The following is a 57671-nucleotide window of genomic DNA, read 5'->3' as shown; positions in this document are numbered from 1 at the left end:
CGGGGGTCGTCCATCGCGCAGCTTCGCGGTGAGGGCGGTGCGTTCGGCGGGCGTCATGACGCCGAGCTCGACCGTCACCTCGGCGACGCCCGGCACGGATGCCGCGGCACGGCGCACATCGCTCTCGATGCGGTCGGCGGCGGGGCATCCGACGATCGTCAGGGTGATTCCGACGTGCGCATGCGCGCCGTCGAGCGTGATCTCGCGCACCATGTCGAGGTCGCCGATCGGACGGCGCAGCTCGGGATCGGTGACCGCGCTGACGGCCTGACGGATGCGATCGGGCAGAGTCATGACCGGGGCCGATCCGCGCGCTCGCCCGGGCCCTGCGCCGCCGGGAGATCATGTCGGGATTCATTCTCGAGCTCGGCGAGCAGCGCCTTCAGCTCGGCACGCAGAACATCACGGGTCAGAGCCTGCGCATTGCGCTCCTCGAGCGCCATGCGCAGCGCCACCATCTCTCGTGCGAGGTACTCGGTATCGGCGAGGTTGCGCTCGGCCCGCTGGCGGTCCTGTTCCATCTGCACGCGGTCGCGGTCGTCCTGGCGGTTCTGCGCGAGCAGGATGAGCGGCGCGGCGTAGGAGGCCTGCAGCGACAGCATCAGAGTCAGTGCGGTGAAGCCGAGGGCGGCGTCGTCGAAGCGGGTGTTCTCGGGCATCAGCGTGTTCCAGCCGATCCAGGCGACGCAGAAGAGTGTGAGGATCACGAGGAAAGCGGGAGTTCCCATCGCGCGGGCCACCCACTCCGTGAAGCGTCCGAAGCGGTCGCGGGAGGTCGGACGCTGACGCGCGATGCTGCGTCCGGGCGCATCGAGGGCGTGGTTCGCGCGGGCCATCATCGGGCGCCTTCCGTCGAGGCATCCGCATGGTCGTGCGTGCGCCAGTCATCCGGGAGCAGGTAATCCAGCACGTCATCGATCGTCACGACGCCGACGAGGCGGTGGGCGGCGTCGACGACCGGCAGCGAGACGAGGTCGTAGCTGGCGAGCAGACGAGCGGTCTCCGTGGCGGATGCCGTGACCGAGACCGGCTCCATCGCCTCGTCGACGATCGCGCCGAGCCGTTCGTGCGGGGGATAGCGCAGCATCCGCTGGAAGTGCACGGCGCCCAGCAGGCGCCCGGTGGGCGTCTCGAACGGGGGGAGCGTGACGAACACCGCGGCGGCCAGGGCCGGGTGCAGCTCGTGGCGCCGGATCAGGGCGAGCCCCTCGGCGACCGTCGCATCGGCCGAGAGGATGATCGGATCGGTCGTCATGAGACCGCCCGCGGTATCGGGCTCGTAGCGCAGCAGCGTGCGCACGTCCTCAGCCTCCTCGGGCTCCATCAGCTCGAGCAGCTGCTCCAGACGCGGGGCGGGCAGCTGCGCTAGAAGATCGGCGGCGTCGTCGGGCTCCATCTGGTCGAGGATGTCGGCGGCGCGCTCATCGCCGAGACCGTCGAGGATGTGCATCTGCTCGTCTTCGGGCATCTCCTCGAGAGCATCCGCGAGACGGCCATCGGGAAGCTCCTCGGCGACCTCGATCATGCGCTGCTGCGGCAGATCGAGCAGCGTGGTGGCCAGATCGGCGGCGCGCAGCTCGGAATAGGATGCCACGAGCTGCTCGGCGGACTGGGACTCGCCGGGAGCCCGCTTCTCCTGCACCTCGTTCCAGGCGGCGAACGTCGTCGGCCCCTTCGCGAACGGCGACGCGCTCGTCTTGGGCCGGCGCAGGAAGAGCTGACCGACGTTCCACTCCCCACGGCGGTCGGGCTCGATCGCGACGTCCTCCACGACGGCCGTCCCGGTGCCGTCGGAGAACTCGACGCGACGCCCCAGCAACTCGGCGAGGACACGCACCTCGCCGGGACGCGGTTGGAACCGGCGCACGTTGATGAGACCCGTCGTCAGCACCTGACCCGAACGGATCGACGTCACACGGCCGATCGACATGAACACCTGGCGGCGTCCGGGGATCTCGATGACCAGGCCGATGACCCGCGGCGAGGCGGTGCTTCGATAAACGATGACGACATCCCGAACCTTGCCGAGCCGGTCGCCCACGGGGTCGAACACGGCGCAGCCGGCCAGTCGTGCGACGAAGACCCGTTGTGTGCTCACTCTTCCAGCGTAGCCCCGCCGACGCGGGTGCCGACGGCGTCAAAGACTCGCATGGGACAATGTGCGCATGAGCATGGTGAACCGTCCGGCCAATAACACCGTCGTCGGCGAGATCGTCGCATCCGTTCGCGACTACGAAGCGGCGCAGAAGACGGTGTCGAAGCTGATCGCCGGCGAGGTTCCGGCCCGGGACATCGCCATCGTCGGGCAGGGCGCGCGGACGATCGAACGCGTCACGGGCAAGCTCGGCTACGCCGCCGCAGCGCGCTCCGGCGCGATCAACGGCATCCTCATCGGTCTCCTGCTCTCGGCGATCCTCGTCCTCGGCAACCCCGAGGCGCCCATCCAGCTGTTCGTCGGCTTCCTGCTGGTCGGTGTCGCGTTCGGCATGATCCTCAGCCTGGTCTCGTACATGATCGTTCGTCGTCGTCGCGACTTCGCGAGCGTGACGCAGCTGGCGGCCGAGCATTACGAGGTCACGGTGATGCCGGCCTCCCTGGCCAAGGCGCGCGAGATCGTCGGCGTCCAGCGCACGAAGGTGGTCCGTCCACCCGTCGACCTGAGCGAGCCGCCGCGGTACGGCGAACGCGTCGCCCCGGGATCCGGGCAGCCCGAGGCCGGTGAGCCCGTCGGCGAACAGGTGATCCCGCCCCGCCCGCCGCTGCCGCGCCCGCAGTACGGCGAGCGCGTGGACAGCGCCGCCGGAGACGGCACGGCGCCCTCCGAGACGACCGCCGCCGAGCAGCCCGCGGAGAAGAGCCCGGACGACGAGCAGAAGTGACGCTCTCGGTCGACCTGCCGGCCGGAACCGTGCAACTGCCGAGCGCGTGGTCACCGGTGACCGGCCGCGGAACCGTCGTGATCGCGCATGGCGCCGGCGCGGGAATGGGCCACCCGTTCCTCGTCGGGTTCGCCGATGCGCTGAACGATCTCGGGTTCTCCACCCTGCGGTTCGAATTCGCCTATCGGGCGATGGGACGGCGGATGCAGGGCCCCGCGCCGCACGCGATCGCCGCCTGGCGCGCCGCGGTCGCGCACGCACGCGCGCTGGCGCCCGGCGACCGCATCTGGGCCTGCGGCAAATCCTACGGCGGTCGCATGGCATCGATGGCCGTGGCCGAGGGCCTCGAGACGGACGGCCTCATCTATCTCGGATATCCGCTGCACGCACCCGGAAAGCCGGAGAAGCCGCGCGCCGAGCACTTGCCGGCGGTCGCCGTGCCCCAGCTCTTCATCGAGGGGACGACCGATCCCTTCGTCCAGCCGCGCGAACAGCTGGAGGATGTCATCACCGGATGCCAGGACGCGCGCATCGTCTGGATCGAGAACGCCAACCACTCGTTCGAGATCCGCGGCAACAAGCGCGAAGCATCCGTGATCGGAGCCTCACTGGCACCGCTCGTCGCAGAGTTCCTCGTCTGAGGTCTCAGCGTCGCCGCTGCGCCCGCCGATAGGCGACGGCCCGCAGCGCCGCACCGATCTTGATCGGGGTGATCTCACCCAGGATGTGCTCGTCCGCTCTGACGAGCCGGTCGGCGATGTCGGGCCGCATCGTCCAGAGAAGCTCGCGCGCGACCTCGGCATGCGGGGAGTTCGACACGATCTTGATCGCGTCGGCGTGCTCGATGAACCCGATCGCGTTCGCGATGTTCTCCCGCGTCGATCGGCTCTCGGTCTCGAGCACGCTGCGGCCGGTGAAACCGAGCTCCTCCCGGGCGAAGCGCTCCATGATGACCGCCTCGGGCTCCGCGCCCATGACCGTGCCGCCGCAGAAGACGATCGTGCTGCCCGTGGCACGAGGGTCGCGCGAGCGGATGCCGGCGCGAACCCGGTAGCGGTTGATCATGTTGGCGCGGGGCCCGCGGTTGCCGTACCCGAGCACGACGATCGCCTCGTGCCCGGTGGGATCGCCCCCGGTGCCGAGCATCCGCCGGTTGGATCTGCCGTGCGCGATCTCGGCCCAGATGCCGAGACCGGTGTAGATCGTCAGTCCCGCGCTGAAGATCCCGCGCAGCGCTTCACGCAGGATCATGCGATGCCCGACGCCCCGTGCCGCACGGACGGATCAGCCCTGCAGCCGTGCGATCCACGCCTCGATCTCGTCGACCGTGCGCGGAATATCGGCCGATAGGTTGACGGCGCCGTCCTCGGTCACGACGATGTCATCCTCGATGCGCACGCCGATGCCGCGCAGCTCTTCCGGAACCGTCAGGTCGTCGATCTGGAAGTACAGGCCCGGTTCGATGGTGAAGACCATGCCCGGCTCGAGGACGCCGTCGTAGTACATCTCGCGACGTGCCTGAGCGCAGTCGTGCACATCGATGCCGAGGTGGTGGCTCGTGCCGTGCACCATGTAGCGGCGGTGCTGGCCGCCCTTCTCGTTGTCGAGCGCCTCCTGCGCGGTGACCGGCAGCAGCCCCCACTCGGCGGTGCGCTTCGCGATGACCCCCATCGCCGTCTCGTGCAGCTCGCGGAACTTGATGCCCGGCTTCGCGATCGCGAACGCGGCATCCGCGGCCTCGAGCACCGTCTCGTAGACGCGGCGCTGCACCTCGCTGAACGTGCCGTTGACCGGCAGCGTACGGGTGATGTCGGCGGTGTAGAGACTGTCGGTCTCGACACCCGCATCGACCAGGATCAGATCGCCGGGGACCACTGCGCCATCGTTGCGGGTCCAGTGCAGGTAGCAGGCGTGCGGGCCGGACGCCGAGATCGTGTCGTAGCCCTCGCCGTTGCCGTCCTCCCGGGCGCGGCGGTGGAAAACACCCTCGACGACGCGCTCGCCGCGGGCATGGCGGGCGGCATCCGGCAGGGCCGTGACGATGTCGTCGAAACCGCGCGCGGTGATCTCGACGGCGAGACGCATCTCCTCGAGCTCATAGGCGTCCTTGACCAGGCGCAGCTCCGAGACGAAGCGCTCCAGCTCGGCATCCGCCAGCGTCAGATCGTCGGAGCCCGCAGCGAAGACGGCGAGGTGCTCGGTCGCGATCGCCAGGTCGGCGGCGACGCCGGCGAGTGAGGGGCGCGGGCCGATCCAGAACTCGCCCACCGTGGCATCGGCGTAGAACTCGGTCGTCGTGCGGTCGGCGCGCTCGCGGAAATAGAGGGTGACGTCGTGGCCGGCATCGGTGGGCTCGAACACGAGGACCGAATCGGGCTCGGTGTCGGCCGCCCAGCCCGTCAGATGAGCGAACGCCGAGTGCGCGCGGAAGGGGTAGTCGGTGTCGTTGGAGCGCTGCTTGAGGGAGCCGGCCTCGATCACCAGGCGCTTGCCCGGGAAAGCCGCCGAGACGGCGGCGCGACGCACCGCGGCGAAGGCCGCCTGCGCACGGGCGCCGGGGATCGTCTCGGGACGCTCGGCCCATCCCGTGGAGATCGTGTCGAGGAAGCCGCGGGGGAAGGGCTGCTTGCGGTTCGTCGTGACGGGAGCCTCGGTGGTCGTGGCGTTCTCTGCGGTGCTCATGCCTCCAGTCTCTCACTCCCGTCCGACAACCGGGGCGCTCCGGCAGCGGCCTACGCTGGAGGGGTGGAAACCCGTCGGATGCCCCGCGCCCTCGTTCTCGTCATCGATCTGGTGAGCGTGCTCGCCTTCTGCATGATCGGCCGGCGTTCCCATGCCGAGGGCGTGCTCACCGACCTGCCGGGGCTCGCGAACACGATCTGGCCCTTCCTCGTGGCACTGCTCGTGGCACACGCCGTGGTGCTTCTCACACGGGGCGGGGCATCCCGCGTCCTGCCGGGAATCGTGATCTGGGCGATCACCGTCGTCGGCGGCCTGCTGCTGCGCGCCGTGAGCGGACAGGGCACCGCCGTGCCGTTCATGATCGTGACCGTGCTGGTGCTCGCGCTGTTCCTCATCGGATGGCGCCTCATCCTCGCGCTCATCCTTCGTGTGCGGCGACGCCGCGCCGACGCCGAATCCTGACGGGGCCCGTCAACCGGCGGGGTCGAGCTGCACGACGAGCGCGCGGTGGTCGGAACCCTGCGCATCGAGCACGAGAGAGCCCGTCGGATCCCAGTTCTGGCTCGCCATGACGTGGTCGATCGGGGCGCCCAGGAACTCCGGGTAGTCGGCGGGCCAGGTGGCCATGGCGCCCGTGCCGGTGCGCACCGCGGCATCCCGGCAGTATCCGATGTCACCGCCGTCGACGCCGAGCCTCGCGAGGTGATCGACGGTCGCGTTGAAATCGCCCGCGATGATGAAGTCCCCGGGCGGGCACTGGTCGGCGATCCAGGCGAGATCCGACTGCCAGCGCGACATCGCATCGACGCGCGGGGCGACCGCGTGGACGGCGACGATCGTCGGCCCCGCGCCGTTGACCGGCATGATCACGGCGCTGGGCACGGAACTGGTGTTGCTCGAGCCGTCCTCCGACGAGGCGATGACCGAGTAGTCGCCCAGCTCGGGGGAGATGAGGATCGTCGTCTCCCAGGCCTGCGGGCCATAGTCGACATCGCCGAACTGCACGTGGTGCACCCACATCGGATGCCCCTGCTCGCGGAGCATGACCGCGATGCGCTCGCCGACCGATTCGGCGGTCTCGGGAAGGGTCACGACATCGACCTGCTGATCGAGGATGGTCTCCGCGATGCTCTCGGCCGAGACCGCTTCGCCGGCGGTGTTCCACGTCAGCACGCGCACGCTCGCGTCGGTCTTGTCGGGCATTTCGCCGGATCCGTAGCCGCGCATGGTGCCGATCGCCCCGGTGGCCGCGGCGGCCAGGAGAGAGACGATCAGCAGGGACGCCGCGAAACCGCGGATGGGGCGCGCGAGCAGAAGCAGCAGCGACAGCACGGCGATCACGAGGAACCCGCCGAGGACAGCGCCGCGCACGGCGACGAGCTGAGCGAAGGGGAAGGTCTGCTCGAGCCGGAAGAACTGCGGCCACACCATGACCGCGGCCGCGATCGCGTAGAGCACGGTTATGAGGATCCCCAGCAGACGAAACACCCATCGAGCCTAGAGCCGCACGCTGTGAATGGCCTGCCTCGGCACTCCCGGGAACCGGCGGCAGTAGGGTCGAATCATGACCGATTGCCCGCGTTTCACCGGCCCGAATGACCTGCATCTGCATTCGAACCACTCCGATGGCACGCAGTCGCCCGCCGAAGTCGTGCGCCAGGCTCACGCCCACGGCGTACGCACTCTGGCGCTCACCGATCACGACCGCACGACGGGGTGGGGCGAGGCATCGCGGGAAGCGGCACAGCAGGGTGTGTCGTTCATCCCCGGCATCGAACTGTCGGCGAAGCACGAGTGGCGCAGCGTGCACGTGCTCGGTTACCTCTTCGACCCCGAGAACGCCGCGCTGCAGGACGAGACGCGTCGCATCCGTGAGGATCGGATGGGCCGCGCGGAGCGGATCGTGCGCAACATCGCCCGCGATTACGACCTGACCTGGGAAGACGTGCTCACGCAGACGACGAAGGATGCCACGGTCGGGCGTCCGCACATCGCCGATGCTCTTGTGGCCCGCGGCATCGTCCGCGATCGCGGGGAGGCGTTCGACGGCATCCTCCATCCGCGCGAGGGGTACTACGAGCCCCACTACGCGCCGGACCCGCTCACCGCGGTGCGCCTGATCACCCGGGCCGGGGGAGTGGCGGTCATCGCGCACCCCGTCACCGCCGGACGCGACCGGATGATGCCGCTCGCCCTCATCGAGCAGCTGATCGACGAGGGGCTCGGCGGCTTCGAGATCGATCACCGCGAGAACACCGACGAGGGCAAGCGCATGCTGCACGGCATCGCTGTCGAGCACGATCTGATCGTGACCGGTTCGAGCGATTACCACGGGGCCGGAAAGCCCAACCTGCCGGGAGAGAACACGACCGCGGACGCCATGCTCGCCCGCATCATCGATCGCGCCACCGGCACGCCGCCTCAGCTCGCGGACGCCTGAGACGACAGTGGGGCGGATGCAGCTCGCATCCGCCCCACCGGTCAGAGGGTGTCAGGCGCCGGCGGGTGCCGCACCGCCCGAACGGCGACGCCGGCGGCGGCGCTGGGGGGCGGGCTTGCCGTCCTGGTGCTCATGGCTCTTGTCGCCATCGTGCGTTCCTGCGCCATCGGCGTCGCGGTCGACGGCCGGAGCCGCCTCGGGGGCGGCGGGGGACGCGGCATCCTCGACGAAGGTGGATCCGACCGCTGCATCCGAACCGCCGCGGCGGCGACGGCGACGGCGACGCGTGGTGCCGTCGCCCGCGCCCTGCTCGGCGGCGACGTCGGCTGCCTTCTCGGGGCGCTGGCGCGCCGGCTTCTTCGGCGCCTGGGCCTTGGGCGCCGTCGTCAGACGGCCCTTGGTGCCCTCGGGGATGTTCAGATCCGTGTACAGGTGCGGGCTCGACGAGTAGGTCTCGACGGGCTCGGGCTGACCGAACTCGAGGGCGCGGTTGATGAGGGCCCACTTGTGCAGGTCTTCCCAATCGACGAAGGTCACGGCGGTGCCGTTGCGGCCCGCGCGGCCCGTGCGGCCGGCGCGGTGCAGGTAGGTCTTGTCCTCATCGGGGATCGTGTGGTTGATGACGTGGGTGACGTCGTCGACGTCGATGCCGCGGGCGGCGACGTCCGTGGCGACCAGCACGTCCTTCTTGCCGGCCTTGAACGCCGCCATCGAGCGCTCGCGCTGCTCCTGGCCCATGTCTCCGTGCACGCCGCCGACGTTGAAGCCGCGGTCGCTCAGCTCGTCGACGAGCTTCTGCGCCGCGCGCTTGGTGCGGGTGAAGATCACCGTCTTCTCGCGGCCCTCCGCCTGCAGGATGCGGGCGATGACCTCGTCCTTGTCGAGGGAGTGCGCGCGGTAGATGACGTGCTTGATGTTGGCCTGCGTCAGGCCCTCATCGGGGTCGTTGGCGCGGATGTGGATGGGGTTCGACATGAACCGGCGCGCCAGGGCCACGATCGGGCCGGGCATGGTCGCCGAGAACAGCTGCGTGTGCCGAACCGCGGGGACCTTGGAGAAGATCTTCTCGATGTCGGCGAGGAAGCCGAGATCGAGCATCTTGTCGGCCTCATCGAGCACGACCTCGGTCGCGTTCGACAGATCGAGCAGGCGCTGGCCCGCGAGGTCGATGAGGCGGCCCGGCGTGCCGACGACGATCTGCGCACCGGCCTTGAGCTGGTCGATCTGGCCCTCATAGGCCTTGCCGCCGTAGATGGCGACGACGCTGGTGGAGCGGTTGCTGGTCAGCAGGTCCATGTCTTCGTAGACCTGGACCGCGAGCTCGCGGGTGGGCACGACGATGAGGGCCTTGACGCCCGGCTCCGGGTTCTCGCCCAGGCGCTGGACGACCGGGATGCCGAAGCCGAAGGTCTTTCCGGTACCGGTCTTCGCCTGGCCGATGATGTCCTGGCCGGGGAGGCCGAGGGGGATCGTCTGCTCCTGGATGGGGAAGGCGTCGACGATGCCCTTGGCGGCGAGTGCGTCGACGATGTCCTGATCGATGCCGAGATCGGCGAAAGTTGTCACGTGTTCTATTGCCTGTCCGGCGACCTTCGTAAGCGAAGAGATCGCCTCGTTACGGATCCACGCCGTCTTTGTGCCACAGGCGCGGGGTCCTGCTCCGACGGCAGGACACCTCCCCACACTACCCGAGGGGCTCCGGATCGCCGCAGATTATCTTCGCGCGCGGGTAGTCTGAACGCGTGGTGAAGTGGTTCTGGCGCAAAGAGAAGCCCCGTCGCATGCTGTCCTTGCGCAGCAGGGGAGACATGGGCGATGCGACGCGCGTCGATTTCGCGGAGCTCGCCCCCGAGTTGAACCGCTTCCTCGGCCAGGCCGCCTATCTGCAGCTGGGCTACTTCGAGACGCTGACGCGGCTGATCCGGGCCACCCCCGATCTCGACGAGAAGGGTGCGCTGACTGAGGCCGCCGGAGCGGCTCTGAGCAAGCACACCGGTATCGTCGAGGTGATCCGCGCGCAGGGCGATGACCCCACCGAGGTCATGCTGCCGTTCCGCGAGCATCTGGATGCGTTCCGCCGCAAGACGATCGGAGCGCGCCCGCGCGAGACGCTGCTGTCGGTGTACATCACGGCGGGAATGCTCGATGACTTCTATCTCGCGCTGGCCTCGAGCTATGGGAGCACGGGGGAGCGCGTGGCAGAGATCCTCAGCGAGGACGACGCCACGGGCGAGATCGTGCGCATCCTCACCGAGACGATCGAGGGCGACGCCGAATGGCGATCGCTGCTGTCGATGTGGGCTCGGCGGCTGGTCGGGGACACGCTGCTCGTCGCCCGCCAGGCGCTGCGCACCGAGCGCCTCGCCGAGGACGAGGAGCGGGTCGAGCCCGTCTACACGGAGCTCATGGGAGCGCACGCCCGGCGGATGGATGCGATGGGTCTCGCGGCCTGAGAGCCGGAGGTCTGCTCAGAGTCCGAGCGCGGCCTTCTTCTCGGCGTCCTCCGTCTGACGGCGACGGGTCAGGACCACGCCGACGACCGCGGCGATCGCGAGCGATCCGACGATGGATGCGAGCCAGAGCCAGCCGTTCGTCTGGCTCATTCCGCTCCACTGCATGATCGTGTAGATCGCCGCGGATGCGGCGGTCGCGGTCGCGGGCACGAGGGCGACGCCGCGCAGCTCACGGTTCGGGATCAGGTAGTGCACGCCGATTCCCAGCGCGCACGCGGCGATGAGTGCGAGGAGGATGTACATCGGATCGTCAGGCGACGAAGCCGACGCGACGCGACTCTTCGGTGCCGAGCTCGATGTACGCGAGGTTCGCGGTCGGCACGATGTAGGAGTTGCCCTTGACGTCGCTGAAGCTGACGCTGGCCGCGCTCTGCTCGAGGGCTGCGGCGACCTGGCTGCGCACGTCGTCTGCGCTGGTGGCGGTCTCGAAGTTCAGTTCGCGGCCGGTGTTGATGATGCCGATGCGGATTTCCACGCGTGCTCCTTGACATGTCGGGGACTGCGCCAACTCTACCCCGGCCGGCGGCGCGAGGACCGGCGGCGGGGAAGGTTTCGCCAGGGGCGCACAACGGGGGAGGCCGCGGGCCGCGACGGCGATGTCGGCGGGGCCGGATAGCGTGGATGCCATGACAGAGGATGCTGGCCAGCGAGCGGTCGTCAACGCCCCCGTCGAGGCATCCGGAGTGATCATCGGAGGTCCGGGCACGGGCAAGACGCACACGCTCATCGACCGGGTGGCGCACCTGCTGTCCGGTCCCGATGCGCTCGCGCCCGAAGAGGTGCTCGTGCTCACCGCGAATCGTCAGGCGGCGACCGTGCTGCGCGACCGGATCGGCGTGCGCATCGCGCAGGCGACACCGGGGCCGCTGGCACGGTCGCTCGGTTCATTGGCGTTCCAGATCGTCCGCGGTGCGATGGTGCACGCGGGCCAGGAGCCCCCGGCGCTGCTGACCGGAGCCGATCAGGACCGCATCATCGCCGATCTCCTCGCCGGAGACGCCGAGGACGAGGAGTCGGGACAGCCCAGTCGCTGGCCCGAGACGCTGAGCCGCTCGGTGCGCGCCTCCACGGGGTTCCGGTCGGAGCTGCGAGCCTTCCTCGCGGAGTGCACCGAACTGGGCGTCCGGCCCGACGAGCTGCAGGCCTCCGACCGCCCGGTGTGGCGCGCGGTGGGCGACTTCACCGAGGAGTACCGCGCGGTGCTCGCGGGAATGCGCACCTCCTACCGCGACGCCGCGGACCTCGTGAGCGAGGCGGCGGCGATCCTGCAGCGCGCCGATGCGGCGACGCTCGGCCCGTTGGCGCCGTTGCGGGTCGTGCTCATGGACGACGCGCAGGAGACGACGCGCGGGGGAATCACGCTCGTGCGGGCACTGCGGGAGCGCGGCATCGCGGTCATGGCCTTCGGCGACCCCGACATCTCCTCGGGGGCATTCCGCGGGGCGAGTCCGCAGTTGTTCCACGAACTCACGACGGTGCTCGAGCATCTGTTCGTCCTCGACGCCGCGCACCGGCAGACCCGTGCGCTCACCGATCTGACGCGCACCGTCACCCAGGCGATCGGCGTCGCCGGTCGCGTCGATCACCGTCGTGCCCCCGGGCCCCGTCCGGACGAGCCCGATGATGCCGTGCAGACCTATCTGGCGGGATCTCCCCATGAAGAGATCGACCGGATCGCCGGCACGCTCCGGGATTGGCGCCTCAGCCACGGCATCGCGTGGAGCGACATGGCGGTGATCGCCCACGACACCCGGCAGGTGACGATGCTCGAGGCCGAGCTGGCGGCGCGCGAGGTCCCGACCCGGGCCGCGGGCGTGCAGCGCCCGCTCGGCAGCGAGGGCATCGTGCGCGACATCGTCGGCATCGTCCGTCTCGCGCTCACGCCTCTCGAGCAGCGCACCACCGAGATGCTCGTCGACGCGCTGCGCTCGCCGTTCGGCGGGATGGATGCCGTGGGCCTGCGCCGTCTGCGCGCGCGGATGCGGCATGCCGAGCTCGCCGAGGGCGGGGCGACGCCGGCATCCGAGCTGCTGCGGGCGGCCATGGCCGAGCCTCTCGCCTTCACCTTCATCGACGCTCCGGAGGCTCGCGTCGCGGCCCGCTTCGCGCGGACGCTCGCCGAATCCACGGCGGCGGCCGCCGCGAACGAGACCATCCACGAGTTGCTGTGGCGCATCTGGGACGATGCGCGCGCCCTCGACGGCTCGAAGCTTCAACGGCACTGGCGCGAGGCCGCGGAGCAGCCCGGCGGCGCCGAGGTCGCACGTTCGCTCGACGCTCTGGTCGCACTGTTCGATGCGGCCAAGCGCTTCGTCGAGCGCACGCCGAATGAACGCGCCGAGACGTTCGTGCGCGAGATCCTCGACAGCGAGGTGCCCGAAGACACGCTCTCGACCCCCGATCGTCCGGGCCTGGTCACCCTCCTCACGCCCGCCACGGCTCTGGGAACGCAATTCGAGGCGGTCATCGTCTCCGGTGTGCAGGACGGTGTCTGGCCCAATACCCGCCTGCGCGGCGGCATGCTCGAGACGTGGCGTCTGGCCGATGCCGTCGCCGCTGCGCGCACGGGCGCGCCGCTGGACCCGCCCGGAGCCATCGACCGGCGCCGAGAAGCGCTGCACGACGAGCTCCGTCTGTTCGTGCGCGCCGTCTCCCGGGCTCGTTCGCGCATCGTCGTGACGGCGGTCGACGACGACGCGACGGGGCCGAGCCCGTTCTTCTCGTTCCTGCCGGAGCCAGCGCCGCTGTCGGAGCATCCGTCCTCCGAGTATCCGCTCACGCTGCGCGGTCTGGTCGCTCGCCACCGGCGCACACTGACGAGCTCGAGCGATCCCGCCGTGCGCACGATGGCCGCGCGCGAGCTCCGCCTGCTCGCCGAGGCCGACGTCCCGGGAGCAGCCCCGGCCGAGTGGTACGGCATTCCGGAACCGTCGACGACGGCTCCGCTGCACGACCTCGAGGTCGAGGCGGCGCGGGTCTCGCCGTCGCGGATGGAGGCCTTCGAGACCTGCGAGTTGGGTTGGGCGATCTCCTCGCTCGGCGGAGACACGGTGCTGCCGCCATCGGCCGGGATCGGCACCATCATCCACTCCGCCATGGAGATCGCGCCCGATGGCGAGCTCGAGAAGATGCGTGAGGTCGTGGCCCGGCTCTGGCCGGAGCTCGAGTTCGAGACGGAGTGGATCGGTCGTAAGGAACGTCGTCGGGCCGAGCTGTACATCGATCGGCTGCACTCCTACCTCGATCGGGTCACGGCCGAGGGCGGACGCGTGATCGCGAACGAGGGCGAGTTCCGCTTCGCCGTGCAGGTGCCCGAGCGCCCCGGTGACGACGAGGCGGCACCCGCGGTATACACCGGAGACGAGGTGCACGGCCCGCACCGCGCGCTCGTGCACGGGTTCATCGACCGCGTCGAGGCGTATCCGCCCGGCGGCGGCGAGCATGCGGCGGCGCGCGGACGAGGAATGACCGCGATGCGGTCGGAGGCCGAGGGAGAACGGGTGGTCGTGGTCGATCTGAAGACCGGCAAGAACGAGCCGGAGTCCGATGGGAAGGTGCTCGAGCACGCTCAGCTCGCGGCGTATCAGATCGCGGTCGAGCAGGGGCAGGTCGCGGGCGCGGATGCCGCCGCGCTCGCCGGAGCGCGCCTCGTGCTCGTGGCCCAGACACTGGCCAAGAGCGATTACCGGGTCGCGCATCAGCACACGCTGCGCGGTGAGGACCGCGCGCGGTTCCTGAACCGTCTCGCCGATGCGGCTCGCGGCATGTCGTCCAACAGTTTCACGGCCCACGTCGAGACGCACTGCCACGACGTCCAGTGGCGTGTGCATCCGTGCCGCATCCACACGGTTCCGGCGGTGAGCGCGTGAGCGGCGTCGTCGCGCCCGAGTCACTGCGCGGCCTCGGGCTCTCAGCGCTCGACGTCGCCGCGGCGCTCGGCCAGCCGCCGCCCACCCCGGCTCAGCAGAAGGTCATCGAAGCGCCGTTGACCCCGGCGCTCGTGGTCGCCGGCGCCGGAAGCGGGAAGACAGAGACGATGTCGGGGCGCGTCGTGTGGCTCGTCGCGAACGGCATCGTGCGCCGTGACGAGATCCTCGGGCTCACCTTCACCCGCAAGGCCGCGGGCGAGCTCGCCGAACGCATCGGCGCGCGTCTGGCCGTCATCGACGAGTACGGTCGGCGGGGCCTGCTCCCGTTCGTGCCGCGGATCGTGGCATCCGGAGCCCTGTCCCGCATCGACGCCGCGACGAACGCGGCGCAGCGCGCCGCCGTGCGGACCCAGGTGCTCGATGAGCTCGCCGCCGAATACGCGACCGGGTTCGATCCATCGGCGCCGCGCAGCAGCGACGACCTGCTCATCCGTCCGAAGGTCTCGACCTACAACGCGTTCGCGGACTCGATCGTGCGCGAGCACGCCGCTCGGATCGGCCGCGACCCGGATGTCGCGATGCTCAGCCAGGCGGCGTCGTGGATGCTGGCGCGCGAGGTCGTGCTGCGGGCCGATCTTCCGCAGCTGGAGGACATCGACCTGTCGGTGGCGACGATCGTCGATGCGGTGCAGCGCCTGGCCGGGGATGCTCTCGACCACCGGGCCGACCTCGACCGGGCCGACCGCATCGCGCTCGAGCAGGCCGCGGCCTTCGAGCCCTATCGCAGCAACGGCGCGATCGCGAAGATCGCCGACAATCTCCTGGCCCTGCCGACGCTCTCGGCACTGGTGCGCGAGTACATCTCCGAGAAGCACCGCCGGGGAGTACTCGATTTCGCCGACCAGGTCAGCGGGGCCTTCGGCATCGTCGAATCGTCGCCGGATGTGCGCGAGGGGCTTCGCGAACAGCACCGCGTGGTGCTCCTCGACGAGTATCAGGACACCTCGGTGATCCAGACGCAGTTCCTCGCAGCACTGTTCCGCGATAGCGCGGTGATGGCGGTCGGCGACCCGCACCAGTCGATCTACGGATGGCGCGGCGCGAGCGCCGACAATCTCTACGCCTTCGCGCGAACGTTCGCCGCGCACCAGGCTGCGCAGAGCTACAGCCTCATGACGAGCTGGCGCAACGACAGCACGATCCTTGACATCGCGAACACCGTGCTCGTGCCGCTGCAGCGCCCGGGGCTCGACGTCCCGCCGCTCGAACCGCGTCCCGGGGCGGGGCGGGGGACGGTCGAGACCCGTTACTCGTTCACGGTTCACGATGAGGCCGCCGACGTCGCGGAGTGGTTCGCCGCGCGCCGAGCGGCCCACACCGATGGGGCCAAGCCGCACACGGGGGCGATCCTGTTCCGCTCCAAGCGGCACATGCAGACCTTCGCCGAGGCGCTCGCGGCACGGGGTATTCCGCATCGCATTCTCGGACTGGGCGGGCTGCTGTCGACCCCCGAGGTCGTCGACGTGGTGTCGGCGCTGCGGGTGATCCATGATCCGAACGCCGGGTCCTCGCTCATCCGGCTCCTCGTGGGCCCGCGCTTCGGGGTCGGCGTGGCCGACATGCAGGCCCTGTACGCACTCGCCGGCGAGCTCGCCCGCCGCGACAGCGGACTGCTCCCGTTGCCTGATGAACTACGTGCGCGCATCCGCTCATCGCGCGGCATCGACGAGGCGGTGTCGATCATCGACGCCGTCGACGTGGTGCGGGGCCTGCGCGACGACTACCGACTGCTGGAGGGATTCACCTCCGAGGGGCGTGCGCGCATCCGGTTGGCCGGCGAGGCATTCGAGCGGCTCCGCCGGGCATCCGGTCAGCCGATCCCCGAGCTCATCCGCCTGATCGAGCTCGAGCTGCGGCTGGACATCGAACTCGCGGCGAACGAGACGCGCGGCGCCGCCCGTGTCGCCGCGACGCAGCTGCGGGCGTTCGCCGATGAGGTACGGGCCTTCCTCGCGGCCGATGACCGGGGCTCGATCGGCAGTCTTCTGGCTTGGCTCGACAAGGCCGAGGTCACGGACGAGCTCATGCCGCGGCCGGAGCCGCCGGAGCCCGGTGTCGTGCAGCTGCTGACGATCCACGGGTCCAAGGGGCTCGAATGGGATGCTGTGGCGGTGGTGCGGATGGTCGAGGGGGAGCTGCCCTCCACTCCCAGCGATACGTCGGGCTGGTTCGGGTTCGGCGTGCTGCCGTTCGCGTTGCGCGGCGATGCCGCGGCGCTGCCGAAGTTCACCTGGTTCCTGCCCGTCGAGGAAGAGCTCGATGAGGCGAAACGGCTGAAGGCGGGGATCGCCTCGCTCACGAGTGCGAGCAAGACCACGCCCGGGGCGATCACCGTGTTCAAGGAGGAGTACCGCGAGTACCAGCTGCAGGAGGAACGCCGGCTGGCGTATGTGGCCGTCACCCGCGCGCGCACGGACCTGCTCCTGACCGGATCGCACTGGGCCGGGCAGAAGAAGCCGCGCATTCCGGGACCGTTCCTGCGGGAAGCGTGGGAGGCGCTGGGGGCGGGCGAGGCCGGCGAGGTCGATCCGGACGCGAACCCCTACGAGGGCGAAGGCCAGACCCTGGTGTGGCCGCTGGATCCGCTCGGCGGTCGCCGGGAGAGGGTCGAAGCGGCCGCCGCTGCGGTGCGCGCGGCTTTCGATGAACCGGCGCCGACGCCGAGCGATCTGCTGCAGCGTCTCCTCGCCGAGCGTGCCGAGCGGCAGAGCGGGACCGTGGCGGTTGCGCCGACGCGCGTGCCGGCCTCGCGCTTCAAGGACTACGTCACCGACTACGCGGCGACGGTGCGCGGGCTCAGTCGTCCGATGCCGGAGCGGCCCTACCGGCAGACACGACTGGGCACGCTCTTCCATGCCTGGGTCGAGCACCGGTCGGGGCTGGTCGGTGCGGCGCCGAGTCCGGAGAGCGCGCTCTGGGAGATCGATGAGGAGCAGCCGGATGCTGTGACGGCATCCGCAGCGGATGAAGCCGACCTCGAGCGGCTGCGGGAGATCTTCCTGGAAAGCGAATGGGCCCGGCTGCGACCGATCGCGGTCGAGATCGAGATCGACTTCGCGCTCGGCGGCGGGACCGAAGACGATGCCGGGCACATCGTGATCTGCAAGCTGGACGCCGTGTATCGCCGTGATGATCGGGGCGGCCGAATCGAGATCGTCGACTGGAAGACCGGCAAGGCGCCCAAGACCGCCGCTGAGCGGGATGAGCGCATGCTGCAGCTCGCGCTGTACCGGTTGGCGTACCACCGGCGGTTCGGGGTTCCGCTGGAGGAGATCGACGTCGCTCTGTACTACGTCGCCGATGATCTCGTGATCCGCGGAGACCGCGTCTATTCCGAAGAGGAGCTGGTCCAGCGCTGGAGGGCTGCGCGCGCGGCGCGCTGAGCCTCCTCCGCCGGGTCGGCGTCCGGATCGTCGTCGGTCGCGATGCCGTCTGCGCGACGGGGTGCCGCTTCGCGGCTCTCGGTCGGGGCAACGGGGACGGTGTCAGCCAGCTCGACGGGCGCGGCCTTCTCGTCCGTGACCTCCGGGATGAGGTCCGACTCGGCGACCTCGCGCAGATCCTCTGTGACGTCGGCGGGCGCGGCATCCGGGAGATCGGCGAGGACGAGGAGGTCCTCGGGATTATAAGCGTCGGTCTGCATCGACGTGTCGATGAGGGTTTCGGGGGTCGCGGGAACGCGGTCGAGCGCATCGAGGGCGGATTCGACGCCGTCGGCGCGCGCCGCGATGACGGAGAGATCGCGTTCGCGCAGGCCCTGAGCGAGAGCCTCCAGGAGACCTGCCGCGTCATTCATGATGTCGTCGCGGTGCAAGGATTCCCCGTGCAGCAGCCAGCGTGCGAATTCGAGCTCGGCGAGCATCCGGGCGCGCACGACGAGGGCCGGGTCGGGGGAGCGGGTTGATGCGGCGGCGTATGCGGCGTGCACATCGGCTTCGGCATCCGGCGCCGCCGAGAGCCACGCGAGGTCCGCGGCCGGGTCGCCGATCGACAGACCGTTCCAGTGCACGATCCCGGTGACACGGGGGCCGAGCTCGTCGTCGTCGTCGAAGATGAAGGACTTCGCCTCGGTCCCGCCGAGGACCACGGCCGATTCGAATCGCCACAGGTCGTCATCGTCGACGGCTTCGCGCCAGCGCACGGTGAGACGTGCGGGAACACGGCCGGTGGCGGCGGCGCGGTCGACGAGCTGACGGATCTCCTCGCGCACCTCGGCGCTGCTTCGGGCGGGGAGGCCTGCGCCGCGCACGACGGAGGCGGGAAGCGCATGCAGGGCGGCGATCGCGGTGCCCATCGACTCGGCGGCCCCCCGACCCGCGGGGATGTCAGCGGCCTCGATCTGGAAGCCGGGCAGAAGCCCCGTCACGAGAGCACGACCATCGGCGATCAGGGTCTCGCCCCGGTATTCCGGGGCCTGGAATGGGAGCATGGCGCGCGCACCCGGGGTCAGGGCCCGCAGGGCGATCGACTCTGCGGCGAGCTCGCGGGCCGTCTCATCGTCGTCGCCGACCCGGATCGCGACCTCGCTGCCATCGGCCAGCGTGATGACGGCCGAATCGAAGCGGCCATCGCCGCCGGCGGTGAGGACGCGGGTCCCGACGACCTCTGCCTCGGGCAGGGCGGCCGTGACTGCCGCCGCTAGAGTGAAGGGAGACCGTGCCATGCACCCAGGGTAGGTCTGCTCGGGCGCGGTTGCACCCACGCCACGCCTGTGAGAGAGGGAGTCGATGACCGTTCGACGTGCTTTTTTCGATCGCACTGCGCACCTGCGCGACGAGGAGGGGATCCTCGACGCACTGCGGGCAGCCCCTGACACGCGCGCGGTCGTGGTCCGCGAGGGGCGGGCCCGTGTCGCGGACGGCCGTCTGCTGATGGTTCCCCTCGGCGATGTCGGCGAGGCCGAGTGGGGCGTGCTCGGGCGGCACAGTGACGGATCATCCCTGCTGCTGGCCGCGGTGCCGCCCCTCAGCGACACGATCGATGCGGCTCCCGCCGAGACCTGGCTCGGAGTGCGCGACACCGGAGGGATGCTCGACGCCGAGAGCACCGAGCTGCTGATCGCCGCGGTATCCCTGGCCTCGTGGATGCTCGGTGCACGGTTCTGCACGGTGTGCGGGGCGGAGACAGAGATCCGCCAGGGCGGGTGGTCGCGCCGGTGCGCGATGTGCGAGATCGACATCTTCCCGCGCACCGATCCGGCGGTCATCGTCGCCGTCGAGAGCGCAGACCGACAGCGACTCCTCCTGGGGGCGAACGCCAACTGGCGCGGACGCATGTACTCCTGCTTCGCGGGGTTCGTCGAGGCCGGGGAATCGCTCGAGACCACGGTGCACCGGGAGATCGAGGAGGAGGCCGGGGTTCTCCTGACAGACCTCCGCTACATCGCATCCCAGCCCTGGCCCTACCCCCGATCGCTCATGGTCGGGTTCCGGGCGACCGCCTCGGACGAGCGCGAAGCGCGCCCCGATGGCGAGGAGATCATCGACGTGCGCTGGTTCACGCGCGAGGAGATCGGCAGCGCCCTGGTCGGCGACGGCCCGGTCGGCCTCCCCGGTCCCGCCTCGATCGCCCGCACGCTCATCCAGGGCTGGTACGACGAGCGCCCGCACGGTGCGCCGGCCGACCACGGCGATTCCCTGTGAGCGCCCTCGACGCCCTCGACGACCGGCAGCGCGAAGCGGCATCCATCCTCCGCGGCCCCGTGGCGGTGCTCGCGGGAGCCGGTACCGGCAAGACCCGGGTGATCACCCACCGCATCGCCCATGGGGTTGACACCGGGGCGTACACGCCCAACCGGGTGCTCGCGGTCACCTTCACGAGCAAAGCGGCCGGTGAGCTCCGCGGGCGCCTGCGCGCACTCGGAGTGGCGGGCGTCGTCGCACGCACGTTCCACGCGGCTGCTCTGTCTCAACTGAACTTCTTCTGGCCGACGCTGGCGGGCTCGCCCGCACCGAGCATCATCGACAACAAGGTGCGCGTGCTCGGTCAGGCCGCCGACCAGCTGCGCCTGCGCCTGGACACCGCGACTCTGCGGGACGTGGCCAGCGAGATCGAATGGCGCAAGGTCTCGATGCTCTCGATCGACCAGCACGCCGAGCTTGGCCGCTCGGTCGGAAAAGTCGGCACGGATCAGCTCGCGGCGCTCCAGCAGGGCTACGAGGTGCTCAAGGACGACCGTCGTCAGCTCGACTTCGAGGACGTCCTACTGGCATGCGCGGGGATGCTGGAGGCGGAGCCGCGGGTCGCGGCATCCGTCCGTGAGCAGTACCGCCACTTCACGGTCGATGAGTTCCAGGACGTCTCGCCCCTGCAGAACCGGCTGCTGGAGCTGTGGCTCGGCGACCGCCGAGACATCTGCGTCGTCGGAGACGCCAGCCAGACGATCTACTCGTTCGCCGGGGCCGAGCAGCGCTACCTCCTCGAATTCGGGCGCACCTATCCGGATGCGACGGTCGTCCGACTCGAGACGAACTACCGTTCGCAGCCACCGATCCTCGCGGCGGCCAACGCGCTGATGAAGGGGCGCCCGGGCGCCCTGGAACTCGTCGCCGCCAGGGCGGCGATCACCGCGGAGCCCCCGACGGTCACCGCATTCGACACCGAGACCGATGAGGCCGCCGGAATCGCCCGATCCATCACCGCCCAGCTCGCCTCGGGCGCCTCGGCGTCCGAGATCGCGGTGCTGTACCGCTCGCACGCGCAGTCCGGGGCGATCCAGCAGGCGCTCGCCGATGCCGGGATCGCCTCCTCCGTGCTCGGCGGCCGGCGCTTCTTCGACATGCCCGAAGTGCGACAGGCGGTGCTCGCTCTGCGCGGAGCATCTGTCGCTCCGACCGAGCGCGGTTTCCTCCCCAACGTCATCCGGGTGATGCGCGAACTCGGCCTGACCGAGGAGCCGCCCGCGCCCGGCGCCCAGCGCGAGAGCTGGGAGGCGCGCCGCGCCCTGCTGCGCCTGGCCGAGGAGGCCCCGCCCGAGACGACGCTGCGCTCCTTCAGCGAGATGCTCATGGCGCGCGCGAAGGATCAGCACGAGCCCACTCTCGAGACGGTCACGCTCTCGACCCTGCACGCGGCAAAGGGCCTCGAGTGGCCGCACGTGCACCTGGCGGGGTGGGCCGAGGGGGCACTGCCCATCGGCTATGCGACCGATTTCGAAGCCATCGACGAGGAGCGGCGCCTCGCCTACGTGGGCATCACGCGCGCAGCGCGAACGCTGTCGATGACCTGGTCGCGTGCCGCCGGTCATCGAGAACGGGCAGCATCCCGATTCCTGCAGGAGATCGGAACGACTGCGCGCGGCACCGGCATTCTTCGTGAAACGTCGCCGCGCTCCACACGCGGCGCCCGTCGGGGGTGACGCGCACCGCCGTCGCCGGGGATCCCTCGCCGATCCGCGTGAGAACGCGTTGGACGAGGCCCGCCGCTTCGACGGCGTGAACGGTCGACACCCGTTCGCGGGTCGCACCGATCAGCTGCGAGTGGAGCAGTGGCCAGGCCGGGTCGCGATCGCGTTCATGGCCGTCCCGGCAGGAGAGGCACGGTGTCTCGCCGGGCACGACGAGCGGACCAACTCGGGTGCCGCCCGGCTCGAACGCCACGGGCAGGTGGGAGAGATCCTCGCGCAGGTACGGGCCGAACTGTCGTGCGGAGGCCGCACCGTGCACGAGGACGACGCCGATCGCCGCGGTATCCGCACGATCCGTCAGAGGGATGCCCATATCCGCCAGCGCCTCGATCATCCTCGCCTCGACACGGGAGTCGTCGAGGTTCATGCTCTCGACCCATACGGACGGGCTCGTCGGAGCGTCGGTCGACAGCACCGGGCCGAGTGCGCGCAGCAGGTCGCGGGCCGCCTCCCGCGGCGCACCGACCCCGTGAGCCACGACATCGAAGGCGCGCAGGCGGAATCCGGTGCGCATCGCCTGCAACAGCGGCTCGGCCCAGGGCGCGCTGAGCGAGACGCTCACCCGCGCCTCGAGTCCGAACTGCACCGTGTCGACGTCGCGCCACAGCATCGGAAACGCGGGGTCCAGGCGCGTCAGCGTCGGGGGAGAGATCGGAGGCATAGCCCCGATTCTGCTCGGAACGCGATCGCCGCGGAGCGCCTCAGGCTCATCCGTGGAAAACTCGACACCGACGCCGCGTGTGCAGGGCGAGTAGATGCCACGGGAAGCGCGGCGGTCAGGCCGGAGTCTCGCCGCCCTGGTTGTCCGGGCCGTCCTCCTCGGAGGACCCATCGGCCCCGGCATCCTTCTCGCTGAAATCATCGCCGTCGAGCAGACGGGCCAGGGCCTCGTCGAATTCGTCGGCCACCGGCGCCTCACCGCGAGCGCTCGCCTGCAGACGGGCGATGAGAGCGCTCGGGTCGTCGATGTCTTGAGCGGTCGGCAGGAGATCGGGATAGTCCCACAGCGCGTCGCGGGCGTCGACCCCGACGGCATCCGTCACCTGGCGCCACATCGCCGCAGCCTCGCGCATGCGACGCGGACGTAGCTTCAGACCCACGAGGGCTCCCAGAGCATCCTCGGCCGGCCCTCCGACCGCGCGGCGCCGCCGGGCCGCCTCGGCCAACCGTGCACCATCGGGCAGACGCGAGGTCGCCTCGTTGGTGACGACATCGACCCAGCCGTCGATCATCGCGATGATGTTCTCGAGGCGCGCGAGAGCGTCGCGCTGAGCCTCGCTCTGGGGCGGCAGCAGCGCCCCTCCCTCGATCGCGGCGCGCAGTTCCTCGGGGTTCGAGGGGTCCAGGCGACTGGCGACGTCCTCGAGGGCGTCGGCGTCCACGGTCACGCCGCGCGCGAAGTCGGTGATCTGCGACATGACGTGCAGGTGCAGCCACTTGGAGTGACGGTACAGGCGCGCGTAGGCGAGCTCACGGGTGGCCAGGTACAGCGAGATCTGGTCTTCGGGGATCTCGAGGCCCTCGCCGAACGCCGTGATGTTCTGCGGAACGATGGCGGCGGTCCCGGCCGGAAGAACGGGGATGCCGACGTCGCCGCCGGAGACGACCTCGAGCGAGAGATTGCCGAGGACCTGGGCGAACTGCGCGGCGAAGACCGAGGCGCCGAGCCCGCGCATCAGCTGACCCGCACCCTGCACGACCCCGTGCATGTCGTCGGGGACCTGGCCCTCCAATGCGCCGGTGAGGGCATCGGCGATGCTCGTCGAAACGGGGCCCGCGATGTCCTTCCACACGGGCAGGGTCTTCTCGACCCATTCCCCGCGGGTCATGGACTGCGGGGCCTCGCCGAGTTCGGAAATGGTCGTCGCCTCGCCGAGCCAGAGGTTCGCGAGGGCGAAGGCGTCGACGAGCGAGGTGCGGGAACCGTCGGTGATACCCTGTCCCTCACGATTGGCGATGTGCAGCGCCTGGCGGAGAGTTTTCTCCCACGGATCGGCGCCGAACATGCCCTGCAGCTGCTGCGACAGGGCCGCCATCATCGCCGGGTCGATCTGCATGCCGTCGGCTCCGCCGAGCGCGTTCTGCAGCGCGCTGAGGTCGAAGCCCTCGGCCCCGCCTCCGGACATCATCTTGCGCAGGAACTCCTGGAAGTCCTCGGGGGTCGGTTCGTTGTCTGCCATGTCGGTTCGCCTCTCAGCACGTCGCTAGCCGTGCCATCTACGCTAGTCACAGGTTTCTGCGCGCACCCCCGGCGCGGGCAGATCGCTGTACGCCGGTCGCGAACGACGGAGGACCCCCAACGTGTCACACACCCGCACTTCCCGCGTCGGGATCGGAGTCTGGGCGCTCATCGTCGCGCTCATCGCGCTCCTCGTGCTCAGCTTCCTGCCCACCCCGTACGTGATCCAGCGGCCCGGTCCGGTCTACGACACTCTGGGCACGGCTGCGGGAGCGGACGGCGAGCAGATCCCGCTGATCGCGATCGACGGGGCTGAGACCTATGAGACGACCGGGTCGCTGAACCTGACGACCGTGCAGGTGGTGGGAAACCGCGAGCGTACGCCGTCCTGGTTCGAGCTCGCGCTGGCCTGGATGGATTCCTCCCGCGCCGTCGTCCCGGTGGAATCGGTGTTCCCCGAGGGGGTCACGACGGAGGAGCGCGATGAGTACAACGCCGTGCTGATGGTCGATTCGCAGCAGGAGGCGACGGCCGCCGCACTGCACGAGCTGGGTTTCGACACCGGGGCGAGCGTCGAGGTGGTCGCGGCCGTCGACGACTCCCCGGCGGACGGGCTGCTGGAGGAGGGCGATCGGATCACGGCGATCGACGGCGCACCCGTCACGAGCGCCGGTGCGCTGCGCGCGACGATCCAGGATGCCGCAGGCGAACCCGTCGCGCTGTCGGTGCTGCGTGCGGGGGAGGAGCTGTCGGTGACGCTGACGCCCGAGCTGAGCACCTCCAACGGCACCGAGACCTGGCTGATCGGCATCACGCTGACGACCGAGTACGACTTCCCGATCGATGTCAGCATCCAGCTCGACAACGTCGGCGGGCCCAGCGCGGGGATGATGTTCGCCCTCGGCATCATCGATGAGCTGACGCCGAGGGAGCTCACCGGCGGCAATGACATCGCCGGCACCGGAACGATCGACGCGGACGGCGTCGTCGGCCCGATCGGAGGCATCCGGCAGAAGCTCTACGGGGCGCGCGATGCCGGTGCCGATTTCTTCCTGGCGCCCTCGGACAACTGCGGTGAGGTCGTCGGGCACATCCCCAGCGGCCTGCAGGTGATCAGCACCGCGACCCTCGAGGAATCGCTCGCGGCCCTCGAGGTGATCGCCCAGGGCGGTGACGTCGACGCCCTTCCCGCCTGCGCGGCTTCGTGACCTCACCGTCATGCGAACCGCGGCCCCTGCACGATGACCCCGATTAGGATGGACGAGTGACCACGACCTCAGCGCCGAATTCGGCCACGCCCAACGCCTCTCGAAGAATTCTGACGATCTCGCTGGCGATCATCGCCGCGATCATCGTCGCGTTCTTCGTGTTCGCCTCGCTCTACACCGATTACCTGTGGTTCGACCAGCTCGAGTTCACCCAGGTCCTCACCACGCAGTGGGTCGCCACCGCAGTGATGTTCGTCATCGGCTTCCTGGGCATGGCGGTTCCGCTGTTCGTCGTGATCCAGCTCGCCTACCGCCTGCGCCCGGTCTATGTGCGCCTGAGCTCGCAGCTCGACCGTTACCAGGAGGTCATCGAGCCGCTGCGCCGCCTCGCGATGTGGGGCATGCCCATCTTCTTCGGCCTGTTCGCCGGATTCGCGGCCGCGGGCAACTGGGAGACAGCGCTGCTGTGGATGAACGGCGGCAGCACCGGCACGACCGACCCCGAGTTCGGCATGGACATCGGGTTCTACCTGTTCGCGATGCCGTTCTACTCGATCCTCCTGGCCTTCGTCTCGGCGGTTCTGCTGCTGTGCCTGATCGTGACCGCCCTCGTGTCGTACCTGTACGGCTCGGTGCGCATCGGCCAGGGAGAGCTGCGCATCTCGAAGCCGGCGCGCATCCAGATCGCTGTCCTCGCGGGGCTGTACCTGCTGGTTCAGGCTGCGAGCCTGTGGCTCGACCGGTTCAAGAAGCTCGTCGCCGAAGAGGACCGCATCACGGGCGCGGCCTACACGAGCGCGAATGCGACGATCCCGGGTCTCGCGATCCTCGCGATCCTCGCGATCCTCGTCGCGATCCTGTTCTTCGTCACGGCCGTCATCGGCCGTTGGCGCTTCCCGCTGGTGGCCACCGGACTCCTCCTGGTCGCCTCCCTCGTGGTCGGCGTCGGATACCCGTGGGTCGTCGACACCTTCCAGGTGCGCCCGAACCAGAACAGCGTGCAGGCGCCGTACTACGAGCGCAACATCGAGGGCACCAAGGATGCTTATGGCATCTCCGACCTCGAGGTCACGCCCTTCAAGGCAGAGACCGATGCGGCTGCGGGCCAGCTGCGCGATGACGCCGAGACCACGGCATCCATTCGCATCCTCGACCCGAACATCGTCAGCCCGACGGTCCAGCAGCTCGAGCAGTTCCGCAGCTACTACCAGTTCCAGAACAAGCTCGACGTCGACCGCTACGACATCGACGGCGAGACGCAGGACACGGTGGTCGCCGTCCGCGAGCTCGATGTGAACCGTCTCGGCGACAGCAACAACTGGAACAACCGCACCGCGGTCTACACGCACGGCTATGGCCTCGTGGTCGCCGCGGGCAACCAACGCACGAGTGAGGGCGAGCCCGTCTTCCTCGAGCGCGGCATCCCGACTTCGGGATTCCTCACCGATACTGAGAAGTTCGAGCCCCGCGTCTACTTCGGCGAGGACTCGCCGCTGTACTCGATCGTCGGAGCCCCCGAGGGCTCGACGGACGTCGAGATCGACTACCCGCGCGGTCAGGACGGCGCGAGCGAGACGAAGACGACGTTCTCGGGCGACGGCGGACCGGCGATCGGCAACACCTTCAACAAGATGCTGTACGCGCTGAAGTTCCAGGAGGCGGAGATCCTGTTCTCCGACCTGGTCAACAGCGAATCGCAGATCCTCTACGACCGCGACCCGAAGCAGCGCGTGCAGAAGGCCGCGCCCTACCTCGAGCTCGACAGCGACCCGTACCCGAGCGTCGTGGACGGCCGGATCGTCTGGATCATCGACGGTTACACGACGAGCTCCAGCTACCCGTACTCGACGAGCGTGAGCCTGTCGGACGCGATCGCCGACTCGAACGTCAGCGCGCCGAGCTTCGCGATCGACGACATCAACTACATCCGCAACTCGGTGAAGGCCACGGTCGACGCCTACGACGGATCGGTGACGCTGTACGCCTGGGACGACGAGGACCCGATCCTTGAGGCCTGGCAGAAGGTGTACCCCTCGACGGTCGAGCCGATCAGCGAGATGTCGGCGGAGCTCATGAGCCACGTGCGCTACCCGACCGATCTGTTCAAGGTGCAGCGCGAGATCCTCGAGGTCTATCACGTCGACACGCCCAGCTCCTTCGCGCAGCAGGACAACCGCTGGCAGACGCCGAACGACCCGCGCAACGAGACCCAGCTGCAGCCGCCGTACTATCTGTCGATGCAGATGCCCGGACAGGAATCGCCGCGCTTCTCGATGTTCTCGACGTTCATCCCGGCCACGGCGCAGGGCACGACGAGCCGCAACGTGCTGATGGGCTACTTGGCGGTCGATTCCGATGCCGGATCCACGGCGGGTGAGAAGGCGGAGGGCTACGGTCAGCTGCGTCTTCTCGAGATCGACGCCGATACGACGGTGCCCGGCCCCGGTCAGGTGCAGAACACGTTCGACTCCGATACGACCATCGCCGACAAGCTCAACGTTCTGACGCTCGGCAAGTCCGAGGTGCTCTACGGAAACCTGCTGACGCTGCCGGTCGGTGGCGGTCTGCTCTACGTGCAGCCGGTTTACATCCAGTCCTCCGAGGGCACGCAGCTTCCGCTGCTGCAGAAGGTGCTCGTCATGTTCGGCGACAGCGTCGCATTCGAGAACACCCTGACCGAGGCGCTGGATGCGATCTTCGGCGGCGATTCGGGAGCCTCGGGCGGCGATGAAGAGGTCGAGCCGGTCGATCCGGGCGATGGCGAGGTAACGCCACCGGCTGAGGGAGAAGACCCGGAAGAGGGGACGACCGACCCCGGCACCAGCACCGGAACAAGCGACGCGGCTCGCGCTGCTGCGCTGGCCGAGGCGCAGGCCGCTCTCACCGAGCGCCAGGCGGCGCTCACCTCGGGCGACCTGGCGGCGTTCGCGGATGCGGATGCCAAGCTCACCGCGGCGATCGAGAAGCTGATCGCCCTGGAGGCCGACTGATAGCCGCACAGTGATGTGACAAGAGCCCGGTCGAGAAAATTCGACCGGGCTCTTTCGTGTTCGATGGATGCTGTCGCAACTCGCTTCACCGATGCAACAGGCGACCGCGGAAATGCCGAAGGCCCGGATCATTCTTCCGAATGATCCGGGCCTTCTCTTGGTTGCGGGGGCAGGATTTGAACCTACGACCTCCGGGTTACGTGTGTTCTATTCTTGATGCTCCCTTGCGCAAGCCACTCTGCCTTAGAAAACATTGGCATGTATCTATATTTGGGAACATTTTGTCTACCGGAGTTCGGTACGTGTCTACCGGACTATGCGGGTACTTTAGAGGGTACTTATCTTGCTTTGAACCACTGCATAAAGTACCCTCAAGGCATGAGCAAGCCCCAGCACCGCGCGCCCTCCACCCGTCTCGAACCCGGCCAGCACTCCGTGGATCGCGTCACGCCCGTCTGGAACGACGAGCGGGGCGCGTGGACGATGAAGTGGAGCGTACGACTCAAGGACGGCCGTCTGATCGCCGGGAAGCGCGCCCAGGGTGCGACCAAGGCCCAGGTGCGGCAGCGCGCTCGCGAGGCCGCCGAGGAGCTGCTGAAGACGGGCGGCATGCACGGCGCATGGAAGGGCACCTCCGGTCTCGCCGAGTACATCGCGCAGGTCTCGACGCCCGAGGTCGAGAAGAACACGAACGAGAACACGCTCGCCCGCTATCGGCTGGCGCTGAAGCAGCTCGTCGGCGGGTGCGACGACCACAAGCACGAGAACTCGCTCAAGGGCCACAGCATCGCGTCTGGGGCGCGTTTCCGCGTGCTGGAGGGGTGCTTGCAGGAGATCGCCGCTTTGCATGGCTCTGAGAGCGCCAGGCAGGCGCGCACGGTGCTCGGCAAATACGTGGTGCAGCAGCTGATCCGCGAGGGCCTGCTCGAAAGCAACCCGCTTGCGGGCATGAGCATCGACCTCAAGACGGGGGCTCGTGAGAACACGAACCGCCGGGGCGGCAGCCAGTCGCTCAGCCGCGAGCAGTGGATGGCTGCACTCGAGTATTTTCTCGCTCTCGACCCCGAGGACGTCGAGAAGCCGCGCCGTGGCCGCTGGACTCGTGCGGACGCCGTGGCAAAGCGCCGTGCGACCATCGACCTCGCGCTGTTGCAGGCGACTACTGGGCTCAGGCAGAGCGAGGCGAACCGCATCGACTGGTCGCTCGTCAGCATGACTAAGGACGGCAAAATGCTGATCTACGTGCCCAAGCACATTGCGAAGAACAAGAAGCCGCGTACTGTGCCGGTGCTCGACCCCCGTGTGGTCGAGCGACTGAATGAGCGCCGAGCCGCCGGCGCTCTCGTCATCGGCTCACCGACCGATCAGACGGCGGTCTGGGAGCGCGGGAACTGCTCGAAGGCAGCGAGAGGGCTCTATGACGAGGTTGCCGAGGCACTGGGCATCGAGATCATGGGCACCGAGGCGGGGCGTTCGCATATTTGGCGGGCGACGCTCAACACGGTGACGGCGGCGCTCGGCGTGCCGGAAGAGATCAGGTCTGCGAACTTTGGGCATGATGCCGAGACGAATCGGGGCGCGTACCTCGACCACACGAATGCGGATGCGATGCTGGCGGCCTACGCCAAGCTGCACGACACGCCGAAGTAGACACCGGCCCATTTGTCGGTAGCGCTCGGTAGAGTGGTTGCTACCTCGCGCGGTGCGTGCGAGGTGGCTGTGGACACTCGGCTCGTGACCGAGGGCGAGAAATCGCCTCCAGGTCGGCCAGAAGTACTCGGGAGTACGCACCCGGGAAATGCTCGTTTATCTGGGAACGGGCTCGGTCGCACCTCATCTGAATGAGGTGCCGACATGGCCAAGCACACACCCACTGCGACCGCGACCGTCGTCGCGCTGACCCCCGCCCGCGTGTCGAGCGTCGCCGCTGCGCGATACCTCGGCTACGAGCCGCAGACCCTCGTCAACTGGCGCAACCTCGGCAAGGGGCCGCGCTTCGTCCGCGACGGCAAGCCGGGCAGCCGGGTCTTCTATCGGGTTGCCGACCTCGACGCATGGCTCGAAGAGCAGGCCGCGCGGTCGAGCGCCGCCGTCTGATCCTCCGCAAGAGCCGTCTCCACGAAAAGAGACGACCCTCGCGGATTCCGGGCGTTTGCAGCGCACCGGGCGAGGGTCGTCGGAAAGAATCCGTATGTCCAAGAATACCAGTCCGAAGCGGGTCTCGCGTTATCGCGGACGCCGCCACCGCGCCTACAAGTTCGAGGTGCGCTCTGCCTTCGTGTCGCTCCAGCAGTTGCACGATGCGCTCAGCGCGTCCGGCATGGTCGAAGAGCATCTGTTCGTAGACCATTGCCGCGACGACGCTGAACGGCATGTGCAGGGCTACCTGCGCACGCCGCGGAACTCGAAGCTCACCGAGCGCGAAGCGGTCGCCCGCATCGCCGCTGCGGGCATCCCGCCCGAGCTGATCCGCGTGCAGCCCCTGGTGGGTCGCAACGCCGTGGAGGCGTTCGCCCACTACCTGACGCACGCCGACGAGATGTTGAAGGCTCGCTACGAGCGCGAGGAGTTCTTCGCGAGCGACCTGAGCATCTGGGCGCGCGTCGATGCCTGGCTCGAGCGCAAAGCGCGAGCCGACGAGAAGAGCGACACCGCAGCGCTGGTCGACCGCCTGCGCCAGCAGCTCATGAACAGCGAGATCACTCTCGCTCACGTCAAGCGCAACTACCCGAAGCTGTGGGCTGCGTACCCCGGAAAGTTCAAGGGTGTTGAGAATCTGCGCGCGAATGCTCTCATGGAGAGCGAGCGCGAAGAGATGGTGCTCGCGCATCGGCAGAAGGTGCTCGCAGCTGCTCGGGCAGCCCAGCCCGTAGCCCAGCCCATAGATCACGAGGCCTACGTGCGTGAAAGTGAACTCCGCGAGCGTGAGCGCCGCGAGGCTGAGGATCGTCGAGCTGAGGAGTCGCAGAAGCGCTATGAGGCTGAGCGTCGTGAGGTCGAAAGGCTCGACCGCGAAGCTGCTGATCGGTTTGCCGAACAAGATGCAAGAGCTGATCGTGCTCGTGAGCTGCGGGGGTTGATGGATGCCCGCGAGGTTGAGCTGCGAGAGCAGGCCAAGCTCGACGGGCTCGATGCGGAAGCGCTCGAAGACCTGCTGTTCGATGACGAGACCTTGAACCAGTACGAGACCGAGCTGAAGGCACTCGTCTCCACATAGACCCGAGCCGCCCGCGAGTGGCGGCTGCGAGCACCCGACCGGGTGTGAGCTGACGACAACGACGAAGGAAGTAGACCGATGAGCGAGATCAACTATGCGGCGCTGGACGCCGCTGACCGTGCTGAGAAGCCGAAGGACTTTTCGCCGAGGGTGCGGGCTGCGGTGCAGGACGTCGCTGACCGTGCCGAGAAGCCGAAGGCTTCGCCGAGGGTGCGGGCTGCGGTGAAGAGCACCGCTGAGCGCGTCAAGGAGGCTGCGGCTGAGCTGGCAAAGCTTGAGGCGCAGCTCGCCGATGAGCGCGAGCTTGCCGTGCTGCGCGCCGCCTACGCGGTGCAGCACGGTGTCGAGGCCAAGAAGTCGATGAAGCGCACTGCGCTGATCGACGCGTTGGCCGAGAAGTTCGGGATCGCGTGAGCCGATGCCGAATGCCGGGGTTGGGGTCAAGGGGCGGGGCGTAGCCCCGGCCCCTTGCCAGCCGTATTTGTGGGAGGTGAGCGCAGCGAAACCGACCACAAATGCGTTGCTGGCCGGGTCACGGGCGCCTCACTCTGCCAGCAACAGCAGCGGTGAGGTGCCCGTGACCGCACGGAGTGCACCGACGATGAGCGAGGAGACAAGACGATGAACGACAGTGAAGAGACGAAGGCGACGCGCGAGGAGTTGGTGCACGACGTGCATCTGCGTCTCACGGAAGAGGACATGCGCCTGGTGCGCGGTGTCGCCGAGGCGCTGGGCGTGACGCAGAGCAAGGCGCTGCGACTGATGCTGCGTCGGCTCGACGGCGGTGCGGCGGCGGTCGCGGCTGCCCCGGTGCTCGACGATGTGCGCGACGCGCTCGAGCGGTTCGCGCGAGCGCATGAGGTGCACGCGGTCGCGCTCGACCGGGTGGGAGCGAACCTCAACCAGATCGCGCGCCACCTCAACTCTGGGGAGCGTGCACACGATCACGAGGTGATCGCTGTGGTCGATCAGACGCGGCGTGCGCTGCGCGACGCGAGGCTCTACCTGGGCCGCGACCCGGAGAAGATGCTCCGGTGGCTCGGCCTCCATGAGCTGATGATCGAGAGCGAGGCTGCCTGATGGCGTCGAGTGCGATGAGCCCGACCACGAGCACGGGTCGCGGCTGCAACTACATGGTGCGCGGCACCGCGCACGACGGTTCGGGCGAGCCTCGCGCCGTCTACGTCGGCGGTGTCGGCGGGATTATCCCGGCGGTCGCGCCGGGGCAGTTCGCGGCGATCCGCCGCCGGTTCGGGAAGGAAGGTGCGAAGCGTCAGGGCATCATGGGCTACATCTCGTTCAGCCGCGAGGAGCTTGACCCCGACGACCCTGACGCGGGTATCAAGGCGCTGCGCATTGGGCAGCGCCTTGTCGGCAAGCAGTACCCCGGTCATCCTGCCCTGCTCGCGGTGCAGCGCGACGGGGTGGGCGGCCTGTGGCACGTGCACTTCCTTGTGTCGGCGGTCAGCGACCGCGACGCGGTGCACGTCTACCGGCGCAAGCCCCGCAAGGGCGAGCATCCTGAAGCTGACGGCCTCATCGAGCAGCAGGATGTTCGTGTTGCCGGGCGGGCGGTCAGCTCCGCGATGACGAACGCGTGGCGGTTGCAGCACACGGTGGACAGCGTGCTCGCCGACGAGGAGTTCATGCAGTCCATCGGGCTCGCGGCCTACGACAACGAGGCGCTGATGGAAGAGCGCCGCGTCGGCATGGCCGACCGCGCGACCGCTGCCGAGCTTGAGGATCAGCACACGGGCAACGACTGGCGCGCGCACCTGCGCGCGGTGGTCGCCGACGCACAGGCCGAGGCGACGAGCCTGGACGAATACCGCGATCTGCTCAACGCTCGCGGTATCGAACTGAAGACTCGCAAGAGCAAGACGGGAACCGACTTCGGCGACGGGGTGCCGGTGAACTTCAGCTACCGGCTTACCGACGCGCTCGGCAAGCAGCGCAACGCTCGCGCCGGTGGCCGTGACGGCATCGGCGACGAACTGGGATCGGCGCCAACGCTCGCTCGCGTCGAGGAAAACATCGCTCGGCAGCCACAGCCCGCACCGGCCCCCGCGCCAAAGCAGGCGGCACCATCGTTCAGCAGCGGGCTCGCCGCTCTCAGGCGCAAGCGTGACGAGGAGGAGCAGGAGGCGCAGCCGGTGGGGCAGGTGATGCCCCCTGAGTGCTCGTCTGAGGCTATGGAAGCGCCCGAGGGGAGCACGGCCCCACCGAAGGCAACCAAGGCTGTCAGTAGGCCGCCTGCGAAGCCTCGGCGCAGGCCCGTTCCGTTCGTGGTCGAGACTGACCGCGAACGGCTGGCCAGGGAGATGCGTGAGGAACGGCAGCAGCCTCGCCCGCAGACCCCTGCCGAGCAGTATGGCTTCGGCGAGTGACCACCCTTCTGAGGGCAACGGTGCGCAGCACCGGCGGCAGCCAGAAAGATTTGAGGGCTCAGGATGACCTCCTGAGCCCTCAAATATCTGATCGGCGTCAGCCGTAGCAGACCGGCTGGCTCGGCGGGCAGCCACCCCCGCTCTGGCCGGGAGGAGGCGCGATCTGCGTGCCGCCGCCACCGGAGTTGCCGCTGTTGCCTCCTCCTCCCCAGTTCCCGGAGTCGCCGCCGTTCCAGCTCTCCTGCTCGGCCTGGTGCGCGGCCTCCTCGGCGGCTGCCTGCTCGGCAGCGATGCGCGCGGCCTCTGCCTCCGCAGCGGCCTTCTCCTCGGCCGCCTTCTTCTCAGCGGCGAGACGAGCGGCCTCGTCGGCCTGGAAGAGGGCGAAGTCCTCGGTGAGCGCGGTGGACGCGGCGTCGAGCTTCTTGGCGGCGTCGGTCACGGCCGTCGCCTGAGCGTCGATCGCTGCGGCGTCCTCGCGGGTCTCGCAGGCCTCTGCGAGGGCCTTTTCGGCCTTGGCGAGATCCGCCTTGGCGTCGGTGACGTCCTTGACGAAGTCCGCGCCGCTCTGACGAGCGGGCACAGCCTTGACCTCGGGCTTGTCGCCCTCGGCCTTCTGAGCCTTCACAGCCTCCACGGCCTTGCGGTCGGCGTAGGCGGTGCTGGTACCTCCGTCTGGTAGCTCGGTGTTCTCCACGGCGGTCAGCGCATCGGTAGCGGAAGCAGCCGCCTCCTGGGTAGCGTTGTGAGCCGTTTCTGCGTTCTCGAGCGCGACGTGGCACAGGCGCGCGGTCTCGGCGTTGTAGGAGTTCACGCTGACAACGGCGGCGATCCCGCCACCGGCGACGAGCACCGCTGCAATGAGCAGCGCCCAGGAGCGGGTGCGATTGCGGCTCGGGGCCGCATCGACCGTCACTTCTTGAGCCTCACGGTCACTGGTGCGTTCATCGCTGCGCGGGTTTTGTTGCCCTGGTCGATCATCGTGCCGATCATCGCGCCCTGCATGCTCGCGTTGATGACGCCGTTGACCTGGGCCACCCGGGTGGCCCGCTGCTGCTCGGCGATCTGGGCTGCGTGCATGTCCAGGACAGCCTGCTTGTGTTGGTCTTCGATGAGTTCCTTTACGGCCTCCTGAATGGTGGAAACGTGGCGATCGTGCACGATGTGCCAGCAGGCACCCACGTCTACCGTGTTGAGGTATTTCTCGGGCCACCAGCCGTTGTAGTTCTCGCGGTATTCTTTGCGGGCTGCGGCGAGCTGTGCGTCGATGGGGCCAACCTCGGGTGCGGCAAGCTGAGCGATCTGCTGCGCGGTAGCCTGGTTCGCGGCTTCGATCTGTGCGTTCTTTGCGGGCACCCGCCCATTGCGGACGGCGACGAGCACACCCGCCAGAATCAAGGCCACCGGCAGAGGGGTGAGGAAGAGCGCGGCCACACTGACAGGCGGCTGGGCGCTGCTGTCGCTCTGGTAGGTGCTGCTCCATGCTGACATCGCGCCGAAGAAGATCATCGCGACGATGATCGTCAGTGCGATGGTACCGAGCAGTACCCAGAGCCAGTACATTCCCGCACGCCATTTCGGCTTGTACGGGGTGTAGAGATGCGCGTGGCGCTGGTAGACAGCTTCCTTCTGCTGTTGCAGGTTCTCGAAGCGCTGCAACAGGTGGAACAGGCCAGCGATTCGCTGTTCGAGCTGTACTCGCTGCTGGTCGTTCTGGGGTGTGTTCATGTCGTCTGTTCCTTTCGCGAGCTACTGGCGCACCAGCATGATGGCGGTCTGGCCGTTCCAAATGCGGTCTTGGTCGGGCAGGTCTGAGCCCGCGTAGTAGTCGGGCAGCGTGATGGGAGTTCCCGCCGGATAGAACGTGCCGAAGGGCGCGCCCGGTGCGATATAGGCGGTGCCGCCGTCGCCGTTCAGGTCGCCTCGGTCGGTCAGTTCGCGCGTGTCGCCGCTGTCGTAGGTGGCGGTGGGCAGCGCGATGGTCACGCACCCGTACCTGTCGTTGCTCTCAGGGGTCGGGCACCAGTAGCCGTTGGCGTCGCCGCCCACGATTTGCGTTGCTTCTGGCTCGGGCTCGGCAGCGATCACCTCACCGGCGCTCTCATCCCACGAATATGTGACTGTGGTGAGCACTGGCGGTTTGTTCGCGCCGCCGGGCACGGCAAACGTGAGCGCGATAGTACTGTCGTCTATGCGCTCTGTGACTGCATCAGGGGTTCTCGCCTGTGCGCGGTCGGTTACCGTTGCTACTGGGATGAATTCGCCCCGGTTGAAGAACATTACGGGAGTGATCTCGAAGACTGTGCAGCATTCCGCTGGGCGCAGCACGATGTACGACAGTTCGGCGCACTCGTCGTAGCCGCTCACGTCGCTGTACTCCCCGGCAAGATCCCAGGCGCGAGTCGTCTCAACCTCGTTCGCCCACTTTTTCAGCGCTTCGAGGCCAGTGAGGCCGGAGCATTGCTGTGACTCTTCGGTGGCTACTGGCTTGGGTGTGGGTGACTCTGGCTCCTCGGCTGCGGGCGTGCAAGCAGTGAGGGCGATCAGCAGGGCAGCTCCAACTGCTGCGAGTAGCGGGATTGGCTTCTTCGTCGTGGCGCGCAAAACGGTGCCTCATTTCCTGTCTCTATGACGTGATCGCCGACAGGTTGGGCCGTTCGGGGCTGGAGTCATCCATCGCTGGCGAGGCGCTGGGCGGGAGTTCCCATCTCTGTCCAGACGCGCGTTTTTGCTCGTCTACCAGTCGATTCTAGCCGCATGAGGGTATCAAAATACCCTCGCTTGCTCACCCCGTTGCCGATGGACTTAGATGTTGTGTCCGATCCAGCCGCAGAGATTCTGAAGCAGATTCTCGCATCGAATCTGCGCGCATATCGGAAAGAGCGTGGCATTAGCCAGCTCGCACTGTCCATAGAGCTGGGCCTCGACCAGCGCTACTACTCGGGCATCGAGCGCGGCGAGTGGAATCTCACGTTCGACACGGTGGGCAGCATCGCCGACAAGCTCGGCCTGCATCCGCTCGACCTGATCACGGGGCACGAGCCACCGCCCGAGGACGAATAAGAGCACTGCCGGAGCGACCCAACTTTGCGGCAGGAACGTACTGCGTACCACTTTCGCGGAATCTCAGTCGAGGGCCAAAGAATCGAGATTTGAGCAAAAGGGTGTACACGCACCAGACGCCACCGAAACCCGAGCAATCGCCCGGACGAGCAGTTTTCCTGGTTTACCAACGTTCTGCGCACGCGCACGCACGCGAGTTAGTCGCGAGCCCGCCGCAGCCATGTACCAAAGTGCGTACACCCTTTTGCCTCACACGCTCCAAAAGGGTGTACGCGCTCTCGGCAGCTCCGCGACAGCGTTCTGCCGCGTGATTCTGCGGTTCTTGCTCCCTCATCCGCCTCGAATCCTGCGTACACCCTTTTGCATCGCCTCGTTCCAAAAGGGTGCACGCACGTCGGGGCAGACCTGCGGCCGGTTCTGCCGCGTGATTCTGCGGTTTTCGCCCGTCGAACCGCCCCGATTCCTGCGTACACCCTTTTGCGGGGCTGTTGCCGTCGCTCGGCGCAGCACCGGCGGCACGGCGGTGCCCTGCGCCCGCGAAGCGGGGGTAGGGCACAAGCCACAGACCAGCGCCGGGCCCGTGCCAGCCGCTCGGCTCGGGCGTTGCCGCACCTTCGGCGCGCTCGTCGTCCACATGAGGCGTAGAAGCACTGGGCGAAAGTGGCCGCATCGCCGATCTGCGCTGGGGCTACCGGCGCGTACCGCCCAAAAGCGATGCGGGTACTTGTGCGGGTACTTCGGCACTTTTCGAGAAAAGCCAACAGCCCCTGACCTGGTTTTCACCTGATCAGGGGCTGTTTTTCGTTGCGGGGGCAGGATTTGAACCTACGACCTCCGGGTTATGAGCCCGGCGAGCTACCGAACTGCTCCACCCCGCGTCACAAGAGATAACGTTACCCGCCTGGGCGGAGGAAGTCGAATCGGGCTCAGAGCGGCACGGTGGTGAACTCGGGTTCGATGCCCGGCCGGAAGACTCCGATGGTTCCTGCCGGCACCTCATGCCAGGTGCGGGCGCTCCAGTGCAGCTCGAGTGGTTCCGAGACGACGAGCTGCGCATCGGCCGGGAGATGCTCCGCGTCGCCGGTCTTCACCTGGAGCGTGGTCGGGCCGTGCGAGTGGAACAGGGAGGGTGCGGCGCTCGAATCGGCTTCCGGGCTGACCCAGCGCAGGACGATGAGCCGCGTGCCGTCGGACGCGCACATCGTGGCACGGAACGGCTCGGCGACGCCGCGCTCCTGGCGGGCCCGTTCGATGCGCTGCACCATGCGGATGAGCGCTCTCACAGGATCCTCGGCGAGCCCGTAGGTCAGGGCCAGGTAGAAGCACACCTCGGTGTCGCCGTTTCCGAGGATCGAGGGATATAGCTCCGGCGCGACGTCGAAGGTGAGATCCCTCTTGAGTCGCTCGAAGCCGTTGATCTCGCCATTGTGCTGGAACATCCACCCGCCGTGCTGGAAAGGGTGGCAGTTCTGCTCCGCGATCGTTCCACCGGGTGCGGCGCGCACATGCGCGAGGAAGCATCCGGATTCGATCTGCGCGGCGAGATGACGGAGGTTCTGGCTGTCCCAGGCGGGGGTGGTCTGCCGGTACTGCCCGATCGTGCCGCCGCGTCCCTGCCAGGCCATGCCGAAGCCATCGCCGTTCGTCGGGAATGCGTGCCGGCGGAACTGCGAGGCCATGGGGGTGCCGGGCAGCAGGAGGTCGCGGGCGAGGAGGCTCTGATCGATCAGCGAATGGTTGGGCTTGACGATCACATCCTCGAGGGGGATGGGGGAGCCGAGGTAGGCGAGCCAGCGGCACATGATGTCAGCCAGCCATTCCGGGGAGCAGCTTCACGAGACCGGCGGCCATGATCTCGACGGCGAGGACGATGACGATGAGGCCGACCAGGCGGAGGAGCACGTTCATCCCGAACGTGCCGAGGGCCGCTCGGATCGGGGCGGCGAGGAGGAAGGCGATGAACGAGATGCCGATGATGATCGAGTACGCTCCGAGCACCGGCATCGCTCCGTTGCTGTGCTGAGCGATGAGGATCGTCGACATGAAGCCGGGGCCGAGAACCATGGGGATCGCGAACGGGAACATGAGCGAGAGGTAGGCGGCCTTCTTGTTCTTGCGCTCGGCGTCGGCATCGGGGGCCGCGGCGTTCGGCGACGGCTCTCCCTTCGCCGCGTGGGAGATCGCGGCCGAGACGGCGTCGTCACCGCTGGTCGCGGCATGCTCGCGCAGGGAGGCTGCGGCTTCGGGGGACGACGCGTGGACGGCGGAGGCGGCCCCGTGCGGTGTGTGCCCGCGACGGACGAGGTCGTGCACCACGCGGGCGAGCGATCGGCCGCTCTTCTTCGTGTCGTCGACCTTGGTGTTCATCATCGACAGGCCGGAGATCAGGATGACGAGGCCTCCGCCCACCCGGAGTCCCGCTATCGAGATGCCGAAGAACGAGAGCACCGCGTGGCCGGCGAGCAGGACGACGGTTGCGCCGACCCAGATCGTCGCGCTCGTGATGATCGCGGCGGTGAACTTCTCGCGCCATGAGGTCAACGGTGCCGAGTAGCCGAGGAAGAACGGCAATCCGGAGAACGGGTTCGCGATCGCGAACAGTGCTCCCAGAATCGCTGTGAAACCGACGATGGACGAATCCATTCCCTGTACCCCCTGGCTCAGTGTTGTGCCAGCGAATGTAGCAATGAACCGAGGTGCTGTGTTGCGAACGGCGGAGAATGGAATTCATGTGAGCGGAAATGCCGAAGGCCCGGATCATTCTTTCGAACGATCCGGGCCTTCTCTTTGTTGCGGGGACAGGATTTGAACCTGCGACCTCCGGGTTATGAGCCCGGCGAGCTACCGAACTGCTCCACCCCGCGTCACAAGTAATAGCTTACATCAGCTATCGGGCGCGGGCTCATTCGGGCGGGCGCCCCGGGCGCGTCGATGCGGGATGATGGGAACATGTCCGAGCTTTTCGCCGCCGTCTGCCAGTTCTCTCCGTCCGCTTCGCCCGAGGGCAACCGGGCGCGGGTGGTGGAACTCATCGGCGATGCTGCGGCGCGCGGGGCTCACCTCGTGGTGCTGCCCGAGTACTCGAACTATTTCGTCGATCCGTTGGATGCGTCGTTCGCGGCGAACGCCGAGACGCTCGACGGGCCCTTCGTACGCACGCTGCAGTCGGCGGCATCCGCTCATGACGTCACGGTCATCGCCGGGCTCGTCGAGGAGGCGGGCGACCGCGTGCACAACACGCTCGTCGCCGTCGATGCGACCGGACTCCTCGCGACCTATCGCAAGCAGCATTTGTACGACGCGTTCGGAAGCCGCGAGTCCGACTGGTTGGAGCCGGGGGATCTGGGCGATGCGCAGACCATCGAGGTCGCGGGCCTGCGGATCGCGATGATGACGTGCTACGACCTGCGCTTCCCCGAGGTGGCCCGCACGCTCGTGGATGCCGGCGCCGATGCGATCGTGGTTCCGGCCGAGTGGGTGCGCGGCCCCCTCAAGGAGTACCACTGGACGACGCTGCTCGCCGCTCGCGCGATCGAGAACACGGTCTACGTGGTCGCCGCGGACCACCCGGCGCCGATCGGCGTCGGGCACTCGCAGATCATCGACCCGGCGGGCGTGGTGATCGGCGGTGTCGGTACGGGCGAGGGGATCGCCGTGGCGCCTCTGACGAAGGATGCCGTCGATGCGGTGCGCGAGAAGAACCCGGCTCTGCGGCTGCGCCGCTACCGGGTCGTCCCGCGCTGAGGGAGCGTCACCAGCGGGCGGCTGCGAGGCGGGAGGCCGCCTCTTCCAGCACGCTCGTCCGCTTGCAGGCGGCGAACCTCACGAGCCCGCTGTAATCCTTCTGATGCTCGGCGCTGACGAAGGCGCTCATCGGGATGGCGACGACGCCCGCGCGCTCGGGCATCGCCCGGCAGAAGGCGGCCGTATCCGAGCCGCCGAGCGCGGTCGCGTCAGCGACCGTGAAGTATCCGCCCTGCGGCGCGTTCACCGTGAAGCCCGCTGCGCGCAGACCTGCTCCGAGGATCTCGTGCTTGCGGGCGAGGGTGGCGGTGGCATCCGTGAAGAACGAGTCCGGAAGCCGCAGTCCTGCCGCGATCGCCGGTTGGAACGCCGAGCCGTTCACATAGGTGAGGTACTGCTTGACGGTGAGCACGGCGGTGATGAGGTCGGCCGGTCCATGGATCCAGCCGATCTTCCACCCGGTCGTCGAGAACGTCTTGCCCGCCGAGGAGATGGTGAGCGTCCGCTCGGCAGCACCCGGCAGAATCGCGAGGGGGACGTGCGGGCCGGTGAAGGTGAGGTGCTCGTAGACCTCGTCGGTCACGATCACGGCGTCGTGCTTCTCGGCGAGACGCACGATCTCGTCCTGCACCGCGCGACTGAAGACGACGCCCGTGGGGTTGTGCGGATCGTTGACGAGGATGATCCGTGTGCGATCCGTGACGGTCTCCGCGAGGCGTTCGAGATCGGGCTGGAAGTCGGGGCGGCGCAGCGGAACCGTGCGCAGACGGGCACCGGCCAGAGCCACAGCCGCGGCGTAGGAGTCGTAATAGGGCTCGAAGACGACGACTTCATCGTCGGGGGAGTCGATCAGCGCCAACAGCGTCGCCGTCAGGGCCTCGGTCGCCCCGGCCGTGACGATGATCTCGGATGCCGGGTCCACCGCCAGCCCGTAGAAGCGCTGCTGGTGCTCGCTGATGGCGGCCAGGAGATCGGGGATGCCGCGTCCGGGCGGGTACTGGTTGGCGCCGTTCGCGATCGCTGCGCGTGCGGCCTCGAGCACCTCGGCGGGGCCGTCCTCATCGGGGAAGCCCTGGCCGAGATTGATGGCATCATGTTCGACCGCTGCAGCCGACATCTCTGCGAAGATGGTGGGCGCGACGGCGCCGTCGGGCGCGAGCAGACCTGCTCCGGCCGCGGTGCGGCGCCACGCGCCGGGAATTGCACTCATGCAACCCAGGCTAAGGCCATAAGCGACACTCACCGCGACCATAACGAACACACAGGAACGGGCGTCAGTCTGTAAGGGCGTTGGTGAAGGAGCAGACATGAACGAAGAGAACACCCCCATCGAGAACACCCCGGCCGCCGAGCCGGTCGTGCCCGAGGCGCCGGTGGCGCGCACAGTTCCGCCGCTCCCGGAGACCCCCGCCGCTGTCGCGGCAGCGGGGCACGGAATGCCGCGTGCGTTCGCCTCGCACGCACCGGCAGTGCAGCAGCCCGCTGTCGCAATCCCGGCCCCGGTGCACGCCGAGCGTCCTCAGATCACGCAGCCGACGACTCCGTTGCCGCAGGGATACGCGGCACCGCTGCCGTCAGCGGCGGCCGCGTCGCACGCCCCCAAGAAGTCGTCCGGAGCAGGCAAGGTCGCCGCGCTCATCGTCGCGGCCGCGCTCGTCGGCGGTGGCGCCGGTCTCGGCTCCAGCTACCTCGGGAACACGCTGTGGGGCAACCAGGGCTCGTCCTCCGCATCGGGCCCCGAGAGCATCACGGTCAACAACCCGGGATCCGTCAATGAGACGACCGCGATCGCGACGTCGGTGCTGCCCTCGGTCGTCACGATCGACGCCGCGGGATCCAGCGCCTCCGGAAGCGGATCCGGTGTGATCCTCAGCGAAGACGGTTATGTGCTCACCAACACGCATGTCGTCACGCTCGGCGGCGCCGAGGCGAACCCGCGCATCCAGGTCACGGCATCCGATGGGAGCATCTACAGCGCATCGATCGTCGGCACCGACCCGATCTACGACCTCGCCGTCCTCAAGATCGAGGGGGCCGACGATCTGACGCCCATCGAGTTCGCAGACTCCTCGAAACTGAACGTGGGCTCGACCGCCGTCGCCGTCGGGGCACCTCTCGGGCTGTCGAACTCTGTCACCACCGGCATCGTCAGCGCGCTGAACCGCAGCATCCAGATCGCCTCCTCGGCACTTCCCGAGTCGGCAGATCAAGATGCGCCTGAGGGTGATCAGGAGCAGAGCAGCCCCTTCCAGTTCGATCTTCCTGGTTCCCAGGGGCAGGCCACCAGCCAGTCGATCTCGATCGCCGTCATCCAGACGGATGCCGCCATCAACCCGGGAAACTCCGGTGGTGCGCTCGTCGACAGCGAGGGAAAGCTCATCGGCATCAACGTCGCCATCGCGACGGCCGGGAGCTCCGAGGAATCGGGCTCGATCGGCCTCGGCTTCGCGATCCCCTCGAACGTCGCCCAGCGCATCGCGGTGGAGATCATCGAGACGGGATCCGCCAGCCACGGTCTGCTCGGCGCCTCGGTGCGCGACGCCGCCTACGTCGAGGGCGCGGACGTCGCGGGCGCCTACATCGCCGAGGCCCCCAGCGGTGCGGCCGCGGAAGCGGGCCTTCGCAGGGGCGACATCATCACGAAGTTCAACGGGATGTCGATCAGCGGAGCCACGGACCTCACGGCGCAGGTGCGCGCGGTCGCCGCCGGCAGCGAGGCGACGGTAACCTACCAGCGCGACGGCGAGTCGGCAGAGGTCGATGTCGTGCTCGGCGAGCTCGGTCTCTGATCATCTCTGCGGAGGGATGACCGCTCATATCCCAGAGAAGGACGCCACCGCGCGATAGGCTCGCACGGTGGCGTCCTTCTCTTTCGGCTCGGGAAACGCGGCCAAGCTGTTGCGGATCCCCGTCTATGCCATCGGTCGCCTCGGAACATTCCTGATACCGCGCGGAACGCGCTGGGTGTTCGGATGCGGTGCCGGAATCGGCGACGGGGCGCTCGCCCTGTGGCGGATCGCCACCGACGAGGGGCACGATGCCGTCTGGCTCATCTCCTCCGAGCGCGAACGCGCAGAGGCTCAGTCCCACGGCATCCCGACGATCCCGAAATCCTCCCTTCGCGGGTGGTGGGCCACGGTGCGCGCCGGCGTGCTCATCGTCACGCACGGGCTGGGAGACGTGAACCGCTACGCGGTCTCGGGCGGATTCGTCGTGCAGCTCTGGCACGGCATCCCGCTCAAGCGGATCGGGCTCGATTCGCCCGCCACGACGCAGGTTCCGGCCGTCCCCGGAGCCCGCTACCTGCGCCGTCTCATCGGCCTGCTGTACCGCGCCGCCGCACAGCGCATCCAGGTGCTGCCCGCAGCATCCGACCGCTCCCGGGGCCGCCTCGAATCGGCCTTCGCCCTCGGCGACGCCCGTGTCGTGGTGACGGGGGAGCCGCGCGTGGACGTGCTCTCGGCGGGGACTGTTGAAGAGCGTCGGGCATCAGCATCCGCGCTTCTCGATGAGACCGCCGGCACGCGACCGACCGGTGCCCGCACTCTGCTCTACGCGCCGACCTGGCGAGACGGCGCGGAGGACCCGGCGATCCCGACGGCCGCGGAATGGGTGCGCATCGTCGCGCTCCTCGAATCGCAGAACGCCGTCCTGTACGTGCGGTCGCATCCGCTCGGCGCCGGCGGATACCAGCCGCCGCTGCCGAGCACACGGGTGCGGATGCTCGGATCCGATGCTCTCGCCGATGTCACTCCCGCACTGCCGGCCATCGATGCGCTGATCACCGACTACTCATCCCTCGCGTACGACGTGGGCCTGCTCGACATGCCGGTGCTCTACCTCGCCCCCGACGCCGAGGAGTATGCGCGCACGCGAGGATTCTACGGACGCTACCCGGACGTCGCCGGCGATGATGCCGCGGCAACCTGGGGCGAGCTTCTCGACCAGCTCGCCGCTCTGCTGTCCGATGAGCGCGTATTCGCCGAGAGGTCGCACCGTTCCACTACGCTCAGCGCACAGGTGCATGCGTTCCGGGACGGCGAGAATTCCCGCCGGGTGTACCGGGCTATCCGTGCGCGGGGAATCCTCGCGCCGAAAGGAGCACGATGACCACTGCCCAGCTGGATGAGCAGACCGAGACTCTGATCATCGCCGGTAACGGTCCGAAACCGGCCGAAGCCGTGCTCGAGGGAGCGCGGGCCCGCGTCGTGGGGAAGGTCACCGGGGGTGGCAAGACCTGGAAGGCGCGCTTCCCGCTGACCGTCGCGCGCTGGGGCGGCGCGGAGCTCCCGCTTCCCGCGGGTGATTACGAGCTCGTCATCGCCGATGCCGACCTGACCGCACTCGATGTCCCGACCACCCTGCTGCCGGGGCTGCGTCTCGGTGTGCGAGGCGCAGCCGTTGCGATCGCCCCGCCGATCGACCCCGCCGATGAGACGCCCGCCGGGCAGGCGGTTCTCGAAGAGCAGTACGTCGCCCAGAGCGGCGACCTCGAGAACGCCGTGTTCTTCGAGAGCTTCTACGGGCAGAGCGCCGGATGCAACCCCCGTGCGCTCGATCGCGAGATCGCCGAACGCGCCCCCGGCGTCACCCGCTACTGGAGCGTCACCGACCTCTCGGTGCCCGTGCCCGCCGGCGCGATCGCGATCGTCGAGGGCACCCCCGAGTGGTGGCGGGCGCGCGCAGCGGCGCGGCTGCTCATCGTGAACGACTGGCTCCGGCGGCGCTTCGCCCGTAAGCCCGGGCAGAAGGTTCTGCAGACCTGGCATGGCACACCCCTCAAGCGTCTCGCCCTGCACCGCCCGGGATTCGCGCCGCGGCGCATGGCGGCCGTCGTGAAGGAATCGCGCCGCTGGGATGTGCTGCTGGCGCAGAACACCTACTCCGAGCGCATCTTGAAGAAGGCCTACGCGTTCTTCGGCAAACCGGTCTGGACCGATGGCTACCCGCGCAACGACATGCTCGTCACGGGCGAGGGGGCCGCGACTCGGGAACAGCTGGGCATTTCACCGGACGAGCGGGTGCTGCTGTACGCCCCGACATGGCGCGATGACCGTTCCGAGATGGTGGATTTCATCGACCCGCAGTTGCTCGCCGAGCAGACCGACTCGGTCGTGCTCGTGCGCGGGCACTCGCGCACGCTGCGTCCGGGGCGCGACCAATCGGGCGCGCGGGTCATCGATGTCACCGGGCACCCGGAGACCGCGCAGCTTTTGCTCGCAGCCGATGCGCTCATCACCGATTACTCCTCGGTCATGTTCGATTTCAGTGTCACGGGCAAGCCGATCTTCTTCCTCGTGCCGGATCTGGAGCATTACCGGGGCGAGCTGCGCGGGTTCTACTTCGATCTCGCCGCACGGGCGCCGGGCCCGCTCGTCTCGACGCAGGAAGAATTGGCGGAACGCATCAACGACGCGACCGTGCCGGGCCACTTCGGGCCGCGCTATGCGGCCTGGCGGAAGCAGTTCAACGAGCTCGACGACGGGCGCGCCTCGGAGCGGGTCGTCTCGCGTCTGCTCGACCTCGGATATCTCGAGGCCTGACCCCCGCGCCGATCGTCGGCGCTCGGCTCAGGGGAGCGGGGTGTTCTGCGAACCCAGGCGCGAGGCGTCGACGGTGTCGCGCGCGCCGCGCAGCACGCCGGTGAGGAATCCGGAGCCCCAGGAGAGGTGCATGGTCGGCAGGACGGCGAGGGTCCACAGGCGTTCGCGCGGTGTGCGCCCGCCACCGGGTCGCAGGGCCATGGCGAGCACCAGCAGAACATACAGCGCGAGCGGCAGATACACGATGCTCGCGATGAGCGCCGCGGTGGTCGGCAGTGCACCGCTCAGCTGCAGCACGGCGACGATCACGGCGACCGCGACGTTGAGCACGAGTGCGGGCGGGGCGAAGAATCGGATGCCGTTGCTGCGCCCGTAGCGGCGGACGAGCTCGCCGCGCCACGCACCGGTGGCGCGGAACTGTCGGGCCAGCCGCCACCAGCTCTCGCGGGGCCAGTAGGTCACGGACAGCTGCGGGTCGAGCCAGACCGTGTGGCCGGCCTGACGGATGCGCAGGTTGAGCTCCCAGTCCTCGCCGCGCCGGATCGATTCGTCGAAGAGTCCGACCTCGTCGAGGACGTCGCGGCGCATGACGCCCAGGTAGGCGGACTCGGCCTCGCCCTCGCGGTCGGTGCCGTGGTAGGCGCCGCCGCCGAGGCCGACGGGGGAGTTGTAGGCGCGGGCGACCGCGGACTGGAACGGGCTGCGGCCATCGGCGCGCATGAGGCCGCCGACGTTCGCGGCTCCGGTGCGCTCGAGCGTTTCGATCGCGCGGCGGGCGTACCCGGGGGAGAGCTCGGAGTGCGCGTCGACGCGCACGATGACGGGGCTGCTGCTCGCGCGGATCGCCGCGTTCAGGCCGACGGGGATGTGGGCTGCGGGGTTGTCGACGAGGCGGATGCGGTCATCGGCTGCGGCGAGGCGCTCGGCGAGCTCGGTCGTGCCGTCGGTGGAGGGGCCGAGCGCGAGGATGAGCTCGGAGGGGCCGTCGATCTCCTGCGAGAGGACGGAGGCGACGGCGTGCTCGAGGTAGTCGATCTCGTTGAGCACGGGCATGACGAACGAGACGCCGGCCGCAGGTGTTGTCGAATCGTTCTCTCCCACCCCCCGATCATGTCATGACGCGGAGGGTAGGCCTGCGTAGGCTTGTCATGTGGGTGCTGTAAGAGATGTCAAGAAGTCCTATCGCCTCCTGCGAAAGGCCCTGCGCTCGCGTCGAGCCGTGCAGAACGTTCGGCGTACTCTCGCGGCGATGCCCCCGCACCCGGAGGAGCACTACAAGATCGCGGTGTATTTCGCCGATGGCGCGGTCAACATGTACCAGATGCGCCAGTGGTACAAGCCGCTGGCCGAGCTGGCGAAGAAGTGGCCCGTGGTCGTGCTCTCCCGCAGCGCGACCGGCGCGGAGAAGCTCATCGCCGAAGACGCTCCGCCGGTCGCCTTCGTGCCGACCGTGCGCTACATGGAGCGCTTCATCCGCACGCAGGACATCCGCATCGTGCTGTACGTGAACCAGAACACGCGCAACTTCCAGATGTTCCGCTATGGCCGCCGTTGGCATGTGTTCATCAACCACGGCGAGTCCGACAAGATGTACATGACGACGAACCAGTACAAGGCGTACGACTACGCACTGGTCGCCGGTCAGGCCGCGCGCGATCGGCTCTCCCGCACCCTGTGGGACTTCGACATCGATCGGCGCACGATCGAGATCGGGCGCCCGCAGGCGGACCACTACTCCGGCTCGCTCCCGTTCAGTGCCGACGAGCGCACGGTCGTGCTCTACGCGCCCACCTGGGAGGGCGACCGCCCGAGCGCGTTCTACGGCTCGATCGCGACGCACGGCGAGAGCCTCGTCGCCGCGCTGCTGGCCACGGGCGAGCATCGCGTGGTCTACCGCCCGCACCCGCGCAGCGGCGTCGTCGATGCGGATTACGGCGCGGCGCATCGGCGCATCGTCGCCGCGATCGCCGCCGCGAACGAGGCTGACCCCGCGGCCGGGCACGTCTACGACGACGGTCCCGAGCTCGGCTGGCAGCTGGCGTCATCCGACGTCGCCATCGTCGACATCTCGGCCATGGTCTACGACCGTCTCGCCGTGGGCAAGCCGCTGCTGATCACCCGGCCGGCCGATGAGCGCGCATCCGTCGACACGGGCGGCTATCTCTCGGACTGCGAGTGGCTGACGGTCGATAGGGCATCCGGCATCGTTGCGGAGGTCGAGCGCGTGCGCGCCGACGAGGAGGCCATCGCGAAGCTGCGCATGTGGGTTCGCCATTACTTCGGCGATACGACGCCGGGCGTCGCGACCGCGAAGTTCCACGCCGCGATCGAGCAGTTGATGGCCGAGTGGGATGAGTGGCACCAGCGCGAGATCGGATCCGTCGTCACGGATGAAGACGATGACGACGAAGAAGAGAAGGACGATGAGCTGGTCGTCTGACCGCGCAGCCGGCTTCGCGCGCACGCGTGCGGTGGCCGGACGGGTGGATGCGCTCGAGCAGTCGCCCTCGACGAACGCCGAGCTGCGCGACCGATCCGCAGAATCACCGGAGTACCCGCACCTCTCGGTGATCGTGACAGCGGATCAGACCGCGGGGCGCGGTCGGCTGGATCGCTCATGGGTGACACCGGCGGGGTCGGCTCTGGCGATCTCGGTGCTCCTGCGGGATCTGCCGGCGGATCCGGTGGCGTTCGGATGGATTCCGCTGATCGCGGGAGCGGCGATGGCGGATGCCGTGGCCGCTCAGCTCCCGGACCACGAGGTCGGGGTGAAGTGGCCCAACGATGTGTTCGTCGACGAACGCAAGATCTGCGGCATCCTCGCCGAGGCGACCGGACAGGCGGTGGTGCTCGGCGCCGGGATCAACACGGCGATGACGACGGAGCAGTTGCCGGTGCCGACGGCGACGTCGTTCGCGGTGATCGGCGCGCAGTGCGACGAGGATCGGCTCGTGGCGGATTATGTGGGCCGGGTCGATGAGCTTCTGGGCGGTCTGCGCGCTGATGGCGATGCCGGTCGCGCAGGCGTGCACGCCGTGGTGTCGCAGAGGTGCATCACGATCGGGCGAACGGTCGACGTCTCGCTGCCCGACGGCACGCAGATGCGCGGGACCGCCACGCGGCTCCATCTTGATGGGCGCCTGGCGATCGTCGTGGACGGCGAAGAGCGGCTGATCGCCGCGGGCGATATCGTGCACGCCCGTCTCGGCTGACGACACCCCGGGCGGATCGGACACGCCGCACGGCGGACGGCGATGTCCGCGGCTCCAGGCACAATGGAGGAATGACCCAGCCCGTCGCTCTCGGAGGCAGGCCGACGATGCCGCCTCCGGGCGCGCCGGCCGAAGAGCGGCTGATCGCGCGGTTCCGCAGTCATGCCCGTGGCCTGTTCTGGTCGTCAGTGCTGGTGATCGCCGTCTTCGGCGCCACCGCCTACTTCTACAACAACCTGCCGGCGGGCTACGAGAACTGGATGCTGCTGGCCGCAGCGGGCCTGGTGATCCTGGTGGGCTGCGTCCTGCCGTATCTGGTCTGGGTCTCGCGCTCCTACACGGTGACGACGCGTCGTGTGATCGTCCGCCACGGGCTCGGGGCCCGTCATCGGCGGGAGATCTCGCACGTTCGCGGCTATTCGATCGCGGTGCGACGCGGGCTGCTCCAGCGGCTATGGGGTGCCGGGACCATCACCCTGTCCAACGGCGTCGATGAACCGGTGCGGTTGTCGAACGTCCCCCACGTGCGGCTCGTGCACGAGGCCCTGGCCGATCAGATCGAGGTCAACCAGATCCTTGCGCACCGCGATGCGCAGACTCTTCCCGAAGCGCCGACCGCAGCGCTCTGAGCCCGGGCGGCAACTCCGTGCCGCGGTACTCCGTGCAACGCGGTTCTCGAGGCACTCGGCATGCGGAAGAATGGTCGGGACGAACGGAGAACTCGATGGCGTTGCGTGTTGGTGTGATCGGCGGAGGACAGCTGGCCCGGATGATGATCGCCCCGGCGGTCGAGCTGGGACTGGAGATCCGCGTCCTCGCGGAGGCCGAGGGGATGTCGGCGCAGCTGGCGGCCACTGCGGTCGGGGACTACCGCGACCTCGACACCGTCCGCGCGTTCGCGCAGGACGTCGATGTCATCACGTTCGACCACGAGCACGTGCCGCAGGGGGTGCTGCGCGCGCTCGCCGATGAGGGCATCGCTGTGCGCCCCGGCCCTGATGCGCTGCAATTCGCGCAGGACAAGCTCGTCATGCGAGCCCGTCTTGCCGAGCTCGGTGTTCCGCAGCCCGATTGGGCGGCGGTCGCGAACGCGGAGGAGCTGCAGGCCTTCCTCGATGACCACGGCGGTCGTGCGGTCGTGAAGACCCCTCGCGGCGGCTATGACGGCAAGGGCGTGCGCGTGGTGTCCTCGGGTGAGGAGGCCGCGGACTGGTTCGCCGAGATCGGCGCGCTCCTCGTGGAGGAGCTCGTCTCGTTCACCCGTGAGCTCGCGCAGCAGATCGCACGCCGCCCGGGCGGACAGATGGTCGCCTATCCGGTGGTCGAGACCGTGCAGCGCGATGGCGTCTGCGCCGAGGTTCTGGCACCGGCCCCGGGGGCGAGCGAACGACTCGCCCAGGTCGCCGAGGGAATCGGTCGCCAGATCGCCGAAGGTCTCGGCGTCACCGGCATGCTCGCGGTCGAGCTCTTCGAGACCGATGATGAGCGCATTCTCGTGAACGAGCTGGCGATGCGTCCGCACAACAGCGGACACTGGAGCCAGGACGGCGCGGTGACGGGCCAGTTCGAGCAGCACCTGCGTGCTGTGGCGGATCTGCCCCTGGGCGATGCGGCACCGCGCGCCCCCTGGGCCGTGATGGTCAACATCCTCGGCGGGCCCGCCGAGGGCACGTTCGAAGACCGCTTCGAAGCCGCGATGACCGCTCATCCCGAGGCCAAGATCCACACCTACGGCAAGGCTGCCCGTCCCGGACGGAAGGTCGGACACGTGAACGTCGCCGGCGCTGATCTCGACGACGTCGTCTACACGGCACGCGCCGCCGCGGCGCAGTTCGACTGAGCCGTGAGCGCGCCATACAGCGCAAGCACGGCGGGCAGACCGTACCCTGGGGGAGTGACTGAGCCAATGCACTCCTCCGCAGAACCCGTCGTCGGCGTCATCATGGGATCCGACTCGGACTGGCGCGTGATGAGCGATGCCTCGCAGGCGCTCACCGACTTCGGCATCCCGCACGAGGTCGAGGTCGTCTCGGCGCACCGCACACCCGACAAGCTCATGCAGTACGCCCGTGAGGCGCGTGCTCGCGGGATCCGGGTCATCATCGCCGGCGCCGGGGGAGCAGCGCACCTGCCGGGCATGGTCGCCTCGATGACCGCTCTGCCGGTCGTGGGCGTTCCCGTGCCGCTCGCATACCTCGACGGCATGGACTCCCTGCTCTCCATCGTGCAGATGCCGGCGGGCATCCCGGTCGCGACCGTCTCGATCGGCGGCGCCCGCAACGCCGGGATCCTCGCGGCCCGCATCCTCGGAGCATCCGATGCCGCTCTCGGCGACCGCATCGAGGACTACGCCCGCTCGCTCGAGGCGCAGGTCGCCGAGAAGAACGAACGGTTGAAGGACTCCCTGTGACCTATGCGGCGCCGCGCGCGACGTCACGGCCCGGTGAGCGGCTGATAGAGACGCATCCGCTGCGCAACCCCGACGTCGAGGACCCCGCGTTCATGGGGCGCCGTGGCTGGTGGCTCGTGCTGATGAACGTGCTCGTGCCGGGCTCCGCCCAGGTGCTCGGCGGCGGCAACCGCAAGCTCGGCCGGTTCGGCCTGGGCGCGACGTTGCTGAGCTGGCTGATCGTCATCGCGTTGGCCGTCGCCGCGGTCATCTGGGGAACCTCGCTCGTCTCGCTCGCGACGAACTGGTTCGCGCTCACGGGCGTTCAGGTGCTGCTGGTCTTCTACGCCCTGCTGTGGGTCGTGCTCACCTTCGACACGCTGCGTCTCGTGCGTCTGGTGAAGGCGCCGCCGGCATCGCGGCTGGCGATCCCCGTCGTCGCACTCCTCCTGCTCGGACTCGTCGGTGGCTCGGCCGCCTACGGCGCGACGATCGCGGGAACGAGCCGCGGCGTCATCGGAGACATCTTCGGCAACAGCGGTCCGAGCGTCGAACCGAGCAACGGTTATTACAACATTCTTCTGCTCGGCGCCGACAGCGGCGACGGGCGCGACTCGATGCGCTTCGACAGCATCTCGGTCGTCTCGGTGAACGCCGAGAGCGGCGCCGTCACGATCGTCGGCATCCCGCGCGAGCTCCCGCACGCGCCGTTCAGCGACGGCAGCCCGATGCAGGAGGCCTATCCCGGCGGATTCCAGGGCCAGTCGTCTGACACCTGCGGCTGGAACGGGTGGATGAACCACGTGCGCTATGCGGCGGAGGTCTGCCGCGATGACGCCGGCGTCGGTCTGTATCCGGATGCCGCGAACCATGGTTCCGCGCCCGGGATCGAGGCGACGAAGGATGCCGCGGAGGGGATCCTCGGGATCGAGATCCCTTACTACATCTTCATCGACATGGACGGCTTCGCGACGATGATCGATGCCCTCGGCGGTGTCGACATCACCGTCGATGAGCGCCTGCCCAAGGGCGGTCCGCCCGAGGGCTGGACCGGCACGGACGCCAATGAGTGGGCGATCGGCTGGATCGAGACGGGCGCCCAGCACATGGACGGCGACACCGCTCAGTGGTATGCCCGTTCGCGCTACACGACGGATGACTGGGATCGAATGGAGCGCCAGCGCGAGCTGCAGCTCGCGATCCTCGAGCAGTTCACTCCGCAGAACGTGCTCGCCCGCTTCAATGAGATCGCGGCGGCGGGAACGGTTCTGGTCGACACCGACCTCCCCAAGGCGAAGCTCTCGGAGTTCTTCGACCTCATGCTGCTGGCCCGCGAGCAGCCCGTTACGACGATCGAGCTGGTTCCCAAGTTCGGCGTCGACGAGTTCAACCCCGACTATGCGTTCATCCGCGACCTCGTGCAGCAGACCCTGCACCCGCCGACGGAGACACCGGAACCGCAGCCCTGATCCCTGTGATCCCGGCCGGAGCGAGGAGCTCCTCCGGACGGGATCACAGGGTACGGCATGGGGGAACGACCAAAGGGCCCACTGCGCGTCATCGTGTTCTCACGATGGGGCACAGTGGGCCTTCCGGGTACGTACCGGATGCACCGGACGACGACAGGTCGGAGGGGGAGGGACCGTCGCCGCCCGGCGTTCGATCACCGCTTCTGCGGTGATCAGACCTCGGCGCGCTTGCGGCGCGAGGCTCCTGCCGCGACGAGAACTCCGCCGGCCGCGAGGGCGAGTGCGCCGCCCCCGAGAGCCCACGGCGAGACGCCGCCGCCCGTGAGGGCGAGTTCCATCGGTCCATCGGTCAGCGGACGCTCCGTGCCGGCGGGCGCGGTTCCGGGATCGTGATTGCAGCTCGAGACCGCGTCACGTCCGCTCGACACGGTGATCAAGGCCGTGTACGAGCGAGAACCCGTGAAGGCGACCGAGTAGGCGCCCTCTCCGTCTGCAGGCGCGCGGAAGGAGAGCACGAGCCCACCATCGGCGTTCGCGACGTTGCCCGAGAACGACGAGGCTGCGGCGTTCTTGCCGGATACACCGACAGCCACGTTCTCACCGGGCAGGAAGTAGCCGCTGCCGAACACGATCGTCGAGACCTCGCAGAGCCGGATCACCGGATCGTCGACGGTCACGCGCGGAGGCTCGGTATAGGCATCGGCTGCCGGCGTGATGCCGGACGGCGCAGCAGTTGCGACGGCCGGTGCAGAGAGCACGAGCGCGCCAGCGGTCAGGCTGATGACAGCCAGTTTCTTCAGCATGTTTCTCCCCCAGAGAGATGCACGCGGAATCATGCTCGAACACACCCCTGCGTTCGATCATGTGGGTCCTCCCTGCCCCCACGGCAGTATGAAAAGGACCCGGTATTCCCCAGTGATGATGAGACTAGCTCATCCATAGGATGTTTGTCACTACTCGCAGGTGATCCCCGCGCGTGTCGTGTCCGGAGTCGTGATCATAGGGGTGTGCTGCACCTGCGTGAGCCGCTCGCCGGCGCCCGTTCCGACGAAGGAGACGGTGACCATGGTCGATTCCCCCGGCGCGAGCGTCACGTCGTGCTGGACGGCGCTGCGGGAGCCGAGCAGCGCCGTCTGGACGCCCGCGTCGACGCCGTCTCGCGCGGTGGAGCGCACCGTCGCCCCCTCGGGGCCGTAGACGGCGATGAGCGTTCGCACACTTCCGGCAGGCACGTCGTAGGCGCCATCCGCCGTCACGTACGCCGGGAGCGTCTCCGCGGCATCCGATGGAGCATTGTTGGTCCATGTGACCCGCACCTGCGTCGTCGGCTCGCCCTCGCAGATGCCGACGGACGTCTCGATGTCGGCGGTCGTGTAGAAATCCATCTTCCCGCCGGTGGCATCGTTGAGGAGCACGCCGACGTATGTCGCCCGCTCACCATCGCGGGGGAGCGAGCCGCCCAGGCTCGACGCGGCGAGCAGCTCCTCCTCGTCCTCGTGCGCGCTCCAGATCCGGATGCGGTTCTCCTCGGCCGCCGCGGCGAGCGAGACCAGCAGTTTCTGCGGCTCGGCGGTTCCCAATGCGGCGGCGAACAGGCCGTTCGCGGCCTGGGCGAACAGGGCGTCCTGCTGGGCCGGGTCGGGGACGGCCGCATAGATCTCGGAGAGCAGCACCTCGAGCACGTTCTCGGCATCGACGCTGAACGGCCCGAAGCCCATCGGGCCGGTCGCATCCAGCAGATGGGTGGCGACGACAGCGTCGACGGCGATGACGCCGTCGACCGTCTCGCCGAAGCGCTCCTGCCAGCGCAGGGCCAGGGTCTCACCGGCCTCGGCGAAATCGGGGATGCTCGTGATGTTCTGCATGTAGCGGCCCGGACGGTCCTCGAACAGCGCGACCGTCGATTCGCTGAGCGGCAGTGGCTCGCTCAGAGTGGGGAAGTCGCGCGTCGACGCCTGACGGATGATGCGGAGGTGCCCGTTCTCGGCCCGGATGAGTGCGAGTGATCCGATGATTCCGCCGTTGGAGCGCAGCTCGGCGTTGTTCTGCATCGCGATCACATAGTTGCGCGGCCCCTCGCCGCCGAGCATGGAGGGCAGGAGTACGGATGCGCCGTGGAGCGCGCCGATCATGGTCGAGGCCTCGGTGACGACGTCGCGCATCTCGCCGACGGCCCCGGCCAGGGGCGGCAGTGTGGCGTCCGCATCGATCTGCTGCGCGCGCACCTCGGCGGCGGAGAGAGCGGCGCTGGCCGAGGCGAGCGGGGCCTCCACCTCGGCGAAGGGGGCGAGATCGACGACCCCTCCGGCGAATCCGAGATCGCCGAGATCGAGGTCGGCGGCGATCTCGAGCACGGGGGCGACGGCATCCGATGCGACGCTGTCGGTGATGGCTGCCACCTCTCGCACAGCGGTGAAGTTCGCCCCGAGCCAGGGCACGAACTCGAATCCGCGCCAGATGAGGTCATCCGTGAGATCGTGCGCGGTCGCCGCATGCGCGGCGATGCGCGGGGCGATCCGTTCGGCGCGTTCGATGTTGCCCTCGCCGAGCGCATCGCGCATCTGCGAAGCCGCGCTCTTGGCGTTCTGAAGCTCGCTGACCGCGCCCACGCCGCGGATCACGACCCAGCCGATCGCCAGCACGAGGAACGCGATCACCGCCGCGATGACCCGTTTCACCCAGCGCCGTTGTACGGGAAGTCGTCCGTCACTCACCTGAGCATTCAAGCATGTGGACAGCATCCCGGGGTTTGACGCACATCGCGGTTATTCTTTCGATATGAGTGTCATCTTGCGCGTCGTCCTCGATCAGGTCGCGCAGATCGTCGACCCCGATCAGGCCGGCGCGGCGCTGGATCTGGCCGCGGGACTCGTGCAGACGGCGCCATCGGGGTGCTCGGTCGAGGCGATCGTCCCCGCCGGCGGCAGCGCGGGCATCGCCGGCCTCACCGGCACCCGCACGCTCGGACTCGCGCGGCGCGAACTCGCCGCATCGTGGCAGCTCGGGCTCGCGCCGGGCGTCGGCGGCGGGCTGATCCACGCTCCGAGCATGATGGCCCCGTTGGTCAAGCACGATCGGCTGCACAACGACGATCAGGTCGCGGTGACGCTGTGGGATCTGAGCCCGTGGGATGCACCGTCCACCCTGCCTAAATCGACCGTCGCGTGGCACCGGGGCATGCTGCGTCGTGCTGTCCGGCATGCGGATGCGGTGGTCGTCCCCACGCACGCCATGGCGGCGCGGCTATCGGAGATCGCACGCCTCGGCGATCGCGTGCGGGTGATCGCCGGGGCGCCTCCCGAGGGCTTCTCAGCGCCGGACGACGCGGCTGCGCGCCGTGAAGAGCACACGCTGCCGGCGGAGTACCTCGTGCTCGCCGGCTCCTTCGGCGATCTTGAGCAGGGATTCCGCGCCGCCGCGGCCGCCGATACGGATGTCGTCGTCCTCGATGCCGCGGAGGGCGCCGAGCCGCGCCTGGCCGAAATGGCGGCAGCAGCCGGTCTCGCCGAGCGACGGGCGCACATCCGGGGTGCGCTGCACAGCGCCGATCGCGCCGCCGTGCTCGCCGGTGCGTCGGCGTTCGTCGCGACGAACCCTGCCGGCGTCTGGCCGTGGCGGGCGATGGAGGCCATGGCACTGGGCGTTCCGATCGTCGCGGTCGACAGCGGTGTGCACCGGGACGTGATCGCCGAGGGCGGTTCTCTCGTGGCATCCGAGGGGCTGGCGGATGCCGTGGCCGAAGCCGTCGGCGCGGGGTCGAAACGCCTGTCGGTGCTGGCCGACGACCGCGCACGGGCGTTCTCCTGGGCGAGTTCCGCGGAACGGGTCTGGTCTCTGCACGCCGACCTCTGACACAGGGAATCAGGGCGACACGCCGGAGATTTCTGTCGTTTCTGCGGGCTCAGTGGCACCATGACGCGACTTCCGTCACACTAGTCACATGTCTCGACGTGCCCCACGCTCTCGAAACGTGCCCAGGATCGCCCGATTCCTCACTGTCCTTGTCGCCGCGACGGCCCTCGTCGTCGGCACAGTGGCACCGGTCTCGGTGGCGTCGGCTTCGGCTTCCTCCAGCACGTCGGTCTCTTCTCCCCGCGCTCTCGCCGATCTGACCAAGACCGGCGTCGTGAAGACCTCGTTGGTCGGGTTCACGCCCGGCAACATCATCAGCGACGCCGTGTTCACGGACAAGAGCACGATGACCGAGGCGCAGATCCAGACCTTCCTGAACTCGAAGGTCTCGCGCTGCCAGTCGGGATATGTGTGCCTGAGGGATCTCAAGGCGCCGACGCAGAAGAAGTCCGCCGACGCGTACTGCAGTGGGTACGCGGCGTCCTCGGGTGAGACCGCGGCGCGGATCATCTACAAGGTCGCGCAGTCGTGCAACATGAACCCGCAGGTTCTCATCACCATGCTCCAGAAGGA

Annotated in this window: 49 protein-coding genes, 2 tRNA genes and 1 pseudogene (1 of these 52 running past the window's edge); 30 read left to right on the top strand and 22 right to left on the bottom strand. The window is 68.6% G+C overall.

What is annotated here, in order from left to right; translation table 11 throughout:
• The 3 genes in view from Q0Z66_RS01475 to Q0Z66_RS01465 are tightly spaced (each overlapping or abutting the next) and all read right to left on the bottom strand, a layout consistent with a single transcriptional unit that may run on beyond the window.
• Positions 1–294, bottom strand: the 5' portion of a protein-coding gene (locus tag Q0Z66_RS01475; protein ID WP_298036848.1) for an Mrp/NBP35 family ATP-binding protein. It extends 858 nt beyond the left edge of the window; only the first 294 of its 1152 coding nucleotides appear in the window; the start codon lies at positions 292–294; the stop codon falls past the left edge of the window.
• A complete protein-coding gene (locus Q0Z66_RS01470) occupies positions 291–836 on the bottom strand; it encodes a DUF1003 domain-containing protein (protein WP_298036846.1) in 546 nt (181 codons plus the stop codon). Before Q0Z66_RS01470 ends, Q0Z66_RS01475 begins: the two co-directional genes overlap by 4 nt.
• On the bottom strand, positions 836–2098 hold the full coding sequence (locus tag Q0Z66_RS01465; RefSeq protein WP_298036844.1) for a CBS domain-containing protein: 1263 nt from the start codon (positions 2096–2098) through the stop codon (positions 836–838). Before Q0Z66_RS01465 ends, Q0Z66_RS01470 begins: the two co-directional genes overlap by 1 nt.
• Positions 2099–2165: 67 nt before the next feature.
• On the opposite strand from Q0Z66_RS01465, the gene Q0Z66_RS01460 reads away from it, so the two are divergent.
• The gene (locus Q0Z66_RS01460) at positions 2166–2879 is read left to right on the top strand and encodes a general stress protein (RefSeq protein ID WP_298036841.1); all 714 of its coding nucleotides are present in this window, start codon (positions 2166–2168) and stop codon (positions 2877–2879) included.
• Positions 2876–3520 (top strand): alpha/beta family hydrolase, encoded by a 645-nt coding sequence (locus Q0Z66_RS01455; RefSeq protein ID WP_298036838.1) that lies wholly within the window; start codon positions 2876–2878, stop codon positions 3518–3520. Before Q0Z66_RS01460 ends, Q0Z66_RS01455 begins: the two co-directional genes overlap by 4 nt.
• A gap of 4 nt (positions 3521–3524) precedes the next feature.
• Here the strand turns inward: Q0Z66_RS01455 and Q0Z66_RS01450 are convergent, their stop codons facing one another.
• Both Q0Z66_RS01450 and Q0Z66_RS01445 read right to left on the bottom strand, forming a co-directional pair.
• Entirely contained in the window at positions 3525–4130 is a 606-nt protein-coding gene (locus Q0Z66_RS01450; protein WP_298036836.1) for a YdcF family protein, read from the bottom strand.
• Positions 4131–4163: 33 nt separating this feature from the next.
• A complete protein-coding gene (locus Q0Z66_RS01445; protein ID WP_298036833.1) occupies positions 4164–5561 on the bottom strand; it encodes an aminopeptidase P family protein in 1398 nt (465 codons plus the stop codon).
• A gap of 63 nt (positions 5562–5624) precedes the next feature.
• Between Q0Z66_RS01445 and Q0Z66_RS01440 the strand changes: the two genes are divergently transcribed.
• Positions 5625–6023 carry a DUF3054 domain-containing protein gene (locus Q0Z66_RS01440; RefSeq protein ID WP_298036830.1) on the top strand — a complete coding sequence of 133 codons (399 nt, stop codon included), beginning with the start codon at positions 5625–5627 and terminating at the stop codon, positions 6021–6023.
• A 9-nt stretch (positions 6024–6032) separates the two neighbouring features.
• Here the strand turns inward: Q0Z66_RS01440 and Q0Z66_RS01435 are convergent, their stop codons facing one another.
• Positions 6033–7049 (bottom strand): endonuclease/exonuclease/phosphatase family protein, encoded by a 1017-nt coding sequence (locus tag Q0Z66_RS01435; protein WP_298036827.1) that lies wholly within the window; start codon positions 7047–7049, stop codon positions 6033–6035.
• Between the two features lie 76 nt (positions 7050–7125).
• Here Q0Z66_RS01435 and Q0Z66_RS01430 point away from each other — a divergent pair, with 76 nt between their 5' ends.
• Positions 7126–8001, top strand: coding sequence for a PHP domain-containing protein (locus Q0Z66_RS01430; RefSeq protein ID WP_298036826.1), 876 nt, complete (start codon positions 7126–7128; stop codon positions 7999–8001).
• Positions 8002–8052: 51 nt separating this feature from the next.
• On the opposite strand, the gene Q0Z66_RS01425 is transcribed toward Q0Z66_RS01430, so the two are convergent.
• Entirely contained in the window at positions 8053–9567 is a 1515-nt protein-coding gene (locus Q0Z66_RS01425; protein ID WP_298036823.1) for a DEAD/DEAH box helicase, read from the bottom strand.
• A 176-nt stretch (positions 9568–9743) separates the two neighbouring features.
• On the opposite strand from Q0Z66_RS01425, the gene Q0Z66_RS01420 reads away from it, so the two are divergent.
• The gene (locus Q0Z66_RS01420) at positions 9744–10454 is read left to right on the top strand and encodes a ferritin-like fold-containing protein (RefSeq protein ID WP_298036820.1); all 711 of its coding nucleotides are present in this window, start codon (positions 9744–9746) and stop codon (positions 10452–10454) included.
• Positions 10455–10469: 15 nt separating this feature from the next.
• Here the strand turns inward: Q0Z66_RS01420 and Q0Z66_RS01415 are convergent, their stop codons facing one another.
• Both Q0Z66_RS01415 and Q0Z66_RS01410 read right to left on the bottom strand, forming a co-directional pair.
• Complete coding sequence (locus tag Q0Z66_RS01415) at positions 10470–10757, bottom strand: hypothetical protein (RefSeq protein ID WP_298036816.1); 288 nt, start codon at positions 10755–10757, stop codon at positions 10470–10472.
• 7 nt (positions 10758–10764) lie between these two features.
• On the bottom strand, positions 10765–10989 hold the full coding sequence (locus Q0Z66_RS01410; protein ID WP_298036813.1) for a DUF3107 domain-containing protein: 225 nt from the start codon (positions 10987–10989) through the stop codon (positions 10765–10767).
• Between the two features lie 151 nt (positions 10990–11140).
• On the opposite strand from Q0Z66_RS01410, the gene Q0Z66_RS01405 reads away from it, so the two are divergent.
• Both Q0Z66_RS01405 and Q0Z66_RS01400 read left to right on the top strand, forming a co-directional pair.
• Complete coding sequence (locus Q0Z66_RS01405; RefSeq protein ID WP_298036810.1) at positions 11141–14383, top strand: ATP-dependent DNA helicase; 3243 nt, start codon at positions 11141–11143, stop codon at positions 14381–14383.
• A complete protein-coding gene (locus tag Q0Z66_RS01400; protein WP_298036807.1) occupies positions 14380–17826 on the top strand; it encodes an ATP-dependent DNA helicase in 3447 nt (1148 codons plus the stop codon). The genes Q0Z66_RS01405 and Q0Z66_RS01400 overlap by 4 nt, the downstream gene beginning before the upstream one ends.
• On the opposite strand, the gene Q0Z66_RS01395 is transcribed toward Q0Z66_RS01400, so the two are convergent.
• A complete protein-coding gene (locus Q0Z66_RS01395; protein WP_298036805.1) occupies positions 17772–19106 on the bottom strand; it encodes a phosphotransferase in 1335 nt (444 codons plus the stop codon). The genes Q0Z66_RS01400 and Q0Z66_RS01395 overlap by 55 nt on opposite strands.
• Positions 19107–19170: 64 nt before the next feature.
• On the opposite strand from Q0Z66_RS01395, the gene nudC reads away from it, so the two are divergent.
• Positions 19171–20085: an NAD(+) diphosphatase gene (nudC, locus tag Q0Z66_RS01390; protein ID WP_298036803.1), complete on the top strand. Its 915-nt coding sequence runs from the start codon at positions 19171–19173 to the stop codon at positions 20083–20085.
• Positions 20082–21800 carry an ATP-dependent helicase gene (locus tag Q0Z66_RS01385; protein ID WP_298036800.1) on the top strand — a complete coding sequence of 573 codons (1719 nt, stop codon included), beginning with the start codon at positions 20082–20084 and terminating at the stop codon, positions 21798–21800. The genes nudC and Q0Z66_RS01385 overlap by 4 nt, the downstream gene beginning before the upstream one ends.
• An 824-nt stretch (positions 21801–22624) precedes the next feature.
• On the opposite strand, the gene Q0Z66_RS01380 is transcribed toward Q0Z66_RS01385, so the two are convergent.
• Positions 22625–24028 carry a zinc-dependent metalloprotease gene (locus tag Q0Z66_RS01380; RefSeq protein WP_298036797.1) on the bottom strand — a complete coding sequence of 468 codons (1404 nt, stop codon included), beginning with the start codon at positions 24026–24028 and terminating at the stop codon, positions 22625–22627.
• A 121-nt stretch (positions 24029–24149) separates the two neighbouring features.
• Between Q0Z66_RS01380 and Q0Z66_RS01375 the strand changes: the two genes are divergently transcribed.
• The 8 genes from Q0Z66_RS01375 to Q0Z66_RS01340 all read left to right on the top strand — a co-directional run bounded on the left by Q0Z66_RS01375 (position 24150) and on the right by Q0Z66_RS01340 (position 33829).
• Positions 24150–25235, top strand: coding sequence for a PDZ domain-containing protein (locus Q0Z66_RS01375; RefSeq protein ID WP_298036795.1), 1086 nt, complete (start codon positions 24150–24152; stop codon positions 25233–25235).
• Between the two features lie 56 nt (positions 25236–25291).
• Entirely contained in the window at positions 25292–28225 is a 2934-nt protein-coding gene (locus Q0Z66_RS01370; RefSeq protein ID WP_298036792.1) for a UPF0182 family protein, read from the top strand.
• A gap of 378 nt (positions 28226–28603) precedes the next feature.
• Entirely contained in the window at positions 28604–29875 is a 1272-nt protein-coding gene (locus Q0Z66_RS01365) for a hypothetical protein (RefSeq protein WP_298036790.1), read from the top strand.
• A gap of 204 nt (positions 29876–30079) precedes the next feature.
• Positions 30080–30322 (top strand): helix-turn-helix domain-containing protein, encoded by a 243-nt coding sequence (locus Q0Z66_RS01360; RefSeq protein ID WP_298036787.1) that lies wholly within the window; start codon positions 30080–30082, stop codon positions 30320–30322.
• A gap of 94 nt (positions 30323–30416) precedes the next feature.
• Positions 30417–31442 carry a hypothetical protein gene (locus tag Q0Z66_RS01355; protein ID WP_298036785.1) on the top strand — a complete coding sequence of 342 codons (1026 nt, stop codon included), beginning with the start codon at positions 30417–30419 and terminating at the stop codon, positions 31440–31442.
• Between the two features lie 78 nt (positions 31443–31520).
• A complete protein-coding gene (locus Q0Z66_RS01350) occupies positions 31521–31856 on the top strand; it encodes a hypothetical protein (RefSeq protein WP_298036783.1) in 336 nt (111 codons plus the stop codon).
• 207 nt (positions 31857–32063) lie between these two features.
• Positions 32064–32522, top strand: a complete 459-nt coding sequence (gene mobC, locus Q0Z66_RS01345; RefSeq protein ID WP_298036780.1) for a plasmid mobilization relaxosome protein MobC — start codon at positions 32064–32066, stop codon at positions 32520–32522.
• Positions 32522–33829 (top strand): relaxase/mobilization nuclease domain-containing protein, encoded by a 1308-nt coding sequence (locus Q0Z66_RS01340; RefSeq protein ID WP_298036779.1) that lies wholly within the window; start codon positions 32522–32524, stop codon positions 33827–33829. The genes mobC and Q0Z66_RS01340 overlap by 1 nt, the downstream gene beginning before the upstream one ends.
• Positions 33830–33926: 97 nt before the next feature.
• Here the strand turns inward: Q0Z66_RS01340 and Q0Z66_RS01335 are convergent, their stop codons facing one another.
• The 3 genes from Q0Z66_RS01335 to Q0Z66_RS01325 are packed head-to-tail and all read right to left on the bottom strand — an operon-like array spanning position 33927 to position 36430.
• The gene (locus Q0Z66_RS01335; protein ID WP_298036777.1) at positions 33927–34742 is read right to left on the bottom strand and encodes a hypothetical protein; all 816 of its coding nucleotides are present in this window, start codon (positions 34740–34742) and stop codon (positions 33927–33929) included.
• Complete coding sequence (locus Q0Z66_RS01330; RefSeq protein ID WP_298036775.1) at positions 34739–35554, bottom strand: hypothetical protein; 816 nt, start codon at positions 35552–35554, stop codon at positions 34739–34741. The genes Q0Z66_RS01335 and Q0Z66_RS01330 overlap by 4 nt, the downstream gene beginning before the upstream one ends.
• Before the next feature lie 21 nt (positions 35555–35575).
• A complete protein-coding gene (locus Q0Z66_RS01325; RefSeq protein ID WP_298036772.1) occupies positions 35576–36430 on the bottom strand; it encodes an LppP/LprE family lipoprotein in 855 nt (284 codons plus the stop codon).
• A 177-nt stretch (positions 36431–36607) separates the two neighbouring features.
• Between Q0Z66_RS01325 and Q0Z66_RS01320 the strand changes: the two genes are divergently transcribed.
• A complete protein-coding gene (locus Q0Z66_RS01320) occupies positions 36608–36889 on the top strand; it encodes a helix-turn-helix transcriptional regulator (RefSeq protein ID WP_298036770.1) in 282 nt (93 codons plus the stop codon).
• A gap of 804 nt (positions 36890–37693) precedes the next feature.
• Here the strand turns inward: Q0Z66_RS01320 and Q0Z66_RS01315 are convergent.
• The 4 genes from Q0Z66_RS01315 to Q0Z66_RS01300 form a co-directional block, all read right to left on the bottom strand.
• Positions 37694–37767 (bottom strand) — tRNA-Met (locus Q0Z66_RS01315).
• 48 nt (positions 37768–37815) lie between these two features.
• Entirely contained in the window at positions 37816–38691 is an 876-nt protein-coding gene (locus tag Q0Z66_RS01310; RefSeq protein WP_298036767.1) for a class II glutamine amidotransferase, read from the bottom strand.
• A gap of 4 nt (positions 38692–38695) precedes the next feature.
• The gene (locus Q0Z66_RS01305) at positions 38696–39532 is read right to left on the bottom strand and encodes a MarC family protein (protein ID WP_298036764.1); all 837 of its coding nucleotides are present in this window, start codon (positions 39530–39532) and stop codon (positions 38696–38698) included.
• A 147-nt stretch (positions 39533–39679) separates the two neighbouring features.
• A tRNA-Met gene (locus Q0Z66_RS01300) sits at positions 39680–39753 on the bottom strand.
• 85 nt (positions 39754–39838) lie between these two features.
• On the opposite strand from Q0Z66_RS01300, the gene Q0Z66_RS01295 reads away from it, so the two are divergent.
• Entirely contained in the window at positions 39839–40633 is a 795-nt protein-coding gene (locus Q0Z66_RS01295) for a carbon-nitrogen hydrolase family protein (RefSeq protein WP_298036761.1), read from the top strand.
• Between the two features lie 7 nt (positions 40634–40640).
• On the opposite strand, the gene Q0Z66_RS01290 is transcribed toward Q0Z66_RS01295, so the two are convergent.
• Positions 40641–41843: an aminotransferase class I/II-fold pyridoxal phosphate-dependent enzyme gene (locus Q0Z66_RS01290; RefSeq protein WP_298036759.1), complete on the bottom strand. Its 1203-nt coding sequence runs from the start codon at positions 41841–41843 to the stop codon at positions 40641–40643.
• 97 nt (positions 41844–41940) lie between these two features.
• Between Q0Z66_RS01290 and Q0Z66_RS01285 the strand changes: the two genes are divergently transcribed.
• From Q0Z66_RS01285 to Q0Z66_RS01275, 3 genes are all read left to right on the top strand, one after another.
• Positions 41941–43422 (top strand): trypsin-like peptidase domain-containing protein, encoded by a 1482-nt coding sequence (locus Q0Z66_RS01285; protein WP_298036756.1) that lies wholly within the window; start codon positions 41941–41943, stop codon positions 43420–43422.
• Positions 43423–43489: 67 nt separating this feature from the next.
• A complete protein-coding gene (locus tag Q0Z66_RS01280; protein WP_298036754.1) occupies positions 43490–44743 on the top strand; it encodes a CDP-glycerol glycerophosphotransferase family protein in 1254 nt (417 codons plus the stop codon).
• Positions 44740–46176 (top strand): CDP-glycerol glycerophosphotransferase family protein, encoded by a 1437-nt coding sequence (locus Q0Z66_RS01275; RefSeq protein WP_298036751.1) that lies wholly within the window; start codon positions 44740–44742, stop codon positions 46174–46176. Before Q0Z66_RS01280 ends, Q0Z66_RS01275 begins: the two co-directional genes overlap by 4 nt.
• Positions 46177–46203: 27 nt before the next feature.
• Here the strand turns inward: Q0Z66_RS01275 and Q0Z66_RS01270 are convergent, their stop codons facing one another.
• On the bottom strand, positions 46204–47229 hold the full coding sequence (locus tag Q0Z66_RS01270) for a glycosyltransferase family 2 protein (RefSeq protein ID WP_298037019.1): 1026 nt from the start codon (positions 47227–47229) through the stop codon (positions 46204–46206).
• Positions 47230–47326: 97 nt separating this feature from the next.
• Here Q0Z66_RS01270 and Q0Z66_RS01265 point away from each other — a divergent pair, with 97 nt between their 5' ends.
• From Q0Z66_RS01265 to Q0Z66_RS01240, 6 genes are all read left to right on the top strand, one after another.
• Positions 47327–48616 (top strand): CDP-glycerol glycerophosphotransferase family protein, encoded by a 1290-nt coding sequence (locus tag Q0Z66_RS01265; protein ID WP_298036748.1) that lies wholly within the window; start codon positions 47327–47329, stop codon positions 48614–48616.
• Entirely contained in the window at positions 48600–49388 is a 789-nt protein-coding gene (locus Q0Z66_RS01260) for a biotin--[acetyl-CoA-carboxylase] ligase (RefSeq protein ID WP_298036745.1), read from the top strand. Before Q0Z66_RS01265 ends, Q0Z66_RS01260 begins: the two co-directional genes overlap by 17 nt.
• A 71-nt stretch (positions 49389–49459) precedes the next feature.
• The gene (locus tag Q0Z66_RS01255; RefSeq protein ID WP_298036742.1) at positions 49460–50017 is read left to right on the top strand and encodes a PH domain-containing protein; all 558 of its coding nucleotides are present in this window, start codon (positions 49460–49462) and stop codon (positions 50015–50017) included.
• A gap of 32 nt (positions 50018–50049) precedes the next feature.
• A complete protein-coding gene (locus Q0Z66_RS01250) occupies positions 50050–51228 on the top strand; it encodes a 5-(carboxyamino)imidazole ribonucleotide synthase (RefSeq protein WP_298037016.1) in 1179 nt (392 codons plus the stop codon).
• A gap of 102 nt (positions 51229–51330) precedes the next feature.
• Positions 51331–51798, top strand: coding sequence for a 5-(carboxyamino)imidazole ribonucleotide mutase (purE, locus tag Q0Z66_RS01245; RefSeq protein WP_298037014.1), 468 nt, complete (start codon positions 51331–51333; stop codon positions 51796–51798).
• Positions 51795–53246, top strand: coding sequence for an LCP family protein (locus Q0Z66_RS01240; protein WP_298036739.1), 1452 nt, complete (start codon positions 51795–51797; stop codon positions 53244–53246). Before purE ends, Q0Z66_RS01240 begins: the two co-directional genes overlap by 4 nt.
• Before the next feature lie 212 nt (positions 53247–53458).
• Here the strand turns inward: Q0Z66_RS01240 and Q0Z66_RS01235 are convergent, their stop codons facing one another.
• Both Q0Z66_RS01235 and Q0Z66_RS01230 read right to left on the bottom strand, forming a co-directional pair.
• Complete coding sequence (locus tag Q0Z66_RS01235) at positions 53459–54049, bottom strand: hypothetical protein (RefSeq protein ID WP_298036737.1); 591 nt, start codon at positions 54047–54049, stop codon at positions 53459–53461.
• Between the two features lie 150 nt (positions 54050–54199).
• Positions 54200–55960, bottom strand: a complete 1761-nt coding sequence (locus Q0Z66_RS01230; protein WP_298036734.1) for a DUF4012 domain-containing protein — start codon at positions 55958–55960, stop codon at positions 54200–54202.
• 64 nt (positions 55961–56024) lie between these two features.
• Between Q0Z66_RS01230 and Q0Z66_RS01225 the strand changes: the two genes are divergently transcribed.
• Positions 56025–57098 (top strand): glycosyltransferase, encoded by a 1074-nt coding sequence (locus tag Q0Z66_RS01225; RefSeq protein WP_298036732.1) that lies wholly within the window; start codon positions 56025–56027, stop codon positions 57096–57098.
• A 118-nt stretch (positions 57099–57216) separates the two neighbouring features.
• Positions 57217–57671: pseudogene (locus Q0Z66_RS01220) on the top strand (hypothetical protein); the annotation flags it as partial.

The sequence above is a fragment of the uncultured Microbacterium sp. genome, assembly GCF_947632095.1.
Lineage (GTDB): Bacteria > Actinomycetota > Actinomycetes > Actinomycetales > Microbacteriaceae > Microbacterium.
This window is presented reverse-complemented; position numbering and strand designations above follow the sequence as displayed.

Bases quoted from the DNA above. Each gene is read 5' to 3' on its own strand.
- Q0Z66_RS01470 (WP_298036846.1), bottom strand. From the start codon at position 836: ATGGCCCGCGCGAACCACGCCCTCGATGCGCCCGGACGCAGCATCGCG.
- Q0Z66_RS01305 (WP_298036764.1), bottom strand. From the start codon at position 39,532: ATGGATTCGTCCATCGTCGGTTTCACAGCGATTCTGGGAGCACTGTTC.
- Q0Z66_RS01285 (WP_298036756.1), top strand. From the start codon at position 41,941: ATGAACGAAGAGAACACCCCCATCGAGAACACCCCGGCCGCCGAGCCG.
- Q0Z66_RS01255 (WP_298036742.1), top strand. From the start codon at position 49,460: ATGACCCAGCCCGTCGCTCTCGGAGGCAGGCCGACGATGCCGCCTCCG.
- Q0Z66_RS01405 (WP_298036810.1), top strand. From the start codon at position 11,141: ATGACAGAGGATGCTGGCCAGCGAGCGGTCGTCAACGCCCCCGTCGAG.
- purE (WP_298037014.1), top strand. From the start codon at position 51,331: ATGGGATCCGACTCGGACTGGCGCGTGATGAGCGATGCCTCGCAGGCG.
- Q0Z66_RS01365 (WP_298036790.1), top strand. From the start codon at position 28,604: ATGAGCAAGCCCCAGCACCGCGCGCCCTCCACCCGTCTCGAACCCGGC.
- Q0Z66_RS01275 (WP_298036751.1), top strand. From the start codon at position 44,740: ATGACCACTGCCCAGCTGGATGAGCAGACCGAGACTCTGATCATCGCC.
- Q0Z66_RS01290 (WP_298036759.1), bottom strand. From the start codon at position 41,843: ATGAGTGCAATTCCCGGCGCGTGGCGCCGCACCGCGGCCGGAGCAGGT.
- Q0Z66_RS01235 (WP_298036737.1), bottom strand. From the start codon at position 54,049: ATGCTGAAGAAACTGGCTGTCATCAGCCTGACCGCTGGCGCGCTCGTG.
- Q0Z66_RS01350 (WP_298036783.1), top strand. From the start codon at position 31,521: ATGAGCGAGATCAACTATGCGGCGCTGGACGCCGCTGACCGTGCTGAG.
- Q0Z66_RS01330 (WP_298036775.1), bottom strand. From the start codon at position 35,554: ATGAACACACCCCAGAACGACCAGCAGCGAGTACAGCTCGAACAGCGA.
- Q0Z66_RS01360 (WP_298036787.1), top strand. From the start codon at position 30,080: ATGGCCAAGCACACACCCACTGCGACCGCGACCGTCGTCGCGCTGACC.
- Q0Z66_RS01295 (WP_298036761.1), top strand. From the start codon at position 39,839: ATGTCCGAGCTTTTCGCCGCCGTCTGCCAGTTCTCTCCGTCCGCTTCG.
- Q0Z66_RS01445 (WP_298036833.1), bottom strand. From the start codon at position 5,561: ATGAGCACCGCAGAGAACGCCACGACCACCGAGGCTCCCGTCACGACG.
- Q0Z66_RS01225 (WP_298036732.1), top strand. From the start codon at position 56,025: ATGAGTGTCATCTTGCGCGTCGTCCTCGATCAGGTCGCGCAGATCGTC.
- Q0Z66_RS01415 (WP_298036816.1), bottom strand. From the start codon at position 10,757: ATGTACATCCTCCTCGCACTCATCGCCGCGTGCGCGCTGGGAATCGGC.
- Q0Z66_RS01430 (WP_298036826.1), top strand. From the start codon at position 7,126: ATGACCGATTGCCCGCGTTTCACCGGCCCGAATGACCTGCATCTGCAT.
- Q0Z66_RS01380 (WP_298036797.1), bottom strand. From the start codon at position 24,028: ATGGCAGACAACGAACCGACCCCCGAGGACTTCCAGGAGTTCCTGCGC.
- nudC (WP_298036803.1), top strand. From the start codon at position 19,171: ATGACCGTTCGACGTGCTTTTTTCGATCGCACTGCGCACCTGCGCGAC.
- Q0Z66_RS01260 (WP_298036745.1), top strand. From the start codon at position 48,600: ATGAGCTGGTCGTCTGACCGCGCAGCCGGCTTCGCGCGCACGCGTGCG.
- Q0Z66_RS01340 (WP_298036779.1), top strand. From the start codon at position 32,522: ATGGCGTCGAGTGCGATGAGCCCGACCACGAGCACGGGTCGCGGCTGC.
- mobC (WP_298036780.1), top strand. From the start codon at position 32,064: ATGAACGACAGTGAAGAGACGAAGGCGACGCGCGAGGAGTTGGTGCAC.
- Q0Z66_RS01270 (WP_298037019.1), bottom strand. From the start codon at position 47,229: ATGCCCGTGCTCAACGAGATCGACTACCTCGAGCACGCCGTCGCCTCC.
- Q0Z66_RS01460 (WP_298036841.1), top strand. From the start codon at position 2,166: ATGAGCATGGTGAACCGTCCGGCCAATAACACCGTCGTCGGCGAGATC.
- Q0Z66_RS01395 (WP_298036805.1), bottom strand. From the start codon at position 19,106: ATGGCACGGTCTCCCTTCACTCTAGCGGCGGCAGTCACGGCCGCCCTG.
- Q0Z66_RS01355 (WP_298036785.1), top strand. From the start codon at position 30,417: ATGTCCAAGAATACCAGTCCGAAGCGGGTCTCGCGTTATCGCGGACGC.
- Q0Z66_RS01310 (WP_298036767.1), bottom strand. From the start codon at position 38,691: ATGTGCCGCTGGCTCGCCTACCTCGGCTCCCCCATCCCCCTCGAGGAT.
- Q0Z66_RS01450 (WP_298036836.1), bottom strand. From the start codon at position 4,130: ATGATCCTGCGTGAAGCGCTGCGCGGGATCTTCAGCGCGGGACTGACG.